General features: G+C 44.8%; 36 protein-coding genes (2 of these 36 only partly in view). 26 read left to right on the top strand and 10 right to left on the bottom strand.

What is annotated here, in order from left to right; all coding sequences use genetic code 11:
- The 4 genes from mnmE to QFZ51_RS31445 form a co-directional block, all read left to right on the top strand.
- Positions 1-808: the 3' portion of a tRNA uridine-5-carboxymethylaminomethyl(34) synthesis GTPase MnmE gene (gene mnmE / locus QFZ51_RS31460; protein ID WP_429051551.1), read on the top strand. Its footprint begins 575 nt before the window's first position; 808 of the gene's 1,383 nt are visible here — the last part of the coding sequence; its start codon lies off the left edge, out of view; the stop codon is at positions 806-808.
- A gap of 269 nt (positions 809-1,077) precedes the next feature.
- Positions 1,078-1,464, top strand: a complete 387-nt coding sequence (locus QFZ51_RS31455; protein WP_429051549.1) for a helix-turn-helix transcriptional regulator — start codon at positions 1,078-1,080, stop codon at positions 1,462-1,464.
- Positions 1,461-2,588 (top strand): tyrosine-type recombinase/integrase, encoded by a 1,128-nt coding sequence (locus QFZ51_RS31450; protein WP_429051547.1) that lies wholly within the window; start codon positions 1,461-1,463, stop codon positions 2,586-2,588. The genes QFZ51_RS31455 and QFZ51_RS31450 overlap by 4 nt, the downstream gene beginning before the upstream one ends.
- A 6-nt stretch (positions 2,589-2,594) precedes the next feature.
- Complete coding sequence (locus QFZ51_RS31445) at positions 2,595-3,506, top strand: nucleotidyl transferase AbiEii/AbiGii toxin family protein (RefSeq protein WP_429051545.1); 912 nt, start codon at positions 2,595-2,597, stop codon at positions 3,504-3,506.
- Here QFZ51_RS31445 and QFZ51_RS31440 read toward each other — a convergent pair.
- Complete coding sequence (locus QFZ51_RS31440; RefSeq protein WP_429051543.1) at positions 3,493-4,374, bottom strand: type IV toxin-antitoxin system AbiEi family antitoxin domain-containing protein; 882 nt, start codon at positions 4,372-4,374, stop codon at positions 3,493-3,495. The genes QFZ51_RS31445 and QFZ51_RS31440 overlap by 14 nt on opposite strands.
- A 645-nt stretch (positions 4,375-5,019) precedes the next feature.
- Between QFZ51_RS31440 and QFZ51_RS31435 the strand changes: the two genes are divergently transcribed.
- Positions 5,020-6,119, top strand: a protein-coding gene (locus QFZ51_RS31435) for an IS3 family transposase (protein WP_394349268.1) whose coding sequence is annotated in 2 segments (ribosomal slippage) — positions 5,020-5,275 and positions 5,275-6,119 — 1,101 coding nt in all. Because the reading frame shifts where the segments join, the coding sequence is not laid out codon by codon here.
- Between the two features lie 181 nt (positions 6,120-6,300).
- Here QFZ51_RS31435 and QFZ51_RS31430 read toward each other — a convergent pair.
- Positions 6,301-7,170: a competence protein CoiA gene (locus tag QFZ51_RS31430; protein ID WP_429051541.1), complete on the bottom strand. Its 870-nt coding sequence runs from the start codon at positions 7,168-7,170 to the stop codon at positions 6,301-6,303.
- A gap of 14 nt (positions 7,171-7,184) precedes the next feature.
- Positions 7,185-11,003, bottom strand: coding sequence for a hypothetical protein (locus tag QFZ51_RS31425; protein WP_429051540.1), 3,819 nt, complete (start codon positions 11,001-11,003; stop codon positions 7,185-7,187).
- A 300-nt stretch (positions 11,004-11,303) separates the two neighbouring features.
- Here QFZ51_RS31425 and QFZ51_RS31420 point away from each other — a divergent pair, with 300 nt between their 5' ends.
- The 11 genes from QFZ51_RS31420 (at position 11,304) to QFZ51_RS31370 (ending at position 30,700) form a co-directional block, all read left to right on the top strand.
- Positions 11,304-12,062: a helix-turn-helix domain-containing protein gene (locus QFZ51_RS31420; protein ID WP_429051538.1), complete on the top strand. Its 759-nt coding sequence runs from the start codon at positions 11,304-11,306 to the stop codon at positions 12,060-12,062.
- 61 nt (positions 12,063-12,123) lie between these two features.
- Complete coding sequence (locus tag QFZ51_RS31415) at positions 12,124-12,975, top strand: VOC family protein (protein ID WP_429051536.1); 852 nt, start codon at positions 12,124-12,126, stop codon at positions 12,973-12,975.
- Between the two features lie 386 nt (positions 12,976-13,361).
- Positions 13,362-15,032, top strand: coding sequence for a tetratricopeptide repeat protein (locus QFZ51_RS31410; protein ID WP_429051534.1), 1,671 nt, complete (start codon positions 13,362-13,364; stop codon positions 15,030-15,032).
- Between the two features lie 223 nt (positions 15,033-15,255).
- On the top strand, positions 15,256-18,339 hold the full coding sequence (locus QFZ51_RS31405) for a SusC/RagA family TonB-linked outer membrane protein (RefSeq protein WP_429051533.1): 3,084 nt from the start codon (positions 15,256-15,258) through the stop codon (positions 18,337-18,339).
- A 23-nt stretch (positions 18,340-18,362) separates the two neighbouring features.
- Positions 18,363-19,889 carry a RagB/SusD family nutrient uptake outer membrane protein gene (locus QFZ51_RS31400; protein WP_429051531.1) on the top strand — a complete coding sequence of 509 codons (1,527 nt, stop codon included), beginning with the start codon at positions 18,363-18,365 and terminating at the stop codon, positions 19,887-19,889.
- A 66-nt stretch (positions 19,890-19,955) separates the two neighbouring features.
- Positions 19,956-23,048, top strand: a complete 3,093-nt coding sequence (locus tag QFZ51_RS31395) for a glycoside hydrolase family 2 TIM barrel-domain containing protein (RefSeq protein ID WP_429051529.1) — start codon at positions 19,956-19,958, stop codon at positions 23,046-23,048.
- 5 nt (positions 23,049-23,053) lie between these two features.
- Positions 23,054-24,943 carry an MGH1-like glycoside hydrolase domain-containing protein gene (locus tag QFZ51_RS31390; RefSeq protein ID WP_429051528.1) on the top strand — a complete coding sequence of 630 codons (1,890 nt, stop codon included), beginning with the start codon at positions 23,054-23,056 and terminating at the stop codon, positions 24,941-24,943.
- A gap of 4 nt (positions 24,944-24,947) precedes the next feature.
- Complete coding sequence (locus QFZ51_RS31385; protein WP_429051526.1) at positions 24,948-27,239, top strand: aminotransferase class III-fold pyridoxal phosphate-dependent enzyme; 2,292 nt, start codon at positions 24,948-24,950, stop codon at positions 27,237-27,239.
- A 17-nt stretch (positions 27,240-27,256) separates the two neighbouring features.
- Positions 27,257-28,150, top strand: a complete 894-nt coding sequence (locus QFZ51_RS31380) for a DUF1338 domain-containing protein (RefSeq protein ID WP_429051525.1) — start codon at positions 27,257-27,259, stop codon at positions 28,148-28,150.
- Complete coding sequence (gene amaB, locus QFZ51_RS31375; protein WP_429051524.1) at positions 28,150-29,673, top strand: L-piperidine-6-carboxylate dehydrogenase; 1,524 nt, start codon at positions 28,150-28,152, stop codon at positions 29,671-29,673. Before QFZ51_RS31380 ends, amaB begins: the two co-directional genes overlap by 1 nt.
- Positions 29,674-29,791: 118 nt before the next feature.
- The gene (locus tag QFZ51_RS31370; RefSeq protein WP_429051522.1) at positions 29,792-30,700 is read left to right on the top strand and encodes a DKNYY domain-containing protein; all 909 of its coding nucleotides are present in this window, start codon (positions 29,792-29,794) and stop codon (positions 30,698-30,700) included.
- Between the two features lie 71 nt (positions 30,701-30,771).
- On the opposite strand, the gene QFZ51_RS31365 is transcribed toward QFZ51_RS31370, so the two are convergent.
- A complete protein-coding gene (locus QFZ51_RS31365; protein ID WP_429051521.1) occupies positions 30,772-32,298 on the bottom strand; it encodes a RagB/SusD family nutrient uptake outer membrane protein in 1,527 nt (508 codons plus the stop codon).
- A gap of 15 nt (positions 32,299-32,313) precedes the next feature.
- Positions 32,314-35,547, bottom strand: coding sequence for a SusC/RagA family TonB-linked outer membrane protein (locus QFZ51_RS31360; RefSeq protein WP_429051520.1), 3,234 nt, complete (start codon positions 35,545-35,547; stop codon positions 32,314-32,316).
- A gap of 693 nt (positions 35,548-36,240) precedes the next feature.
- On the opposite strand from QFZ51_RS31360, the gene QFZ51_RS31355 reads away from it, so the two are divergent.
- Together QFZ51_RS31355 and QFZ51_RS31350 are read left to right on the top strand one after the other, a co-directional pair.
- Positions 36,241-37,368 carry a tetratricopeptide repeat protein gene (locus tag QFZ51_RS31355; RefSeq protein WP_429051518.1) on the top strand — a complete coding sequence of 376 codons (1,128 nt, stop codon included), beginning with the start codon at positions 36,241-36,243 and terminating at the stop codon, positions 37,366-37,368.
- Between the two features lie 20 nt (positions 37,369-37,388).
- A complete protein-coding gene (locus tag QFZ51_RS31350; RefSeq protein WP_429051516.1) occupies positions 37,389-38,030 on the top strand; it encodes a hypothetical protein in 642 nt (213 codons plus the stop codon).
- A 46-nt stretch (positions 38,031-38,076) separates the two neighbouring features.
- On the opposite strand, the gene QFZ51_RS31345 is transcribed toward QFZ51_RS31350, so the two are convergent.
- Positions 38,077-39,105 carry an aldo/keto reductase gene (locus QFZ51_RS31345; protein WP_429051514.1) on the bottom strand — a complete coding sequence of 343 codons (1,029 nt, stop codon included), beginning with the start codon at positions 39,103-39,105 and terminating at the stop codon, positions 38,077-38,079.
- A 457-nt stretch (positions 39,106-39,562) separates the two neighbouring features.
- Between QFZ51_RS31345 and QFZ51_RS31340 the strand changes: the two genes are divergently transcribed.
- The 6 genes from QFZ51_RS31340 to QFZ51_RS31315 all read left to right on the top strand — a co-directional run bounded on the left by QFZ51_RS31340 (position 39,563) and on the right by QFZ51_RS31315 (position 51,539).
- Positions 39,563-42,745, top strand: a complete 3,183-nt coding sequence (locus QFZ51_RS31340) for a SusC/RagA family TonB-linked outer membrane protein (protein ID WP_429051512.1) — start codon at positions 39,563-39,565, stop codon at positions 42,743-42,745.
- Positions 42,746-42,756: 11 nt separating this feature from the next.
- Positions 42,757-44,439 (top strand): RagB/SusD family nutrient uptake outer membrane protein, encoded by a 1,683-nt coding sequence (locus QFZ51_RS31335; protein WP_429051510.1) that lies wholly within the window; start codon positions 42,757-42,759, stop codon positions 44,437-44,439.
- A gap of 33 nt (positions 44,440-44,472) precedes the next feature.
- Entirely contained in the window at positions 44,473-45,606 is a 1,134-nt protein-coding gene (locus QFZ51_RS31330; RefSeq protein WP_429051508.1) for a glycan-binding surface protein, read from the top strand.
- A 27-nt stretch (positions 45,607-45,633) separates the two neighbouring features.
- Positions 45,634-46,236: a hypothetical protein gene (locus QFZ51_RS31325; RefSeq protein WP_429051506.1), complete on the top strand. Its 603-nt coding sequence runs from the start codon at positions 45,634-45,636 to the stop codon at positions 46,234-46,236.
- A gap of 107 nt (positions 46,237-46,343) precedes the next feature.
- Positions 46,344-50,501 carry a hybrid sensor histidine kinase/response regulator transcription factor gene (locus QFZ51_RS31320; protein WP_429051504.1) on the top strand — a complete coding sequence of 1,386 codons (4,158 nt, stop codon included), beginning with the start codon at positions 46,344-46,346 and terminating at the stop codon, positions 50,499-50,501.
- A 12-nt stretch (positions 50,502-50,513) separates the two neighbouring features.
- Positions 50,514-51,539, top strand: coding sequence for a glycoside hydrolase family 5 protein (locus QFZ51_RS31315; RefSeq protein WP_429051503.1), 1,026 nt, complete (start codon positions 50,514-50,516; stop codon positions 51,537-51,539).
- 6 nt (positions 51,540-51,545) lie between these two features.
- On the opposite strand, the gene QFZ51_RS31310 is transcribed toward QFZ51_RS31315, so the two are convergent.
- Complete coding sequence (locus QFZ51_RS31310; RefSeq protein ID WP_429051501.1) at positions 51,546-52,184, bottom strand: Pr6Pr family membrane protein; 639 nt, start codon at positions 52,182-52,184, stop codon at positions 51,546-51,548.
- A gap of 154 nt (positions 52,185-52,338) precedes the next feature.
- On the opposite strand from QFZ51_RS31310, the gene yhdJ reads away from it, so the two are divergent.
- Positions 52,339-53,166 carry an adenine-specific DNA-methyltransferase gene (gene yhdJ / locus QFZ51_RS31305; protein WP_429051499.1) on the top strand — a complete coding sequence of 276 codons (828 nt, stop codon included), beginning with the start codon at positions 52,339-52,341 and terminating at the stop codon, positions 53,164-53,166.
- Between the two features lie 50 nt (positions 53,167-53,216).
- Complete coding sequence (locus QFZ51_RS31300; protein WP_429051497.1) at positions 53,217-54,071, top strand: tetratricopeptide repeat protein; 855 nt, start codon at positions 53,217-53,219, stop codon at positions 54,069-54,071.
- Here the strand turns inward: QFZ51_RS31300 and QFZ51_RS31295 are convergent.
- The 3 genes from QFZ51_RS31295 to QFZ51_RS31285 all read right to left on the bottom strand — a co-directional run.
- Entirely contained in the window at positions 54,066-54,701 is a 636-nt protein-coding gene (locus QFZ51_RS31295) for a DUF5710 domain-containing protein (protein WP_370912614.1), read from the bottom strand. The two genes, QFZ51_RS31300 and QFZ51_RS31295, sit on opposite strands and share 6 nt — an antisense overlap.
- Positions 54,702-54,780: 79 nt before the next feature.
- Positions 54,781-57,438 carry a CHAT domain-containing protein gene (locus QFZ51_RS31290; protein ID WP_429051495.1) on the bottom strand — a complete coding sequence of 886 codons (2,658 nt, stop codon included), beginning with the start codon at positions 57,436-57,438 and terminating at the stop codon, positions 54,781-54,783.
- Positions 57,439-57,464: 26 nt separating this feature from the next.
- Positions 57,465-57,671 carry the end of a DUF7619 domain-containing protein gene (locus QFZ51_RS31285; protein ID WP_429051494.1) on the bottom strand. The gene runs 1,779 nt beyond the window's last position, so 207 of the gene's 1,986 nt are visible here — the last part of the coding sequence; its start codon lies off the right edge, out of view — the gene reads right to left on this strand; the stop codon is at positions 57,465-57,467.

The raw sequence follows: 57,671 nt of genomic DNA, 5'->3' as shown, positions 1-57,671 counted from the left end.
TCGTAGCGGCTTATATACCCTTGTTACTAATGCCACCGGAGTAGTGAAGCACCTCATCGATTCCTTCCGGATGGGAAATGTTATCAAAAATGGTGTGAATACCGCCATAGTAGGTAAACCCAATGCCGGCAAATCAACATTACTGAATACGCTTCTCAATGAGAACCGCGCCATCGTCAGCGATATTGCCGGCACTACCCGCGATACCATCGAGGAAATACTCAACATTGATGGCATCCTCTTCCGCCTTATAGATACTGCCGGTATCCGCGAAAGCCTGGATACCATTGAAAGCATTGGTGTGCGGAAAACAATGGAGAAAATACGCGAGGCCGGTGTAGTCGTTTATCTCTTTGATGTGAATGAACTCTCTGAAACGGATATACGTAATCAGATTACTGCTTTTGAATCACAAAACGTTAACTATCTCCTGGTAGGAAACAAAACAGATATCACCGGTGAAGCAGCCATCCGCGCCAAATTCACCGGTATACCTGAAATACTTTTTATCTCAGCAAAGAATCATGCACACATCCAGGAGCTGAAAGATGCACTGGTACATAAGGTACTGGCAGGCGATGTCAACACAGAAGATACCATCATCACCAATGCCCGCCATCACGCCGCGCTGCAGGAAGTGCTGAAATCATTACAAGATGTAAAACAGGGAATGGACGACGGTCTGCCGGGAGACTTGCTGGCACTGGATATCCGGCTCTGTTTGCATTATCTGGGAGAGATAACGGGTGAGGTGACAAATGAGGATAGGCTGGATTATATTTTTAGTAAGTTTTGTATCGGGAAGTAAGCCCTTTCTTTTATTTACATCTACTTTTCTTTATTTACCTAACGTAATGCTTATCAGTGTTGCATATTGACAGGATGCCTGATTTTTCCTTTGTTTTATTTTGTTGTTGAACATTAAACCTCTAAATTAGTAATAAGATACGGAGGTACAAATGTACATGGGGAAATAGGGAAATAATGGCAGTAATTGACAGTATAAGGCAGTAATAGACAGTTTAGTTCATCCCCAGACAGTAGCCTCCCAATAGTTCCAATTTCAACTTCTAAAAAATGAGTAGTCATTTAAGGATAAAGAAGATTTGTGAGCATTGCGGAGAAGTGTTCATCGCCCAAAAGACAGTAACCAAATTCTGTTCGCTTACCTGCGCCCGCCGCAATTATAAACTACGTGAGAAGAAAGAACGTGTACAGAAAGTAGAGTCGGAAACAAACACTCAACTTCTTTCTAAATCCAGGTTGGTTGGTCCCCCAACCTCAAAGCCATTGGGCGACCTGATAGATATTAAGGCGCTATCTTCTCTTACCAGCATCAGCGAACGTACTTTATTCCGGTTGATAAAAGATGATGATTTTCCCAAGCTGAAAGTAGGGCGTAGTCTTCTTTTTCACCGGCAAACCGTGATAGATTATTTAACCACCAAATACGGGAATATATGAGAGGAGCGCTGAGAAATAAGAAGCTGAAGAGTGGGAAGCTCAGTCTTTATATAGATTATTACCCGCCTGTATGGAATCCGCAAGCGAAACAATACACCCGGCGGGAGTTCCTGAATCTACATCTACATGCTAATCCTGTTACTCCCTTAGAGAAACAGGAAAACAAATTGTATAACGAGATTGCCGAAAAGATTTATCTCAAACGGATGAAAGCCCTGATGCTGGACGCTAACGGCTTGTATAATAAAGACGCCCTGGATGCCGATTTCTATGTGTATGCGTTGAACTTTATTCGTGGGAAACAGCGAGAAGGAGTTGATACCACCCATCATGAAACGGCAATTAAATACCTGAAACGCTGGATGGGAGAGCATTTTAAGTTCAGGAACATTGATGAAATATTCTTGAAAAAGTTCAAAGAGTACCTGTTAACTACCAATTCTCTAAAGTCCTCAAAAGCGAAGCTGGCCCAGAATTCGGCTGCTTCTTATTATGATAAATTTATTCTCATTATTCAGAGTGCTTTCCTGGATAAGTATCTACCCGAAGACTATACTTTGCGTGTGCCACGTATCAGTAATGTAGATACCTTCCGGCAGATCATTGATGATGAAGGGTTACGGTTGTTACTGGAGAATCCTATTGATGATGATACTGTTTTCCGGTCTTCCATTTTTGCTTTGCTGAGTGGCTTTCGGTTTAGTGCTATCAAGATTCTGAAATGGAGTGATCTGCACTTCTCCGAAGCATTGAACACCTGGTACGTGTATATCATAGACCCCAAGCCGGAACGGTCTTTCAAGCATTATATCAGTCAGCAAGCGATTGATATATTAGGAGAGAAGCAGGAAGGGGATAAGCTAATATTTCCGGATCTGAACTATTCCCGTACCCGGACAAGGTTGCAGGAATGGTTTGCCAGCGTTGGCTTAAAGGACAAAGCTAAGTTCCACAACTGGCGGCATAAATACGCCACTGACCTGATTGAGAAAGGAGAAGATATTTATGTTGTCAGCAAAATGCTGAATCATAAACATGTGAAGACTACACAGATTTATGCAAAGGTGCCGGATACAAATAGGGCCAAAGCAGCCAGCAAGGCTATTAATAAACATTTAAATTAACCCCTTATGAGTTTATCGCCTATTGAGCAGAGATTGAATCGGATGGAGAGCGATATCCAACAGATCAAAGGTATGTTGTCTGAATTGCTGGACTTATCTAAAGGAGCTTTTCAGTCGCATGCTCACGAGAATATTATGTCGGCTAAGGAGGTGGCGGATCTGCTCCGGCTGGATGTGAATGTTATTTATGACCTGGACTTTTCAATTGATGGGGATTTCGACAGTGAATTAGAAGATTGTAAGAATAGAATAGAAAACGTCCTTAAGCAGACTTTCTTAGAGCACGGATATATTCTTTTCGATTATAATTTTATGAATAAGCCTAAAAAAGCGAGACAAGAAGTATCTGACTTTTGGGGTGGATATAAAATCGAGTTTAAGCTTATTCCTCAAAATTTATATGATAAGTTTAACGGAGATATAGAGCAGTTCCGAAAATTAGCACTCCCATTACAAACCAATAATTCACCAAAGTTTGAAATTGAAATTAGTAAATACGAATACGTAGAGCATAAAATGCAAATAGAATTAGATGGTTATGTGGTTTATGTATACACCCCAGAAATGATTGTTTTCGAGAAGGTTAGAGCAATTTGCCAACAATTGCCCGAGTATGCAGAAATAATACCATCACATTCGCCAAGACCGAGAGCGCGAGACTTTTATGATATACATCTTATTATGAGTGACCACAAAATAGATCCTCATAGTAATGAAAACAAGGAATTAATTAAAAACATATTCGAAGCCAAAAGAGTTCCTCTTAATTTTATTAAATTGATTAGAAATTATAAAGTAATTCATAATGATGATTGGAAAAGCGTGGAGGCTACAGTCTCTGCAAAGGTGACACTTGAACCCTTTGACTATTATTTTGATTTTGTATTACAAAGCTTTGAAACTATTACATTCCCTTAGGATAAAAGATTCTCCATTCTTTTGAATATTGCTTTTCTTCAATTTGATAGGTCAAGTAAAAATCAATCTCCATGTTTTTTTTTCTTAATAGATCAAGTTGTTTACCGGAATAACCAGCTCTTTCAAGAAGAAAACCTATAGATTGGTGATATGGGTAAATGAAATTTATTTGACTTAACGTCGCAGCTAGTTTATTAATTGAGACTTTGTCTAAAGCGTTGCGATAAGTATCTAAAACAGAAAAAATTCCTCCAGCATAATTAGGACGTACAGTTATATCAATCAAGGTTCTTTCTAAATTTGTCACAGCTATACCATAATCATCAATTATTAGATTTTGTACACCTGCTCTATTTGAATACATCCCATTTAATAGGATTAAAGAATAATCACCAATTTTTGTAGTATGATTAGATATCCGTTGGGGCTGGGAGAAAGCATGATCTATCGCATTTTGTAGTAACTGAGTTTTGCCTATTGGCTGCTTCTTACTCTGCTCATGCGTGACATAGATAGTTTTGGGGACTTGAGTAGTAAGATTATTTAAGAATACGGCAGAATAATGAGATATGTACGATTTGCTTCTTAATGACAAAGCGATCTCATATGGAGAGGCGTCTTTGAATAGGTACCTTTCAGTTTTCACCAAAGTATCAGGAAAGATTAATTCTATTTTCTTTAATATTTCTCTTTCAATAAGTTGATCGGCAAATTTTTCGACATTTGTATTAATGCTTAGTTTCCAAATACCTCTCTGCTCCTCCAATATTTTGGATAATTCTAGAATTGAATAAACCCTTTGCCGTTGAGTAGAAAAATATGTGAGAATTTGTTTCTGTGCAGATACGAATTTAGGATATCTGGGCATAGTTTATAGTTTAATGCGCCCTATACTGAAAGTATATATACTTTCAGTATCGAAGATACTTGATTTTTTCCAAAAAAACAAACCGTTGATAATCTAGGACATTTTAAGCATTATTAATGCTGATTCGAGCGAATCTTCGTTTATGTACAACGATAAAGAGTATATATACTCTTTATCAAAGTTAAATATATTATTTTACATTTCCAAATTCATTAGGATATCTAAGAGAATTAGCGGATCAAGCGGAAGTTAAAATATGGGAGAATTAGCAAAAGAAGGCTAGAGTACGAAGTATATATACTTCGTACTCATCGAAGGTACAGCTTTTTGGTGACATATAAATGCGACTTTTTCAGTATCTTCTATCTTTTGTTATAGAGAAATAGTATATGCTTTAATTATAATATTTAAAAATGGTAAACTTAGAAGATGTTAAAGATGTGCCTTTTAAAATAAGAGTAGCAGAAACTACTGTTTTCATACGAGAACTACCATATAACGACCAAGCTAAAAAATCTCCCCGTTGGGCAATTGATTTTGACAAGTTAGCAAATCATGCGCTATTGACCTCCCCCCAATAAATCGGGCCATTGAAAAGTAGAGAAATCGGGCAATAATTCATAATTTAAACATGAAAAATTGCTCATGAAAAAAACAAAATTTACCGAAAGCCAGATTGTGTTTGCGCTTAAGCAGGCGGACAGTGGTGTAAAGGTCCAAGAAGTATGCCGGCAAATGGGTGTCAGCGAAGCTACTTTTTACAACTGGAAGAAAAAGTATGGAGGACTTGGAATGAGTGAGCTAAGGCAACTGAAGCAACTTCAGGACGAAAATGCGAAGCTGAAGCAGATTGTCGCAGATTTAAGCCTGGACAAACAGATGTTGCAGGATGTGCTAAAAAAAAATCTTTGAAAACCCGTCAACTACGGCAGTTGGTAACCCATTTAACTGCCGACTACCAGGTATCCCTTCGAAGAGCCTGCCGCGTAGTTTGCATGCCCTGGTCCAATTGGCATTACCGTTCGCGCCGCCGAGAAGATCGGCACCTTCGCCAACGAATGCGCGAGATTTCAGAGGCGAGGGTCAGATATGGGATGTGGCGGATTTACATACTGTTACGCAGAGAGGGGTTTAAGGACAATCATAAAAGGATTCATAGGATCTACAAAGAAGAAGGGCTTAACCTACGCAGCAAAAGACCACGAAGGAATAAATCAGCGGCACACCGTCTGGAAAGACCCAATATCACTAATTTACACCAATGTTGGAGCATGGATTTCGTAGCCGATGCTCTCTTCGACGGACGTAAATTCAGGTCGTTAACTATAGTCGATAATTTTAGTCGCTACTGCCATGCGATCCGGGTCGGGAAATCCATCAAGGGGATAGATGTAGTGGAGGCTCTGGAAACTCTTAAGCGGGAGAATGGCACCGTCCCAAAACGGATACAAGTCGATAATGGAAGTGAATTTATCTCGAAGGATTTTGATCGATGGGCATATGAAAACAAGGTTGTGCTGGACTATTCTAGACCAGGTAAACCTACAGACAACCCATTCATAGAATCCTTCAACGGTTCATTCAGGGATGAGTGCTTAAACGTAAACTGGTTCTTATCCTTGGATGATGCCTATGAGAAAATTAGCAACTGGGTACAAGAGTATAATACCTTTAGACCACATAGCTCATTAAACGAGCTAACACCTGCTCAGTTTGTAGCCAATTGCAAACAGAACGAATATTGAGATGGTAGAAATAAAAATAAATCCTGATGATAAAAAGACGTCTTTTGCGGCAGTAGAATATAAACCAACGGCATCAGAAAAGACATCTTTTTCCCATCAGTTTTGTATCTTTAGATAGCCCGGCTTTCTCTATCTCACACTGACCCGACAAATGGGGGGACCTCAGAGGTGTTAAGAGTGGTTATTTATTTGAGCTATATTTCTTGAGAAAGTTGCGCTTTGAGATAATCTTTGCATATCCATTCCCATTTTCATATAATGTTTTTATATAGAGTAAAAAGCCATTGTTTAAATCAATAAATATAGGGTTAGTCGCTACTGTCCAGCATTTGCGTAAGTGGAGCCATCTGAAGTTAGTGCTATAAGTTTTGTTTTCATAAAGATTAAATAGAAACTTTTCATCTAAAGATAAATTTTTGAAGATATTAAGAATGTCGGACGGGATTTCAGTTCTACCTCCATAGAATGACTTTTTCCAAATTTCGTTATCTCGATCAATCTTGTATAAGCTAAATTTGTGTTTTAGCAGAGCCTTTTTTACATCATCTCCTAATGAAATTGGAACAAGTGCTTTGATGGTATTGTCAGAATGATCCATGATCACTTTTTTGAACCATACGTCCGTCGAAGCATTAAAAGGATATTCTTTTAAGTTTAAATTGTGTTTAAACTCTTTGGAATTAATGACCCAAAGCATCTTTTTGCCATAAAAATATTCTCGCTCGTGAATTTCATTTGCTTGGATAGGAGAATTTTGAATCTCAATGACTATATTTTCTTTATTGAGTATATCGGCTCGATGAGATTCGTTATTTTGTTTTATGAAAACTTCAGTTTCGGCAGATGAAAAATGCCCCTGCCATTCTAAGTGCCAATCTGTTATTGGTTCATAATTCCAATCATCGCATTCTTTCAAATCCATATGTGCCCAGTGCCAAATATTTAATTGACCGCATTTTGCAATTAACGGTAATCGGCAATTAGGGCAAATAGCACGTCCATTTGGACGTACTTTTATTTTTTCATTCTTATCATTTATGGCGTATTGCATACCGTTAGTTTAGTCTACCATTCTTCTCTTTCTTCCTGTAATTGTGAATTGATATCACGTATAGCAGTTTTGAGCACTCCTTGTAGGATTGATATTGTAAGAGGCCTATCCTGATATATATTTATGGCGCTTTGACATAGGTCCCTTAAATGTAAGTCAAAGGGAAAAGGCTCTCCCCTCGTTCCTGATTTTCCACCGGAACTTGCGATAGCATCATAGGCAAGTGACTTAACCTGGGAGGATAATGATTGATCAGGAGAAAAAAGGACGTTTATATGTTCAATGATTACTGAAACAATTTTGATAAGTTCTAAATCCTTAGAGTGAAATATTGCAATTGATTTTAATAACTGTACTAGTTTTTCTTTTTCTTGATTAGTCGTTGAGAATAACTCATCATATATCTCTATTAACTTACTGCTTATATTGCTAGATGGAATAAGATATTCAAGCACTTTAATATTGTCATCAAAATAAGATATTGGTTTTTCTGATTCTATATACCAGGTAAGTGCAGCTAAAAAGTATTTATTCTTTTCTTCTTCGCAACAATCTTTGGTAATTCTTCGATTAGCGCCATGCGGAACAATCTGATAATAGACGTATTCACTGCCATCTGTTCTGATAGCTTGTTTGTAACTAATTCTAGAAGCCAGATAATCCAGAATCTCTTTTACGCCTTCCTTTTTTAAAATGTTGGAAAGTATAATTTCCATATGAGAGCTAATCTCAAAACGTTGACTCTGGTTTAGTACCAGATTCCTAATTAGTTCATAATTGATATTTGAATCTGAAAGTAACCTGAAAACATTCTCTGCTTCCTTTTGAGTACAATATGTTAGGAAATTATTTAATAATTTAGAGCCTTCGGCTTGGTTTACCTCCAACAATGTTATTAGCGAATTGGGGAAGTTGCTATGAGTCTCTTTAATATTTTGTCCGAGGATTAGTTTAATTAAATCGGTATCCCTATCTGATAATAATGATTTTTTTATCCAATAGGAACTATATATATGAAGGATTACATTATATGCTTTGGATGTTTTTTCTATTAATAAGTCGTTTGCCTCCGACCAGAATGCATCAATAAATTTGATGTCGTGTCGCAACGGTCGAAGAAAACTTGAACCAAATAGATAGATGAACTCCTTATTTATTGTTTTAATATATGAGTAAACTTCAAGTGATTTCTGTAAGTAATTATTATTCAAAATACTTAGGAACTCTCCGAAAGAATGAGGTAGTTCTGAATCTGGCTGATAAATCTCCATTATTGCCTCGCCAATTTGAATAGCATTGTGTTGCTCAATTAAATTGGCACTTTTGGATTTGATTTGAATTTCATAATCATGAAATTCAGTTTCGAGGTCACAAAATAGCAATATTAATTTTTGCGCTAAATTCTGGGGCGCAAGTAATGCTTCAATGTCGTCTAAGAGGTGGAAAAATTTTTTGGGAATCCGCTGCTTGCGATACCAGTAGAGTTCTGCACCAAGGTTCGATCTATATTGAATCTCAATATTCGAAGCAATAGTCTTTAGAAATTCTAAAATACATTTGATCTCTTCATCACTTGAATATTTGTAGGTTTGGGTTTTGCTGGAGGCAATCTCCCTTGGAATATCTATTAGTAATTTAAAAGAGTCAAGCTTTAATTTTTCGTTTTTTGAAGAAGTATAAATACCTATTAATAGCTGAATTACGTTTATCCTGTGCTTTCTTATTATTGTATTGTTGGGTAAGTAATGCCTAACTAATCTTAAGCTAGTTCGTCCTGTATCTGCCCATTGCGTAAGTTGGAATTGAAGTTTTAGAAGTTCTGTTAATCCCAAAATTGCAAATTCAATGACTTTATCACTGGCATTTGGTAAAAGTATTTCAACCTTTTTAACAAAAAAAGAGGGAAGATCGATTGAGTTATAATGAATATATAAAGGATGTGAATAATCGAAATTTCCTGTAAAAAGTGAAACGCCAATAATTCCGTATATATCTAATGTTCTAAAAAAGACAAATTCACGAAATTGTTTATGAAATAGAAGGTCATTGAAAATTTCTCTTATGCTGATGATTGTCCTGTCAGATTGATAACTACTATAATTGTGATTATTAAATTGATTATATAAAGGATGAGAATTTGTTTGTACAGAGTTCACGAATATTTCAACCGCTTCAACTGCAATCTCCGGTTTTTGATATGCAATTGAGACAATATTTTGAAGGAAGGTATTAAACTCTTCAAAGGACACAGTACTCCGCAATCCATCTATGTAATCCTTCAATAATTCATCAAAGAAAGAATATGCTGTTGGATTATCCTGCTCAATTTCGTCAATGGATGCTAGATTGGAAATAATGTTATGTCTGAAGTTATTGTATTTGTCAAGTTTATTTTTAATCCAAATTTTATTTTTGTTATTTGTCAGTATAATATCGCTATAGTAATCGGGCTTTAGAGATTGCTTATAGTTTCCGGTACTAAATTCCTCTTTTTTTAGCTTATCTAAGAAGAACATTATAAAATCTTCAGTCAGATTTTCCAGCTGAGCGATTTGCTCTATTATCGCTATGGCATCATATTCGAATGGCTCTATTAAGCAAATTAAGCGAAGCAAGTTTTTCGCTTTCAGTTTTTCTACCCCAGTGTTATTGACAACATCATCGAGGAAAGAGTCAAAATAACTGCTTACATAATCGTTAAAAGAAGTTTGCGTTTTTATCAGAGAGATATTCTTATTTGCACTTATAGCATTTAATAGACCTATAATCAAAATTGGTCTTCCCCTGCTGATGCTCGCTAATTGGCTTATATATTCCCTAGGATATCCATCAGGAAGTTCTTTGTGTAATATTTCTATTGTTTCTTCCCTAGATAACTTTTTAAGGGTAATTGTTATTCGATTTTGTTCATTGAAATCCTTAATCAATCTTAGTGACTCATAAGACTGAATACTTCTTAGGGTAAATATAATTTTTACTTTATTGATTTTATTGTGATTGGCTAACCGACTTATATCTGCTAGAGTTGTTGGTGGGTAATTTTGAGCATCATCAACAAGAATAATATAGTTTTGAGACCCCTGTATACTAAATTTTATTTTTTCTAAATCAAGATTATATGCGCTAATAGCTAGTGCGGTCCAATCCTTATTGATATCTACATGTTTTTTGAAGAATTCAATGCATAGTCTTGTTTTTCCAATGCCTGCTTCTCCAATAATAAGTGTTAGTTTATTTTTGTCATTTGAAAGAAATGAGTCGAGTTGTTTCATCTCATTCTGTCTTGAAGAGAAATAGCTTGTCAGATTGTTTAAATCCGATGATAAGCATGCCATTCTGCTACCAAAGACAGTTTTATATGGAAGCAAACTGGCATTTGTAAATCCCTCTTCTAACCATAATTGAAGGATTGGATATTTGAGATAAGTTCGGGTTATCTCTGTAGCGTCCCAGATCTCAAATGTAACTCTCTGATTTATTTTGTTTAGATAACCTTGAATAAGCTTAAGGAGCTCTTTGCGTTCCTGCGGCAACAAGTCAACATTGGTAAGCAGAATGAGTATTTGTTCATCTGTTATTTTATTAACTTCTGTTTTTAATTCGGTTTTAAGAGATTGATAAGCGGTTTTCCTATCTGTAGTATGAAACTTATATTGGAATCTAATATTGGTAATTGAATCATTATATGGTCCCGCGTATAGTCCATCTATTCCACCGTCCTTTCCTGGAGCGCCAAACCCTGTGAAGTTGCGCCCGAACTCAAATTGTAAAAGCGCGTTGCAGAAATGCTGAAATTGTGTTGATGTATAGCTATTCCAGTTTATCTTTGTCATGCTAATAAAGTTAGCATTTTGATTTCATTTTTTGCAATTCATTGGCATAGGTAAAAAAGTAGTGATCTTCGCTAAAAAGTATAGTAAATCCTCTCTTTTGAAAAATAAATTATTAATTTTCAATTAGTTATACTTTTTGTATCGGGAAATAGGCGCTTTCTTATACTATTTTCATATCCCGAAAAAATATCAAATTGGCCGTCTATTGACCCTTTATTAGTTGTAACGTATTGAAACCAGTGTGAATAAAACGGACGACATCCCATCCGGATTATCAAAAAAGCTACTATTGATTTCTATATGCAACAATGGTATAATAAAATAGACCCGGTATTAAAAGACATTGTCCAAACCGTCTTAATTCTGGACAGGGCCGATCCCCCTGAGCCGGATGACTTGCCCATATTTACCAACGGCATGCCGGCTTTATTGTGTACAACACAGCATAAGGAAAGTCGCCTGTCGCTGTTCGGAAAGACCGTTCCTTCAGAAAGATGGGCCGAATGGGGGAATGCTACCCTGATCGCATTTTTCTTCAAACCATTTGCCATAGGGCCTGTTTTTAAGCTATCTGCACAGCAGTTAAAAAATGAAGCCATCGGGCTGAATCGTTGGAATCCACAAAAGGCAATGGCATTGACCATTCAACTAGCCTATGCTCCATCAACAGCCGAGAAAGTGGAGGTGCTACACCAGTTTATTCTTTCCCAGGTTACAGCCAACCAGCGGGAATGCAGGATCATCCGGTATGCGACCGATAAAATATTGGAAAACCCGGAAGCCGATGTGTTGGCACAAATGCTGCAGGAGCTTAGTCTCACCGAAAGAACATTTCAACGGATCTTTAAAAAATATGTAGGTATAACGGCCAGCGAATACAGGCGGATCTGCCAGTTCCAGATGGCTTTTTACCAGTTAAAGTCCGGCCAGTTTCATAAATTGACCGACGTGGCATATGCCAATGGTTATTTTGATCAGAGCCATTATATCCGTTCTTTTAAGGAATTTACAGCAACCACTCCCAATGAGTACCTGCAGTTTGGGCTAAAGAAAAAATAATGTCGGTTTTGTACAAGGCCATGTTTGGTAGCTGGTTCATCTTTACACAAAATTTAAATGTATGAAAGAACTAATCACGCCTTGCTTATGGTTCGATAACCAGGCAAAAGAAGCCGCCGCTTTGTATTGCAAATTAATTCCCGGCGCAAAAATAGTAATGCAGTCGCCTGTTGTCACCGAAATAGAGATAGCCGGCCAGCATATTACGCTATTAGATGGGGGGCCTATGTACAGACCCAATCCATCCATTTCAATGTATTACGTCTGTGAAACAGAAGAGGAGCTAAATAATATCTGGGAAGGATTATCCAGCGACGGTTTTATAATGATGCCATTGGATAAGTATCCCTGGAGTGAAAAATACGGCTGGGTGAGCGACCGGTTTGGCATTTCATGGCAGGTTACCCTGGGAACAGTAGCCGCGGTGGGTCAAAAGATTACGCCCTTTTTGATGTTCGTCGGGGATCAGTATGGCCGTGTGGAAGAGGCCATACAGCATTATAGTTCCATATTTCAGGATTCAGCAACAGATGGGATACTCCGTTACTCTCAACAGGAACAGCCCGATATAGAGGGAAAAGTAAAGCATGCCGTGATAACCTTAGCCGGGCAGAAGTTTATGCTAATGGAAAGTGCACATGCTCACAAATTTGCCTTTAACGAGGGCGTTTCCTTAACGATCCATTGCAACACACAGGAAGAAATAGATCACTATTGGGGAAAATTAACCGAAAGCGGCGAAGAAAGCAGGTGTGGATGGTTAAAAGATAAATTTGGTGTTTCCTGGCAGGTAATACCTACTATTCTCGGGAAATTGATGACCGATCCCAATAAGGCCGGTAAAGCAGCCCAGGCGTTTATGCAAATGCGAAAATTTGATATTGAAAAGATCGTGCAGGCAACGCTTGAGTAAATTTTGAAAGGCCATACCGGCTATTCTGTTAGATTATTTTACCCGAAAAGTGGAACTATAATATTTTCCACGTCCAATTTTTACTAAGTACAGGCGGCTTTGCTTTATTGCATTGCCGCCTGGCAAATAGCACAGTAATTTAATTATGATGATTGTGTTGTGTCTGCTGCCTTTTCTGTCCGGGCTGAACATGATTCCAATGATACTTATTCCGCAATGTAATTTCCACATGCCCTGCATTCTCCCCGGATATTACTGTTTCCTGTTTTAGACGGATGGTTAATTATAAATTGTATTGCCCTCCCGTTTTTCGCATACCTATAATCCGTATTTTACAATCCACAAATCCACGGATCGGCGCCCGAACACGCCAAAATGATGACTGAATGATGAAATTGCTACTCCTTCTTGCAGCCTGCTACTGTACGTGCATTACTGCCAATGCCCAGCTCAATGCGGATAGCCTGAATCAGCTGCTGGCAAATAAAAACATGACCACGCCGGAAAGGATTACGGCGCTCAATATGCTGGCGGCCCATTACAACCAGGATTCCACCAATGTGGCACTGGTACTGGCCAATGAGGCTTACCTGCTTTCCCTGAAAGAAAAGAACAAGCCGCTCCAGGCGGCTTCTCTCCTCAACCTTTCCGAGGGATATCTCTATAACGATCAATACGACCAGGCGCTCAATTACGCCTATAATGCACTGGATCTCTGCCTGGAGTGGGGAAATGATAGCGCTATTGCCCGGTGCTTTACAAACCTGGGCTGGGTTTTCTACGATACGGAGAACGCCCACTTCTCTCTTCAGTACCACCAGCAGGCGCACAAATTATATAAAAAAAGCGGCGATCCCCACCGGCTGGCGGTGTCTATGAATGCACTGGGGCTGGTTTACCTGATGAAAGATGATTTTGAAACGGCCCGCCTGTATTTTGATAGCACGCTCGCCATCGCAAAGCAAAATCATCTGGAAGGGATGATTGCCACAGCGTTGAGTAACCGCGGTATTTGCTGGAATGAACAAGGGAAGTACCAGGTGGCCATCGCTGATTTTAACCAGGCAATGGCAATCATTAACCCTGCAGAAGTATTGTCGCATGCGGAGGTGCTGAACCAGATGGCTTACTCCCGCATTATGCTGAAGGAATATCCGCAGGCGGAAACGCTCCTCCGGGATGCAAGGGTACTGATCAACCAATCGAACTCCAATACAAAGAAGGAGAAGCTGCTGGATAACCTTACCAATTCAGTATTGCTATACCAGGAGTTGGGAGAATACCAAAAGGCTTTCACCGAACTGCAGGAATATACCAGGGTCCGTAACCAGATCCTTTCCAAAAACAAGAGTGAAGCTATTTCAGCGCTTAAGCTGCAACGGGAGGCAAAAGAGAACGAAACCCGCATCATCACGCTGGTGGCACAGAAGGAGCTTCGGGCGTTTCAACGGAATGCGCTGGCAGCAGGGGTGGTACTCCTTATTATTATCTGGTTGCTGTTTTACAGCAAGATGAAACAAAAGCAGAAAAAGGAGAAAGAACTGGAAGAGGTTAAACGTGCCCTGATCAAACAGGAGCTTGATGGCGCCCTGATGGAAAAGGAAGCCCTGAATGGTAAACTGGAATTCCGCGACAACGACCTCAAAAACTATGCGCTATACATTTCCCAGCGTAATGAAATGATCCGGAATTTTATTGATGAACTGACCAGCCTTGATATCCATAACGACGTCAGAAATGAGAATATCACCCGTTTCAACCGCCTGGTCCATAAATTCCAGCATGACCTCGATCATAATAAAGATGCCCAGGATTTTAATCTCTCGGTAAATGAAATCCATAAAGACTTCTTCTTTAATCTCCTTCAAAAATATCCGGGCCTTACAGAAAATGAACGCCGCCTTTGTGCACAAATCCGGTTAAATCTCTCTATCAAAGACATCGCTTCATTGAATAATATCTCTGTAAAATCAGTTGAAATGGCTCGCTACCGCCTCCGTAAAGCATTCAACCTGGAACACAAAGACAACCTGTCTGATTTTCTGAAAAATTTCTAACCAATTAATTATCAACTACCTGTCTCTCTTGTAGAGGTCATGTAGAGGTGCCTGTAAGGCTCATATAGAGGCTTACAACTCTCCTGTGCCCATCTTTCCTGCCTACATTACTTCCCTGATCCGTTGCTGCCGATTTCACGTTTGAAAGCAGATACCTATGCTGCAGCATCCGGACGATCCATGTTATACTTTTTAAAAAAAAGATCTAAAAACCAAAATGCGTATGTGGAAACTATTACGGAGGAACGGAATATTATTATTCCTTTTATTTACCGGGTTAACGGCAATCGCTCAAACAGCATCCGTTAACTGGACCCTGAAGGGGAGAATTAAAGACGCCGCAGGCAACCCTATTCCGGGCGCCAGCGTCGTGGTAAAAAACACGGCTAACGGAACGGCCACCTCAGACAAGGGCGTCTTTACACTAACCGTACCTGAAAATGCTACCCTGGTTATTTCGGCGATGGGATTTACCGCCAAAGAAATTAAACTGACCAGCGCCAAAGAACTGGTAGTAGCCCTGGAAGAAAGTGTGAAAGGACTGGATGAAGTACTGGTGATCGGCTATGGTACCCAGAAAAAAGGAGATGTGACAGCGGCCATATCTTCCGTAAATACAAAAAATCTCGCCAAACAACCCTCCGGTAACATCGGTACCATGCTGCAGGGACAAGCGGCCGGCGTGATCGTAAGTGCCGGTACAGGCAATCCTGCGGCCAATCCCGTAGTGCTGGTGCGGGGCCTCAACAGTATTAACAACGACAACCCCCTTTATGTAGTGGATGGTATTCCCCTGGGATATGCATATGATATCAACCCCAATGATATCGAATCTGTAAGCATCCTTAAAGATGCTTCTGCCGCTACCATTTATGGCGCCCGGGCGGCCGGGGGTGTTATCATCATCACCACCAAAAAAGGGAAAACGGGTGAACCGCGTATCACCTTCAACTCCTACGCATCCCTGCACAAGCTGAATAATAATATTGACCTGCTGGAGAAAGTTCCCATGAATAAGGTGGTGAGAGAAGCCTATGCCAATGACGGCGAAACACCTCCCATTTATGTGCAGGATGATAATAAATACGCTAACTCCGACTGGCTCGGCGCTTTCACCAAACAAGGCGTGGAACAGAAATATGATGTTGATGTGGCAGGCGCTTCAGAGAAAATTGCTTACCGCCTGTCGTTAGGACACTGGGGACATTCCGGGTCCATCATTAATTCCGGCTCTAAAAGAGATAACATCCGGCTGAATACAGAGATCAAACTACTCAACAATCGCCTCAAATTAAGTCCCATTATAGCTTATACCCGTTTTGACAATAAGAATTTTGGAGATGTGAACGGTGATGGAAATGCAGGATTTTCTCCCATTATGAACGTTTATAACACCCTCCCACATAAACGCATCTACGACCCTGCCTCGGTGAACGGTTATGCCAAACCCGAAACAGAGCTGGGTTCCGGCAACCCGGTAGGTGAAAGAATGCTGAGCAACGGCAACACAATAGATGATCACCTGCAGTTCAATATGGCTGCCGACCTGCAACTCTGGAAAGGGTTCTCTTACAACTTTACCCTCGGCCGTAACATTGTAAATACCTACGAGTACACGCAAACAGACCCTTACGACTTTGGCGCACAGGCGCTGGTGGAAAATCCGAGCCGCTCCGAAAGCCGTGGCCGGAATGAGTTCACCGTGTTTACCCATCTCCTGAATTACGAAAAACAACTGGGTAAGCACAATATTAAAGGCATGTACGGCTTCTCCCGTGAAAAGTCTGTGAGCCAGGGTACCACCGGCGCAGGCAATCATTTGAGCAGTCCGCTGATCGAATCACTGTCGGGCCTGATCATCGACGGTAAAGGAGATTTTATCCGCGCCGGCGGCTGGAATTTTTCCAGCACGCTGCAATCCTACTTTGGCCGCGCAAGCTATAATTACGACGATAAATATTTTCTCCAGGGAAGCCTCCGCCGTGACGGCTCTTCTAAATTCGGCCCTCTGAACCGTTACGGTACTTTCTACTCTTTCTCTGCAGGCTGGAACATGCATAAGGAATCCTTTTTCAATATCCCGTGGATATCAGAACTAAAGCCGCGTATCAGCTATGGTACCGTGGGGAATCAGAACGTGAGCAACTTTCAGTACCTCGCCAAGATATTCCTTACAGGCTCCAGTCCTTACCTGAACTATCCTTTGGGTTCCGCGCTCAGTCAGCAGGTATATGTCGGCGCCATTGCAGCTACATTGGCTAATAACAACATCAAATGGGAACAAACGGCTACCCTCAATGCAGGGTTGAATTTTAGTTTCTTAAAAGGTGCTGTGAGCGGCAGTTTCGATTACTTTAGTTCCAGAACATCTGATATGCTGGCCGAAACGCCTATCCCTGCATCATCCGGTATCACAGCATTGCCGCTCACCAATATCGCGGATATGGAAAATAAAGGATGGGAAGTAACGGCTACCTACCGCCGCCCTGCGTCCAATGCATTTTACTGGGATATAACTGCAAATATTTCACACAGCCGGAATAAGATCATCCGGTTGGGATATGACGAAGGGGTGATTGCCGACGGATATGTTGATTTTAACAACCGCGGTACCACGCTCACCAAGAAAGGAGAGGCGCTGGCATCATTTTATCTTTATAAAACAGACGGCATCTTCAGATCGCAGGCGGATGTGGATGCACACGTCAATAAATCCGGCGATCCGCTGCAACCCAATGCCAAACCCGGCGACCTTCGTTTCGTGGATACAAATGGCGACGGTGCATTGGACGATAATGATAAACAGCTGATGGGTAACGGTCTTCCTAACCTCGACTTCGGTATTACTTTCAACGCCAGTTACAAAAACTTCGACCTGATGGTGTTCTTCAACGGCAAACAGGGCCAGAAGATGTACAACGGCGCAAAGATGTTCCTGTACCGCTTCTACTGCTCTGCAGACCTGCTGAACGCCTGGAGCCCCTCCAATCCGGATGCTTCGGTATATCGTCTTTCCAATACAGATGAAAACGAAAACCTCCGCGTGTCCGACTACTTCCTGGAAGACGCTTCTTTTGTACGCCTGCGAAACCTCCAGCTGGGTTACACACTTCCGCAGCAACTCACGGCAAAAGTACACATCGACCGCTTACGGGTTTATGCCGGCGCCTACAACCTGCTCACCTTTACAAAGTATACAGGCTTTGATCCGGACCTCTCTAACACCGGCATCTTTGGCCGTGGGGTAGACCGTGGCTACTACCCGCTGAGCCGCTCTTTTGTATTCGGCCTTAACGTTGGATTCTAATCTGAAATTTTAAACTGACAATCATGAAACTACCAATAGCCGTTCTCTTCTTCTTTTCCGTTGCGCTCTTCACTGCGTGCTCCGATAAATACCTGGAGCTGGACGATAAACAAAACCTCACAGAAAATACTTTCTGGACCACCCGGCAGCATGCTTTGCAGGGAATTACCGCCAGCTATGCGGCTTTACAGGCACACGACGGCTCCATGTGGACTTTCTTTGAGGAAGTATATATCACGCTCTCCTATAAGGCTGATGATATAGATAATAATAAAAATGAGCCTTATGGAAAAAATCTGGCTGCATTTGTAAACAGTGCAGATGAAGGCGGTCCCTGGAATCTCTGGGCTACCTGTTATGCAGGAATTGGCCGTGCTAACCAGGTGATCGAAAAAGTACCAGGCATTACTGCCATGACGGAAAAAGAAAGAAATGAAATTGTTGCAGAAGCTAAATTTCTCCGCGCCTATAATTATTTCATACTGGTAAATGGTTTTGAAAATGTACCGCTGGTATTGAAATTTGAAAAAGATCTTACCAAACTTCAAACGCCGCAGTCCCCCGCTGCAGACGTTTGGGCACAAATTGAAAAAGATCTGACAGAAGCAGAAGCCGTGCTGCCAACCGCTTATCCGGATGCATATAAAGGTCGTGCAACAAAAGGCGCCGCTAAAGCGCTGTTGGCAAAAACATATCTCTTCCAGGAAAAATGGACAGCGGCAGAAGCAAAATTCAGAGAGATTTACGGGCAGTACACCCTCAATACAAATTATATCGACAACTTCAACGGCACAAAGGAAAATGGCCCTGAATCCATCTTTGAAGTGCAATTCAGTGGCGATCGTTCCGTGTCTGATGAAAGACATCCTTTCAATTTTGAAGTGAGGCCTTATGCGCTTGATGGCTGGGAACTCTTTTATCCTTCTGACTGGCTGGTGACTACACTGATGAAAGATAAAACCGCAACAGGTGGTTATAGCGACAGGGTATATGGCACTATCTTTTTCAACGATCCGGCGTCAAAAATGTGGGATCTCAACATTCCCGCCAACCTTGTGCCCTACGCAGATGTGGCAGGCAATCTTTCCCACCCCGCCTTCTTCAATAAATATGCATACCCTAACGACAGGGGCGGTTCTTATGTAGGAACGAACATCTCCCTGATCCGTTATGCAGATGTGCTGCTTATGCTGGCAGAGGCAACGAATGAAAATGGAAAAACGGCTGCAGCTATTGACCTCGTGAATGAAGTGCGTAACCGCAGTCACGCGAAACCAATTGCAGCAGGCAGTCTGAATAAAGAACAGCTGCGGGAGCAGATCCGAAATCACGAAAGACCGGTAGAACTGGCAATGGAATTTGGTATCCGCTGGTTCGACCTGGTACGCTGGGGCCGTGGCGCTACCGCCAAACAACCGGTAAAAGCCCTGCTGACAAACCATGGTAAAGCTGCTGCAGCCAACTATGTAGAAGATAAACACATCCGCTACCCTATACCGCTGAAAGAGATCAACGTAAACCCGCTCCTGAAGCAAAACAATTTGTACTAAACAACCGGGCCGGTGTGCCATTGTATGCCGGCCGGTAATTTTTTTTCAAGATAAGCAAGGAACTTAATGAAATACAGCACCGGATTGATGATTGTTTGGTTGTTATGGCTCAATATTTTTACTGCCAGTTCCCAACAGCATCCACAGCCCTGGCAGCACCCGGAGATACAAACAGAAAACGCCCTGGCGCCGCGGGCATGGTTTATACCCGCCATCTCGGAGGCCGCTGCCATGTCGGGTTCCCCGTCCCCATTCCTGCTTTCGCTGGATGGCAACTGGAAGTTCAGGCTAGATGCATCACCTGCAGCAAGGCCCGATAGTTTTTATGCGGACCATTATGACGTGAGCAACTGGAAGAATATTAAAGTGCCCGCGCACTGGCAAACGGAAGGTTTCGATAAATTTATTTTCACGGATGTGGAATATCCTGTTCCCGTAAATCCGCCGTATCCACCGGAGAACGACAATCCCACCGGCTCCTACCGGAGGAGCTTTACCATTCCCGCGGAATGGGCCGGCAGGAATGTAATCCTCCGCTTCGGCGCCGTAAATTCCTTTTTTTATTGCTGGATCAATGGCCGGTACTTAGGCTTTAGCAAAGACAGTAAAACTGCCGCCGAATTTGATATCACCCATTATTTACGGAAAGGAGAGAACACCATTTCCGTACAGGTATTCCGTTTTAGCGACGCTACCTACCTGGAAGGGCAGGATATGTGGAAGCTAAGCGGAATAGAACGAAGCGTGCAGCTGATTGCACAACCTAAAATAGCTGTACGCGATTTCTTTGTAAAAGCAGGACTGGACAGCACTTACACCAATGGTATCTTTAGCCTGGACGTACAACTAAATTCTACAGCACGGCATGGGCGTTTGCAAATAAAACTGCTGGATGACAAGGGAAACATCGTTATACAACAACAGCAAACGTTGAACGGCACTGCAGATTATCACTTTGATGCTACGCTGCACAATGTAAAAAGCTGGAATGCAGAGTATCCCCATCTTTATAAACTACTCATTTTCCAATTCGATAAAAATGGCAAGCTGGTGGAATGTATTGCGCATGAAACAGGCTTCCGGACGATAGAGATCAGGAACGGGCTATTGCTGGTAAACGGCGTGGCGGTAAAGATCAAAGGCGTAAACCGGCACGAACATAACATGTACACCGGGAAGGTGATCACGCAGGAAAATATGATGGAAGATATACGGCTGATGAAACAGTATAACATCAATGCGGTACGTGCCAGTCACTATCCCAACAGCCCGGAATGGTATCGCCTTTGCGACGAATATGGTATTTACGTGGTGGACGAAGCCAATATTGAATGCGATGGCATGTCGTTTGATCCGATGAAAACATTATCCGATAAACCGCAATGGAAAGAAGCCTATCTGCACCGCACCCGGAGGATGTTTGAAACCAACAAGAATCATTGCTCCATTATTACATGGTCGTTGGGAAATGAAAGCGGCTTTGGTGAAAACTTTGAAGCTACCTACCGGTATCTTAAATCAAAAGACAACACCCGCCCGGTTCAATACGAAGCGGCAGGAGACAATGAATTTACAGACATCGTGTGCCCGATGTATAAGTCCACCAGTGTGTTGCTGGGGTACGTGAGAGAGTGGCGCAGCCGTCCGTTTATTCTTTGCGAATATGCGCACATGATGGGCAACGGTGGCGGTAACCTGAAAGAGTACTGGGACCTGATGTATCGTTACCCGCAATTGCAGGGCGGCTTTATCTGGGATTTTTCTGATCAGACTTTTAAAAAGAAAGATAAAGCAGGAAGGGATATCTGGGCCTATGGCCGGGATATGGGTAATGTAGGTCTTACCAGTGATACGAGTTATTGTGCTGACGGGTTGTTTGCAGCCGATCGCACGCCGCATCCACAGGCGTTTGAATTTAAAAAAGTAATACAGCCGGCAGGCTTTGAGCCCGTGCCGTTGTCGGCAAACAGTATCCGCATTATTAACCGCCTCGATTTTACAGACCTGGATCAGTTTTATTTCAACTGGGTTATCAGGTCAAACGGGGAAACGATCGCCAAAGGTGAACTGAATGCCGGTTCCGTGGCGCCCCATAAAGAAAAGATCATTACACTGCCTTTGCCGGTGCTGAAAGCGAAGCCCGGTGCGGAATATTTTGTTATGATAGAAATGAGGACGCGGCACGATGCGCCACTGGTGCCTGCACACTACCTCGCGGCATGGGAGCAGTTCCCGTTGCCTGTGGCACTGGCTGAAATGCCCGCTCCTGCAAGCACTAAAGCAATATCGGTTAAAGAAGAGCCATCGCAAATAAAAATTGCGGGGGTTGATTTTGAAGTGGCATTCAGCCGGAAAACTGGCTGGCTGAGCGCTTATAACTGGCTGCAGCAGGCGATGATGAAGTCGCCCCTCGAGCCGCACTTCTGGCGTGCTGCCACGGATAATGACATCGGTAACAGTCAGCAGATCCGCTGCGCCGTATGGAAAGATGTATTGCAAACAGCCCGGCTTGATTCCCTGAAAATAGACACCACAAATAAACGACAGGTAGTCATCCGCACCTGGCACTATCTGCCTGCGGTAAAAGCAGTGTATAAAGCAGCGTATATAGTAACGGGAGATGGAGTAATAAACATCAGCGTAGCAATGAAATCCGGGAGAGATCCCATGCCGGAGCTTCCGCGATTCGGTATGCGCATGATCCTGCGCGGAGCATTCGATCAGGTGAAGTGGCTGGGCCGCGGTCCTTTTGATAATTATGCCGACCGGCAAACTGCTGCAGCTGTTGATATATACAGCATGAACGCCGATCAGCTTTTTCATCCTTATCCGCGTGCACAGGAAAGCGGCTACAGAACGGATGTGCGCTGGATAACCCTGACCAACAAAAACGGCGTGGGATTGACCGCACAGGGTCAGCCGCATATCAGCACAGGCGTATTGCATTTCAATATGGACCATCTTGAATTTGACCGCTACGCAACGGAGAACAACCACGGTGGCTCTATGACGAACGAAGATCTGGTATGGTGGAATATCGATTATAAACAAATGGGCGTAGGCGGCGACAACAGCTGGGGCGCCACCCCACACGCAGAATATTTGCTGCCTTACCAGGATTACAGTTACTCTTTTACGCTACGTCCCGCTATAAAATGAAGCAGATGAGAATATGGATATTACTATTGCTCACCGTGCAGGCAGCTACTGCGCAGCGCTACCGTTATCCTGATGTGTTGGATTTGCGGACGGCGCCTCCTGCCGGTGAAAGTATCGAGGCCAATGTATTCAGCGATATGGGTGCATGGCATGCCTATGCACTGCCCTCGGGGAAAGAAAACAACGGCGCCTTTATCGGCCCTTTGTTGATGGATATGCAGGGAGAATGGCTTTCCGGCTCTTTCTCAAGATTAGCTGTCCGTGAAAACGGTGTACCGCTTAACCTGCCGGCAGCGAAAGCCAACATTAAGTTTTATCCCGGGCTGTTACAGCAGCAATTTGAAATCGCCGGCCTGGTGATATGCCAGCAGCTCCTCTTTGCTTCCAGCCGCGAAGCGTTGTTGTACACAAAAATTACCAACAGCTCCCGCTATCCCCGTATGCTGGATGTGGAATACTATGGGCAAACAAAAAAGAGGATGACTGCGGAGGCCTCCACCCTGCGGGTAAACGGTTTTGTAACCGTATTCCCCAAGGGCACTGCATTGCAGGCGGACAGCTTTACTTATAAAGCGCTTTGGAAGAATGTAGTGATACAACCCGGCGGAAGTTATGAACAAACACAGGTGCAGGCGTATTATCCCGGTGAAACGCGGCAACCTTTTCAATACAACTTCAAAACAGCGCTCAAAAAAAATGAAGCGAGATGGAATGGTTATCTCTCCCGGTATTTCTCCCTGGCATCTCATTTAACAGAGATAAAAAAAAGGCTGGCAGTCAAATGTATCATCACGCTTATTACCAACTGGCGAAGCAGCGCTAAGGACATCCTGCACGACGGCGTATTTCCCTCTGTAAACTACCAGGGCTTTTATGGCGTGTGGAGCTGGGACAGCTGGAAGCAGGCCGCGGGCCTCGCCACCTTTTTTCCTCAGCTGGCGAAAGACAACGTCCGTTCCATGTTCGATTACCAGGATGACCACGGCATGGTGGCAGACTGTATCTATGCAGATAAACGTGAAAACAACTGGCGGGATACCAAACCTCCTCTTGCCGCCTGGGCAGTGTGGGAAATCTATCTGCATACAAAAGACAAATCATTCGTCAAAGACATGCTGCCTAAACTTATTGCCTATCATGAATGGTGGTATGCTAACCGCGATCACGACCGGAATGGCCTCTGCGAATACGGCGCTACCGATGGTACCCGCATAGCCGCAGCATGGGAAAGCGGAATGGATAATGCCGTACGCTTCGACAGCGCGGTGATGCTGCAAAACAACAGCAGCGCATGGTCGCTGAACCAGGAAAGTGTGGATCTCAATACTTATCTCTATGCAGAGAAATTGTACCTGGCAAAGCTTTCATCTCTCCTGGATAACAAACAACATACTTACCGGCAGCAAGCGGAGAAGTTGCTCCGGCGGATACGCACACAGTTCTACGATGAGCATGCCGGTTACTTCTACGACACCAGGGCGAATGGCTGTGTGCAGGTGGATGGCCCGGAAGGATGGATCCCGTTATGGGCTGGCGTAGCCACCTCACAGCAGGCCAGAAGGGTAAAAGAAAAAATGGAAGACACGGCAAAATTCAATACGAAAATACCGCTGCCTACCCTGGCTGCCGATCATGTTGCTTTTGATCCGATGAAAGGATACTGGCGCGGGCCGGTATGGCTGGACCAGTTTGCCTTTGGTACAAGCGGTTTACGGAAATACGGCTATGATAGTCTGGCAGCAGTATTCGAAAACCAACTATTGGAAAATGCAGCGGGCATGACAGCCAACGAACCGGTATATGAAAACTATCACCCGCTTACCGGTAAAGGGCTGAATGCAAAGAATTTCAGCTGGTCGGCCGCACACTTGTTAATGATACTGAAAAATAAATAACGTCATGGAATTTACAGCAAATGAAGTAAAGCAACTGGTACAAAAGAATTACCTGCTTGCAGTAGAAGTGGAAACACTCCAGGGCTACGATGAATTTAATTATAAAATAACGGATGTCTCCGGCCGTAAATTCATCCTCAAAATAACGGGGGAAGAAAAGCGCTACTCCTTCCTGGATGCGCAACTCCGCATATTGGAACATCTTTCAGTGAGCGCCGTGGCGTGGAACTTTCAGCAGATACTCCGCAACAAAAACCGGCAGGAACTTACGCCCATCTTCAAGGATGGTAAACAATATTACCTGCGTATCCTCTCCTGGCTGGAAGGAGTATGCTGGGCGCAGGTACCGCACAAAAACAAGGAGCTCTATCTTGGTCTCGGCAGCTTCCTCGGCAAAACAGATGAAGCGATGCAGGATTTTCAACACGACGCCCTGCACCGGCATTACACCTGGGATATCAGCAGTGCCGCAAGCGCTAATCGCCTGCTGCACTGCATCCGCGATCATGAAAAAAGAAGGCTGGCCGGATATTTTTTGCTTGCCTTTGAGACAGAAGTATTGCCGGTGCTCGACTCCCTTCGTCATGCGAGCATCCACAACGATGCCAACGACTACAACGTATTGGTTCAAAACGGTGAAGTAAGCGGTTTGATAGACCTTGGCGATATGGTGTATTCTGCACTGGTGAATAATGTGGCTATTGCATGTACCTATGCGATGCTGAACACGGAAGATCCTTTACAGGCAGCTTCCTGGGTGATACAGGGATATCACGGCGCCTTTCCGTTAACAGAACAGGAAACAGATCTTATTTATTACCTGGTGGCTGCGAGGCTTTGTATCAGTGTAACACAGTCGGCCTGGCAGGCGTCACTCGGCTCTGTCAATGGCCATCACTTTGTAACAGAACGGGATGCCTGGTCGCTGCTGAATCAACTGATCCGGATAAACCCGCTGAAAGCCGCCGATACTTTCCGGAAAGCGTGTGGCATGTCCTTGCTTATCAATGCCGGCGAGGATTACAGTCCGTTGCTGCAGGAAAGGAAAACATTCATCGGCGCCAACCTGAGTATCAGCTACCGCAAGCCATTAAAAATTGTAAAAGGTGCATTGCAATACCTCTACGACGACAAAGGAAATACGTTTATTGATTGCGTAAATAATGTAAGCCATGTTGGGCATTGCCACCCGGTAGTAGTGAAAGCGATGCAGAAACAGATTGCCACGCTAAATACGAATACCCGTTACCTGAACAACCACCTGGTGGAGTTTGCCAAAGCGATCCATCGCACATTGCCTTCAAAGCTCTCCGTATGTTACTTCACCAATTCAGGAAGTGAAGCAAACGATCTGGCTATTCGCATGAGCCGTCATTTTACCCGCCGGAACGATGTGGTGGTGCTGGATCATGCTTATCATGGCACGTCTACTGTTGCAATGGAAATGAGCCCTTACAAGTTTGATGGCAAAGGCGGCTCCGGGCAAATGCCTTATATCCACAAAGCCATCTCTCCCGATTTATACCGTGGAGCATACCGGTACAACGATCCGGAAGCAGGCGTTAAATATGCGCAGGATGTACAAACTATTCTTACGGAGAACCCGGGCAAGGTAGCGGCCTTTATCTGTGAAACATTGTTGGGTGTAGGTGGGCAAATCCCTTTACCGGATCATTACCTGGAAGCAGTATACCGGCATGTGCGTGAAGCAGGTGGCGTATGCATTGCAGATGAAGTGCAGGTAGGCTTCGGACGGGTAGGAGAGAAGTTCTGGGGATTTGAGCTGCAGCAGGTGGAACCTGATATTGTAGTGTTGGGAAAACCTATCGGCAACGGTCATCCACTGGCTGCCGTGGTGGTTACCAAAGAAATAGCCGCCGCATTTAACAACGGTATGGAGTATTTTAATACGTTTGGCGGGAACCCCGTTTCAATGGTTACCGGCAGGGCAGTACTGGACGTAATACAATCTGAAGATTTGCAGCAGCACGCGCTGGAAACAGGCAATTACCTCATGGAAGGCTTGCGTGGTTTAATGAATAAACACACCATTATCAGCGATGTAAGAGGACACGGTTTATTTGTGGGGGCAGAGATGGTGAAAAACAGGAATTCTATGGAACCCGCTGTGGATGAGATCAACAAGGTAGTGGAAGAAATGAAGGAAAGAGGGTTTCTGCTCAGCACCGACGGACCGTTATACAATGTGTTGAAAATAAAACCGCCATTGGTGTTCAGTAAGGAAAACGCCGCCGATATGGTGCATCATCTTGATGAAGTATTATCCAATCTTTAACTTAAAATATAACAGGTATGAGTAACCTGCAATTGATACTGGACGGCCTGATGCGCCGTTATAAAGAACGGATGCCGGATGTGGAAAAAGTAATATCAGCCATGATGGAAGAAGGACTGATACAACATGCAAATGAAATTGAAAATGATCACATCGCATTCCGGACAATTGGCGTGCCCCACCTGGGCATCCAATCACTGGAGAAAATATTCCTGCACCATGGATATGTCAAAAGGGATTATTACTATTTCGCTGAAAAGAAACTCGACGCTTACTGGTATGCCCCGCCAGCGCCTTCTTTGCCCCGCATCTTTATCAGTGAGCTCCGGGTAAAAGACCTTTCTCCCGAAGCTCAACATATTATACACCATTATACAGATGAAGTTACGGCGGATCCTGTACTGCAACTGGATCTGAACGATGCCGCTGCAGTAGATGATTTTCTCCACAGCGGTCTTTGGCGACTACCTGCTTACAGCGATTTTTCAACATTAGCGAAAGAAAGTGAATATGCTTCATGGACTATTTACAACCGTTATTATCTCAATCATTTTACCATTAGTGTACACAACCTGAAGCCTGGCTATAATGACATTACAGCGTTCAACCGGTTTCTTGAAAAACATGGCTTCGTGCTTAATGATGCTGGCGGCAAGTTCAAGAAAAGTCCGGATGGCCTTTTGCTGCAAAGCTCCACTGTAGCGGGTATGATAACAGCGGCATTTGCAGATGGCGGGAAGCACGCGATCTCCGGTTCGTATGTGGAATTCGCGGAGCGCCGCGTGTTGCCTGCTTTCCGGCATCTGGATGTTACAGCCATAAAAAGGGAACATCGCCGGGAGGGCTTTGAAGCAGCCAATGCCAACAAAATATTCGAAAGCACGTATTCATCTCAAACCAATAAAAAATAATGGAATTTCTAAAGGAGTTAGGTATAATGCCGCACAATTCCGGCGTTAGCACCGGTATGAACTGGCTGAACGGCAGCGGCGGAGATCTCGCGTCGTATTCTCCTGTAAACGGGCAACTGATTGCTACTGTTACGACGGCTGATGAAACTGATTACGACTCGGTGATCAATACTGCGGTAAAAGCCTTTGCGTATTGGCGTACCGTACCTGCGCCGCAACGCGGCGAAATAGTACGGCAGATAGGGGAGGCGCTTCGCCAAAAGAAACAGGCACTGGGCAGCCTGGTAAGTTTTGAAATGGGGAAAAGTTTGCAGGAAGGTTTGGGAGAAGTACAGGAGATGATTGACATATGCGATTTTGCGACAGGACTGAGCCGCCAGTTATATGGCCTTACCATGCATAGCGAACGTCCGATGCACCGGATGTATGAGCAATGGCATCCGCTTGGGGTTACGGGTATTATATCTGCTTTTAATTTTCCGGTGGCCGTTTGGAGTTGGAATGCAATGCTGGCAATGGTATGCGGGAATGTATGTGTGTGGAAGCCCAGCGAGAAAACACCGGTATCTGCCATTGCCTGTCAGAAAATTATTGCAGCAATACTAAAGCGTAATAATGTGCCGGAAGGAGTAAGTTGTTTAATCAATGGTGGAAAAGAAACCGGCAGGCTGCTGTCCACGGATGTAAGAATACCGCTTGTATCAGCCACGGGGTCAACGCTCATGGGAAGAAATGTAGGTGTTGCCGTAGCGGCCAGGTTTGGACGTTGCCTGCTGGAGCTTGGCGGGAATAATGCCATCATAATTTCTAAAGATGCTGACCTGGATATGGCACTTACCGGCAGCGTATTTGGCGCCGTGGGTACTGCCGGGCAGCGCTGCACCACCACCCGGCGGCTGATCATCCATGAAGAGATATACACCCGTTTCACGGAACTATTGGTACGTGCCTACGGCCAGCTCAGGATTGGCAATCCCCTGGATGAGTTAAATCATGTGGGACCTTTAATCGATAAGGATGCTGCAAATACTTACCTGGAGGCTATTGCAGCCTGTAAAGAGCAGGGAGGCCGTTTTGTTGTGGAAGGCGGCGTAATGGAGGGACCGGGTTATGAAAGCGGTTGTTACGTGAAACCCTGTATTGCCGAAGTACTGCCTGGTTACCCCATCGTACAAACCGAAACTTTTGCTCCTATTCTATATCTCATGAAATACAAAACCACAGAAGAGGCAGTAGCTATACAGAATGAGGTGCCCCAGGGGTTATCTTCCGCTATTATGACCATGAACCTCCGGGAGGCGGAATACTTCCTGTCTGCCTCCGGCAGCGATTGCGGGATTGCAAATGTGAACATCGGTACTTCCGGCGCAGAAATAGGAGGCGCCTTCGGCGGAGAAAAAGAAACCGGCGGTGGCAGGGAAAGCGGCAGCGACGCATGGAAAGTTTATATGAGAAGACAAACCAACACCATTAATTACGGCACCCATCTGCCGCTGGCACAAGGGATCCGGTTTGATCTCTGATAGAGGGTATACCACGGGAAGGGGCTATGCTGTAAAGCATGCCCCCTTTCTTGTCTATGGAAAACGGAAGAAACCACTATATTTACTGCATAAAATTAACCCCCGTAAACATCAATCTATGTTCCGTTACCTTACTTTTCTGCTTTGTTGTATACCCGCCTGCCTCTTTGCACAATCCAATCTTACAGTAGATGTGGGAGATACAGAAGTGACCTTTCACAGCACAAGCGCCTTCGGTCTCCGGGGTAACCGCAGTCAAACGCTGAAACCCAGGGATATTGCTTCCTTTAAGTACCTGGGCGGGGCTTTTTCAAAAGATAAGTTCCAGGTTTATTTCTATACAAGCATCGTAAAGGAAGCTGATGCCGCATCTTTTTTCTGCCTGGGCCGCAATAGCCTATATCCCGAATTTAATCTTTTCCCTAAACTCAAATCAGTGATAGGCGCCGATGAAAAGAACATTTACTTTATGCCCAACTTCGGACCCGTTGGCGACTATGTGGATGATGTGACCGTAATGGACCGGAAAACATTTGGCGTAATAACTGTATTGGATTCCATCAGCGGGAGTTACCTGTTGAGAGACGGGAAGAAAATATACGTGATGATGAGGGATATGTACGACAGAACGAATGTTATTCCTACTGATCTGGTGGAAAAAAATATTACGTTAATCGGCGGCGGATATCTCCTGAATGGCGATACACTCTATTATCAGATCTTCCCGATCCATAAAGTGAAGCCCGGAAGTATGAAAGTGTACGCAGGATCTAAGTATATAACTGATGGGAAAAAGGTTTACCACTATACATACAGCCTCGACCCAATAGTAGCAGACTATGCCTCTTTTAAAGTACACTCGGTATATAAAGCCTTTGCCAGGGATAAGAAGGATTATTATTTTAAGGGAGAAAAAATGTCATCTTCCCTGACTGCATTTGAAGTGGCAAAGGAAATATTCAGCAAGGTTGATATTGAACCGGCCAATCACCGGCGTTACCTGAAGATGTGTGAGGAAACCGACTAATTTCTCCATTATAAAATTAAAAATGGGCTGCGGGTAAATTACCTGCAGCCCATTTTTTGATTGATTGAATACTATTCTAAAGCACCATTATAATCTGATTCTTTCAACGGAACTTTCCAGGTCCATTTGTTATTACTTTCAGGAGTGATGGTAATAGCCAAAGAAGTTATAAAGTTACCACCGTTGGCGTAATCGCGTCTTACAATAGGATCTCCCCAACGTTTCATATCAAACCAATCGAAACCTTCTCCCCACAGCTCAATAGCGCGGTATGTTTTGATTTCATTTAGCAGATCTGTACCTGTTTTGGTGCAGGTGTAGCTTGCGTCACGTCCCGAGTTTTTGGTTAAGTCAACAAGTACCTGCTGAACTTCGGCTGCCGGCTTATTCTGGTAATATTTAGCTTCTGCTTCAATCAGATACATTTCGGAAGAGCGGAAGTGATTCACATTGCCAACGCCGGGCTGGTCATTCGCTTTCACTTTAAACTGCATATAGGCGTATACGTTTGACGTGCTGTAGATATCCGGGAACAGCTGGAAAGCACGGGCTTTCAATGCTGCGCTGGCGGCGCCTGTGGCAGTGGTATAAGGATCTGTTTTGGGATCAAGGAACAGGTTTTTGCGGATATCCGTAGCGGGGATTTTATTATACAATTCTTTGCTGATACACTTAGGATAAGTTCTGACTGCAGAAGCGCTGGAATTGTATGCGATGTATGACTGGTAAGAGTAATAGTATAAAGTTTCATCTGACGCGCCATAGCTGCTCCATAACCATTCGCTGTTTGGAGTAGAGAAGCCTGCTTTGTAGTCAGCTACAGACATCAAAGGATATCCGGTGCGGGCTTTAACAGCAAAAGCCTCTGCTTTCGGATAGTCCTGGCGTGTGAGTGCTGCACGGGCATAAACTGCATACGCCACATTGATATCCATTTCAAAATTCTTCGACCTGGATTTACCAGCGGCCGTGAACAATTCGATCGCTTTATCCAGGTCACTGTAGATAAGGCTATAGGTAGCTCCCAGCGAAGACCTTTCGAGGTCGCCATTGGAGAGGTCCGTTCTCAGCACAAGGCCCGGAGTTGCGCCGTTATTGGAATCGCTCCATCTGTTACCATATAACTGTGCCAGCATAGTATAGCAGTAGGCCCTGTAGGTTAACGCCTGTGCTTTGATGAAATTTTTATCAGCTTCTGATCCCTTTGCGGCATCAATGTAAAAAATGATGGCGTTGGCATTGCCAATTACTTTGTAATAGTAGTACCACGGATAGTAGTCATAAATGCTACTTACATTTTCGTTGATAGTACCATTGATAAGCGTGGCCCAGCCCGGCAGGTTTACATAAAAATTGTTGCCAGGATAGTTGCCATAGTACATTTTAATCGTTCCTTCCCCGTTGAATCCCTGGGAAGACAGGTACTGCACCGTCATCATTTTGGCCAGGCCGTTAACGGCTAATTTTGCATTTTCCGTTGATTCAAATGCAGTAGAAGTACCGGTTGAGCTGGTAGGTTCGGTATCCAGGTAATCCTTTTTACAAGAGCCTGCAAGCAGTACAATAAACAACAAACCTATATTATATATCTTATTCATCTTTCTTCTTTTTAATTATAAACCAATATTAACACCAAGAGATATTACACGTGGCGTTACAAAAGCGTTTAGGCTTCTTCCGTTAAACGACTGCTGCGGATTCATGCCTTGCAGTTTTGTAAGCGTCACCAGGTTTTCAACACTCAAAGTAAATCTGGCAGATCTGATGTCTATTTTCTGTAGTAAAGAAGAAGGTACCTGGTAAGCCAAAGCAATATTCTTCACTACGAAGTAAGAGCCATTCTGGAGAAACCGGGTTGACATAGCGTTGCTATAATTACTTTTGGAGAAATCCATTACAGGAACGCCTTTAGGGTCAATACGGTTGGAAGAAGTTTCTGTGATGCCGGAAGGAACTCCATCCCATGATTTTAGTACATCTTTATGCATCTGGCCTACAGTACCCGACATAGTCATCAGATCCAGGTAGGAATCATCATAAACTTTACCTCCCAGGGAATAAGTGAAGATGCCCGACAAGGTGAGATCTTTGTAGGTAAGGCCGGTGGAGAAGCTACCAAAAACATCCGGGATGGCACTGCCTGACCAATCACGTTTTGCGTAAGTGGTGTAGGTGGTATAGTCAACGCCGTTGATATTCACAAGATATTTGTAGTGTGCGCCATTTACATCTTTCGGATCGAAGTTTTCATTATCCGCCAGGTACAAAGCGCTGCCGGTCATTTGATCCACGCCGGCGTACTGGTATGTCCAGAAGTCATAAATGCCATGTCCTTCCATGTATTTATAATTTCCGTTGATAATCCCATTGGCCCGGTTTTGCTCCGGTAAGGAAACAATTTTATTTTTCAGGAAAGTGGCATTTACGCCAACATTCCATTTAAAATCTCTCTTCCTGATTACATCAACATCTAACGACAGCTCAAACCCTTTATTGGAAACCGTACCCAGGTTTTTTGTAATAACAGACTCGGCTACCGTATTAGAAGTACCACCGGCAGATAATGGTAAGCTTACATCAAATAACAAGTTTTGTGAACGTTTATCAAAATACTCAACAGTGAAGTTGGCCCTGTTGAACAAACGTGTTTCCAAAGCAGCAGAAATGGAAGAAGAGGTTTCCCATTGCAGATCAAGTGCTTCGTTTTGCGTTTTATATAACGCAGCAAGATTGTTATTCTGATCAATGGTATACAATGCCATGTATGCGTAGGTGGCGGCGCTTACGTCGTTACCTACCTGACCGTAAGAAGCACGGAGCTTTGCATAATCCGCATATCGGGAAAGGCCGGTAAAGAACTTTTCTTTAGACAAGAGCCAGCTACCACCTAATGACCAGAAATTACCCCAGCGGTTATCTTTATAGAACTTGGAAGAACCATCTCTTCTGAATGAACCATCCAGGAAATACTTTTCATCGTAGTTATAGCGTGCGCGTGCGAAGTATCCTTCGGATCTGTAGTTTACCTGGTAGTCGGTGAGATCAGTGATGTTGGTAAAGTTTACTAATTCGGTTGCATTCGCAAACGTTTCAGTCGTTTTATATCCATACAGATAGTTATAGTTGTCGTAATAGTTTTCATGACCTACCAACGCATCTACTGTATGAAAGCCATAAGATTTACCCCAGTTCAGCATTTGCTGGGCAGTGTAATTTTTATAGCGGTAGTTGGTTCGGGAGGCGCGACCCTGGTTACCTGCGCCATCACCAATGATGGCGTTATCGTAAGTCTGGGTATCACTGTTGCGGACGTTGAGGTCGCCCTTCACGGTGAACGTAAAGTCTTTAGGTAATTTAAAGTCCAGGAACACCTGGCCATTTACTGTATTTCTATATACCAGGTCTTTATTCAGTTCATTTTCCCAGGTAGTATGACGGCCAATAAATTGATTACGGCTGGTAGAACCATCATCATATTGTTCCTTACCGGCATCATCCAGCACTAGTTCACCGGTAGCTTTGTCGTGTAGGTGCACAGGATAGATAGGTGCTATGCCCCTGGCATACATGAAAGGGTTGGCATAGGAAGACGCACTTGTTGAAGTAGCGGAAATATTACTGGTATTCTGATGAGAACCAGCGAGATTAAATCCGTATTTAAACCAGTCTTTCGCCTGTATATCAGCGTTAATCCTGCCGGTGAATCTTTTATAACCGGTATTTATCACATATCCGTCTTCATCAAGATATCCGGCGGAATAGTAGAGATTACTTTTTTTATTGCTTGCACTACCATTGAGTGAGTATTCCTGGCGGAAGCCGGTTCTTTCCACACCATCGAACCAGTTCAGGTCATTGGCGTAGCCGGATTTTATCCTGGCATCACCAACCAGTTTGCCGTTGGCATCAAATAGCTGGTCGTCTGGTTTGTTGTAGATGTTCAGGTATAAATAGTCAGAAATCAAGCTGCTGGTGGCCTTTGCACCGGCCGCTTCTTTCGTCGGATAGCCGGTAGGGTTGGTAGACATCAGGTTGTTTCTGTAACCCTTCCACATGGTTTCCATAAACTCGTTAGCGCTCAGTACCTTATATTCTTTGATACCACGGGTGTATACGCCTTGGTTCATAACCAGGTTTACATTGCCATCGCTGGCTTTGGAAGCCCTTTTTGTGGTCATAATAATAACACCGTTAGATGCCTTGTTGCCATATAAGGCGCCGGCTGCAGCGTCTTTCAATACAGAAACAGATTCTATGTCTGCCGGATTGATATCCGTTACATTGCCGGAAAAAGGCACGCCATCGATAACATACAACGGAGTGTTATCACCGTTTACGGAACTAAACCCGCGGATGCGGATACTGGGCAGTGCACCCGGTGTTCCTGTAGTGTTATTAACCTGAATACCTGCACTACCTTCCAACACACTCAGCGCATTGGAAACCGGGCGTTTTTCGATGTCTTTCGCCTTAATTGCAGCTACAGAACCTGTCAGCGATTCTTTCTTTGCATTACCATAAGCGACTACAATCACCTCGTTCAGATCATCACGTTGCACGGCGAGTGTCACGTTGATAATATCTGAGGCGCCTACCGTAACATTTTTTATCGCAAAGCCTATGGAGCGGAACGATAACACTTTGCCGGCAGGTACATTAATACTGTAATTACCATTTGCATCGGTTTGGGTTCCCACGGGTGTACCCTGGATTACTACCGAAGTGCCGGGAATACCGCTTCCATCGGCGGTGTTGGTAACTTTACCGGTAATTCTTTTTTCCTGTGCAAATACTGCAACAGTTTGCAGCATGCTCAACAGGAAAAAAACAAGTAAACTTTTTCTCATGAAAATTTAGATTTAGATATAGAAAGAAAACTCAGACATAGAAAGGATTACAGCTGTAGTATACCCATAGCCCTGCCAGCCGCACATATCAGGAGATATGCAGGTTTGTTTCAAACTGGATTTACTGCGCGCAAGAATAACGCTAAAGGCGCCGGCCTTTAAAACATCTCTTAAAAAATTCAGCTTGAATTTTATCTCGTAAGCGAATATGTACTACTAAAGCGCCGCCTCAGTAGCCCTTATTCAGATTTTGGATTTTAGTTCTCATATAAGCAAATAGGCCGCCCCTAAAGGCGTTGTTTAGATTTAGACTTGTACAATAAGTTATCATTTCTAAGACATCCGTCTTAGCATTTAGCTGTTTAGATAAAATATTTTGACTTTTAACTCAGGATAAAATCGCCATAGTACTGCTGTAATTTAGGTTAGACTTTGGTTTTACTACCGAAACGGGTTACTATAACTTCAGTGCTCACGCAATAAATTCTAAAGGTATAGAAGGGCCGGCATGGCCACCTTCCATCGGGCATAGTTTTGTTGTAATTGATGTGCTCCTGCCGTAAAAATAAATAAAACTTTTTCTTTTTATAATTTTTTTTTGAGAGTGCACTTTATTGACGCAAAGAATTCCGCAGGAAGTATTGTTTTAACCCTTTTGCCTATATTAGTATCCGCTCAAATTTAGCGCTATCTATGAACAAGATACTCTTAACAATAATGTTTAGTCTCCTGGTAGTATCTTCCTTCGCCCAGGATACTACTCTTCCCTCATTACAAAAATTAACCACCGACAAGCAATTTGATGCAATTGTCGCGCAGTATGCCCCGGCACAGGAGCACCTGTCAGCAGCAGCATTATACTACGTAGGATATGCGTATTTTATGAAGCAGCAAGATGACAGCTGCCTGAAATTTATGGATCTTTCTATTGATAGAAATGCGAATGATCACCGGGCATATTTTATAAAAGGATCTACACTGAATTACATGCAGCAGTTTGATCAGTCGATTAAATGCTTCAAGGCGGCTATTGCATTGAAACCAGATACTGCAGAGTATTACAGCGGATTGGGAGATGCATACTACAACCTCCACCTGTATGAATCGGCCCTTGAAAATTATAAAATGGCAACGGAAAAGAAAGCTCCCGGCGAACGTCCGTTTTTAATGGTTCCCCAGGTATACTTTAATCTGCACCAGGAGTCGAAAGCGCTGGAAGCACTTTATAATAATACATCGAAGCTTCCCCATGGAAGCGAGGGATATACGAAGTCGTGGTTTAACATCGGCCAGATCGAATCTTTAAGCGGCAACTATGATAAAGCGGAAACGGCTTTTCTTGCAGTGATAAAATCCGATTCATCCGACTTTCATGCTTATGCAAAACTGATCCAGGTGTATTATCATAATAAAACCTATGAAAAGGCAAAGTTTTATAGGGCCAGTTTATATGATGCCCACAAACAAGGACTGCTGAAAGAAAATATGGAAGATATGTTCTGCTTTGATCAGTTTAAGTGGAAAGGCAAATCCATCCAGGCTTTTGAGCGATATGAAGAAGGGCCTAAACAAGGGATTTTCAATAAGCAGATTTTTTATGTGCTGGATTCCATTGGAAATGTAGACTTCACTATACAAACGGAGTATTCACCTATTTCTGTAGAGATGGGAGGACCGAAGTATATCCTTTGTGGTTCTCAGGGAGGAACGCATTTAAACTATGGCATCGGGTTTAATGATAACTTTAAGTATGATGATTTGAAAAATGCGGTAGTTAATATTTTGGAGAAGAAATACAAAACGGTGGCTGAAAGTAAATAAGAACTCATATCTATTGGACTATGACATCCCAGGACACTATCCTCAAGAGATATAACAGTATCCGCAAGCGCGCTTTTAATAATTATATAGAAATCCGGTTGTTCTATTTTTTCCAACATGCAATAGCGAATCCGGAAGTAAACGATATTAAGCAACTTATAATAGAACCTGGATTATATGATCTATATGCTTCCTGTTACCAGCTAACATCTGTTGAGAAAGTACCGGAAGGCCAATCTCTTACCATCGGGGAACTGGACAAACTATACATAAACTGGTATAACAATCACCCGCCGGAACTTCAATCCCTGCGACAACATTTTGAAAATAACTGTTTTCTCTCCATAGAAAAGTTCAGTGAGATTTATAATAATATACAGAGGAAATGCCACTACTGTAACATTACGGAAGCTGAAATTGATCTACTGAGAAGCCACAAGAAAATAAAGACCAAACGTTTCATCACAAGAGGAAAAACACTGGAGGTGGACAGGATCAATCCATTCCAACCTTATGAAGAAGGGAACCTGGTGCTTTGCTGTTACTGGTGCAATAATGCCAAAACAGATGAATTCTCAGAAGAAGAGTTTAAGAAAATAGGAAAAGTAATGGAAGAGATATGGAACGAACGGTTAAGAAATGAAGAGGCTGACCAAAAGTAATGGCCAGCCTCAGCGCCTTAAACGAGTCTCAAAGTCTTCGTCTTAATCATTTAATCAACCCCGCTGCCACATGCTGAGGATCTGCCAGGTTATGGTTAAACCAGTGCGGATATAACGGCCCAGGAGCCGTGAGACTGTCCAGTAATTCCACTTCCGCAACAGAGAGCTCAATGGACGCTGCTTTCAGGTTGTCTTCCAGCTGCTGCACTTTGGATGCGCCAATCAGTACGCTGGACACTACCGGTTTGGTGAGCAGCCAGGCCAATGATATTTGTGCCACCGTGGCGTTATGTGCCGCCGCAATTTCTTTCATCCGGTCTACCAGGACAAACCCTTTTTCTTTGTCGAACGGAATGATATCAAAGCCGGAAAGGCGGTTCCCTTCTTCTTTCAGATTTTCCCGGGTGTATTTGCCACTCAGGAATCCGCCAGCCAGTGGTCCCCAAACCGTCATGCCTATTCCTGCCTGTTGCATAAACGGTACCACATCGTATTCCACATCACGGCCAACAAGGGTGTAGTTCATCTGGCCATTGCAAAAGGTAGCCCAATTATTGTCGCGCTGCATCTGCCAGGCAAGCGCCGATTTCCATACCGACCAGTTGGAGAACCCGATGTACCGCACCTTCCCGCTTTTTACCAACCCATCCAGCGTAGCCAGGGTTTCTTCCAGTGGCGTTACCGGGTCTTCCCGGTGAACAATGTACAAGTCAATATAGTCGGTACCCAGTCGCTTCAGGCTCTGATCGCAGGAGTACAGGATATGCCTGCGGGAAAGCCCCGACTGCGTAATAGGCGCACCATTCCGGAATCCTACTTTGGTGGCAATCACCACTTCATGCCGGCGGCTGGCCAGCAATTTGCCAAGCATTACTTCCGACTGGCCACCGGCATACCCGTCGGCAGTATCAAAGAAGTTTATGCCGGCAGCCAGCGATGTGTCAATCATTTTACGCGCTTCCTCATCTGATACCTTATATATAGTAGGCATAGATGGATCGCTGCCAAAGGTCATGGCGCCAAAGGATAATCTGGAAACAATCAATCCGGTATTTCCCAGGGTAGTGTATTTCATAAGAAACTTAATTGTTGGTTCAAAATATGGTTAAGCCATCGAAAAGAATAACAAATATCGCCGGAAAATTTATTCCCTGATACTACTATTGTTAATACTTATTTATCAATAGTAGTATTTTTCTGACCCTGCAGACTACCATTTTTTTAAATACTTTTTACATAAATGGTTGATTTAAAGCTTGTTAGCACTGGTTAACATTTGTGTTATAATCGTTATCAAAGCTGATATGGATTCTTACGAAAGAACGATAGCTTCATCATGAATTCCAGACGTTATGATTTGTAAAATTGGCCTATACCACTTTTATGATGCACCGTATGATGCCATAAAAAGGACCTGTACAAGAACAATTTCCATCTTAAGAATTCCACTTTTTATATCAACCAGATACCGTCAGTATGTTTAAAACAAACGTTATGAAACACTTATTACCTCACCTCCAAATCATTCTTCAATGAAAAAAACTCTAACAAGGTTAAAACCCATATGCTGTTTTTTCCTCTGCTATTCATTGTTAATGATCAACTGCTCCCTGCGTGCTTACAGTCAATCCCGTACTGTAAAGGGAGTGATTACAGGTGAATCGCAGCCATTACCCGGTGCAACCGTGCTGGTAAAAGGCACCAAAACAATGGCGCTTAGTAATTTAAACGGAGAATTCACTATTGCAGCCGCCAAAGGAGATGTATTGGTCGTTACCTATCTCAGTTATCAAACCAGGGAAATCCGTGTAGGGGAGGAAGATGTTATCCGTATACCACTTACTTCCGCTACCAGTAAGCTCGACGAACTGGTGGTAGTGGCTTATGGCAAGGCCAAACGGGCCAACCTCACCAGCGCACAAACTACGATTACCTCCAAAGAAATGGACCGCACAGTAAATACCACGCTGGAACAAGCCATACAGGGACGCTCCGCAGGCGTGTATATAACTCAGAATTCCGGTCAGCCCGGTGGCGGTATCTCCGTGAACATCCGTGGCGTGAACTCTATTAATGGTACCAACGAGCCGTTGTATGTAATTGATGGTGTTCAGATGCCCGGCGCGTCCATCTCCTTTGGGTCAACCAGTTCGTCCAATCCACTGGCCGGCCTTAACCCCGCCGACATCGAAAATATTGAAGTATTGCAGGGACCTTCCGCTACCGCGCTGTATGGCTCCAGGGCCACCAACGGGGTGCTGATCGTAACCACCAAAAGAGGTAAAGCCGGCGATACTAAAATGGACTACATGTTCCAATATAATATACAAACGCCGCCACCACATGTAGAAGTGATGGACCTGCGCCAATACGCACAAATGGTAAATGAATACCACGCACTGGCAGGCGGCAACACCCAGGGGGAATTTAAAGACCCTTCCCTGCTGGGTAAAGGTACCGACTGGCAAAAGGAACTCTTCAAAAATGCTCCCATGAGTAAACACCAGCTGAGCCTGAGCGGAGGCACCGATAAAACTACCTACTACCTTTCCGGCGAATACATGAAGCAGGAAGGTATTGCACTGGGTTCGGGCTTTAACAGGTATGGGTTCCGGTTAAACCTCGACAATAAACCCCGCAACTGGATCGCACTGAACGCCAATCTCAGCTTCAACCAAACAAAGGAAAATCTCACCACCAGCCAGGAAAATATTATTTCTAACGCTTTGATGCTCACTCCGCAGATCCCCGTGAAAAATATGGACGGTTCCTGGGGAGGCGGCGATCTTACCAATGGCGCCAATATCTTTACCCCGGTGAATCCTATTGCCATTGCCAATCTGAATATCAACAGGGCAGTAAGGCGGCAGTTGATCGGCGGCATCGGCGCCAGCATAAACCCTATAAAGGATCTCTATATCAGAACTACTTTCAATACCAATTTTGGCTTCGCCAACACAGAAAATTACCTGCCTACCTATTCTATTGGCTGGGCGGTAAACGACCGGGCTAGTCTTACCAACGGAAGCAATGTAAGTACCTACTGGAACTGGAATCAGCTGATTGAATACTCCAAACAACTTGGAAAACATAATATTAACCTGATGGTGAGCCATGAGGCGCAGGAATCCAACTGGAAAAATTTAACCGGTGGCAGGAAAGGGTTTCTTACCAATGACATCCTGGATCTGAACGCAGGTGAGGCGGCCGATGCCACCAACTCCGGTGGCCAGGGCGACTGGGCAATGGAATCTTATCTTGGAAGAATAAATTATAATTACGATGACCGGTATATCCTGTCAGCTTCTGCCAGGAGAGACGGATCAGCAAACTTCGGAGATGAAAATATCTGGGGCACCTTCTCCGCTGTTTCAGCAGCATGGCGCGTTTCCAGGGAACACTTCTTCCAGGTACCTTTTATCAGCGACCTTAAACTGAGATTTGAAACCGGTATCACCGGTAACTCGGGCTGGAGCGCCGGTATCTATGCGCCTATGCAGGCCGCCGCCACACCAACCGGTACAGGGTTTTTAACATCCCGGTATGCGAACCCGGGGTTGCAGTGGGAGTCTACCCAAACCAATAATATTGGTATTAATATGGGCTTCCTGAATAACAGGATCAGCATCGAGGCGGACTATTATGTGAAAAATACCGACAACCTCCTGATGGATATTCCACTGCCCTGGTATATGGGTACCAACGGGATCGGTGCAGTAGGAGCGCCGACCGTTAACATCGGCTCCCTGGAGAATAAAGGATGGGCCGTAACGATCAACACCACCAACATCCGCACAAAAGATTTTAAATGGGAATCCAGTCTCAATCTGTCGGGGTTCAAAACAACGATCAAAAAGTTCAATACAGATGCAGGTGTGCTGAACCGCACTTCCTGGTGGCTGGATAACTGGACGCAGCAATCTGTTGTGGGCCAGGCGCCCTGGTTGTTCCTGGGCTATATCCAGGAAGGTATTTTCCAGTCGGTAGACGAAATCAATAAAAGCGCCGTGCCGGTAGATAACACCGGGCAGCGTCTTCCCACCAATGTGGACAATATCTGGGTAGGAGATGTGAAGTTCAAAGATGTAAGCGGTCCGCAAGGAAAGCCCGATGGTATCATTGATGTAAATGATCAAACCTATATCGGCAACCCCTATCCGAAAGTATTTGGCGGCTTTACAAACACCTTTTCTTATAAAGGATTTGACCTGAGTATTTTAATCACCGGCACTTACGGCAATGATGTATATAATTACCTGGCAAGGGTGAACTCCAATCCCAACCAGATCAATCTTAGCCGCAACATGATGATAGAAGCAATGGACTATGCTAAACCGGTAACGGATAAAGACGGCAATGTGTCCTTATCGAATCCGGGAACAAATGTCCCGAGAATATCCAGTGGTCCGAACGGCAACTACGGCCGTATCACCGACAGGTTCGTGGAAGATGGTTCTTTCCTTCGACTGAAAAATGTTTCCCTCTCTTATAGCTTGCCCGCTTCCCTGCTGGCAAAGCAAAAAATAATCAGGGGCGCCAGGTTAACTTTTGGCGCGCAAAACCTGGCTACTCTCACCGGTTATACCGGATACGATCCTGAAGTAGGTGGTTACGTGGGAAGGGAGTCCAGCTCCGGGAATCAGGCTATAGGACTTGATTTCGGACGTTATCCGCTCACACGCATCTACACTTTTGCCCTAGGCGTTAATTTCTAAAATTGCTGGTTATGAAAAAAGGTACATTCAATATATATCACGGGGCACTGCTGTTATCTGTGTTTTTACTGGCAGCCTGTTCAAAAGAATTTTTACGCCGTCCACCCAAAGATGCTATCGTGGATGCGGGATTTTATAAAACGGATGATCAGCTGATGGCAGCTACCGCTTTGCTATACAGTAAAGTATGGTCTGATTACAATGGCCGTTCGGCTATCAGCATCGGTGATTTCAGGGCGGGTACTGCTTATTCGGCATGGAATGATAAAGACAATGTGGAGTTTAACACCACCGCCAATACTACGGCCAATGGCGCGTCCTGGCGGTCGTTCTTTATTGTGATCGGCCAGTCCAATCTCACTATTTCCAATATCAATAAATATGCGGGTCCGGAAGTTTCTGCCAACGCTAAAAAAATGGCTATTGCGGAAGCGCGGTTTATGAGGGCGCTGGCTTACCGATACCTGGTAATGAACTGGGGAGAAGTGCCCATTATCGAAGATAACCTGAAGTTGATTTCCGATACTTCTCTCCGGAAAAATACCGCAGAAAGTGTATGGAAATTTGTGATCAGCGAAATGCGTGCTGTGGCGGAAGACCTGCCGGAAGTACCAGCCCGCGAAGGCCGGATCACAAAATGGACCGCACAAGGTATGCTCGCCCGCTTTTACCTGGCCAGGTCCGGGTTAGGAGCAAACGGTTCCGGCGCCCGTAATCAATCGGACCTCGACAGCGCCAAATACTTCTCTCAACAGGTCATCACAAAAAGTAAATATTCATTGCTGAGGAGTTACTACGACCTCTTCCTCTTTCCTTATGACAACAACACAGAATCCATGTTCTCACTGCAATGGGTATACGCACCGGGCGACTGGGGCGCCTCCAATGCTTCTCCGTCCGATCTGAACTACGATAGCAAAATGTGCAACGGCGATGGCTGGGGCGGCGATAAAAGCGCCACCTGGTGGATGATCAGCAAGTATGAAGGCTTCGTGAACTCCGGCGATACGCTCATCAGCGGCAGAACGCTGGACCAAAGACTGAAAGCCACCTTTTTTATGCCGGGCGCATACTACCCGGAAATTACAGAGAAGCTCGCAGATGGTACCACACCTAAATTAATTTACCCTTATAACACCGGTGATAACAATTTCCTCTGCATCAAGAAATATGTAACCGGCAGGGCCGCCGATGTAGGTGGACAGTCGGCGCAACAAAACTATGGTAACGATACCTACATGATGCGGTTGTCTGAAATATACCTGATTTACGCGGAAGCGGTACTGGGTAACAGCGCCAGTACTACAGATGCCACTGCACTGGAGTATTTTAACGCCGTGCATACCCGCGCAGGCTTACCCCGTTTTGAAAAACCACTTACCGCAGATGTGATCTTTAACGAACGCATCGTCGAGTTTGCCATGGAAGGAATGGCCTGGTACGACCTGGTAGCTCTTCACTATTACAATAAAGCAAAAGCATACGCCATCTTAAACTCGCAGGACAGGGGCTTGTTTGCCACCGCGCCGGATAAAATGCCTGATCCTACATCATGGAAATGTGTGAAAACATCCTGGGCATCCTTCCGGAAAATTATTGCCAACGATGGCAACTTCCTGATTCCGATACCTGCAGCAGAACTAAGCCAGGCGCCCAATCTGAAGAAACCGGCAGTAGATTATTATAACAAGTAGGCCTATACGCTTTTTACAAAAAATAATATACTCATGCAAAAGATATATAGCTCCATAGTATTGCTCATTATGTGTATAGGAATCATTTCCTGTAGCAAAGATAACCTCCCCAACAACGGAGAGCCGCGGATCAGTTATGTCCGGCTCACAGATCCCGCTACCAGCGACTCCTTGCTCGTAGAAGCCGGGCAGGGTGTGCTGATCGCCATTGTAGGGGAGAACCTCGGAGACGCCAGGGAAATCTGGTTCAACGATCAGAAAGCCAGTCTTACACAACCCTACATTACGCCTACCGTTATCCTCGTAAGCATACCTTCCCAAATCCCGGTAGAAGTAGATAATAAACTGAAGATCATCTTCGGCAGCGGAAAAAAACTAGAGTACAATTTCCCGGTAAAAATCAGCAAACCACTGGTTACCCGGATGGATTGTGAATATGTGGCCGCCGGGGATGTAGCCGTGATCACAGGTGATTTTTTCTATGCGCCCGTAACGGTAACCTTTACCGGTGGCGCTGTTGGCGAAATAGTGGAAACAACAGATAAGCAGGTGAGAGTAAGGGTGCCTGCCGGCGCACAACCAGGGCAAATCACCGTTAAAACCAATTTCGGGGAAGCCATTTCCGATTTCTGGTTCCGCGATAACAGGAACATTTTTATCAGCAGCGACCCATTCACCGGTTGGTGGAATTCCTCTTTTGTAGTAACCAATCCGGGCGCCGGCGACCCTGCCGCTATCAATGGTAACTATATCCGCGTAAAACAACCCATCAGCAACTGGGGCTGGGTGGAGCTGGCCGGCGGACCTGCAGATGCCATGGGGCCCATCAGCAAAAATATCCCGGATGAAGCCATCCTGAAACCGGAAAACTATAACCTGAAATTTGAACTGAACACGAAGAAGCCCTACAACAATAATGCACTTAAATTTTGTGTAGGTGTGAAGAATGACGGCCAAGGCGACTTCTCCTGGATGCCTCCTTACGACACCAAAGGCGTGTGGCAAACCGTGACTATTCCCTACGAAGAAGTAACCGCCAGCTACGCCAAACAAACCGTGCAACCCAATGGGTACTACACCAGGATTGTGTTCAGCGGCGCCGGTGACCTCGATTGCGATATGTCGTTCGATAATTTCCGCGTAGTGCCAAAAGTGATTAAGAAATAAGTGTTCACAAGTTCTCAACTCATTTCAATGAAAACTATTTTATATAAACAACTGCTTTGGCTGCTCCTGCTCATCGCCGGACTGATGTCATGCAGTAAAGACGACGACGATGCCGTTAAAACGGATAAGGTAACACTCCTGAGCTTTGGCCCATCCGGGTCAAAGCCAGGCGACAAGATCGGCTTTATCGGTACCAATCTTAATAAGGTAACCGCCATCGTGCTGAAAGGCGCTACCGTAGAAGCCGCGGCCTTCTCAGAACAAACGGCCGATCATATCGTCATCACGGTGCCGCAGGAAACGGAGAAAGGAGTGGTTACCCTGAAAGCACCTGAAGGCGATATTGTATCCAAAACGGTATTGAACCTCAATGTGCCGGTAACCATTACCACGATTCCCGCTTCCGCCGCCAAAGGAGCTACGATCACCATTAAAGGCACTTTTGTAAACTGGGTAACGCGGGTCACTTTTGGGAACGATGATGCTGCAGTAACGGAATTTGTCAGCAAATCGGTGACAGACCTGGTGCTGAAGGTACCGGCCACGGCCACTACCGGCACACTGGTATTCAGCACGGACGGTACCACACCAATGGATATTGAGTCGGAAAATCCGCTGGTGATTGAATAACCCGAAAATAGCATACATTTTAAACAGAGGAATCGTATTTTCATATCGCCCGCTGTCACTACCGGCAGCGGGGATATACCTTTTTTCAATTGCGTCCGCGTTATAAGATGAAACTTACCAATATAAAATACCTGCTGTTGTTATGTATGTACTGCACGTCCGTTTCTGCACAGGATATACCGTATGCTTTCTCGCACCTGGATGTAAATAACGGGCTGTCCCATAATGGAATTACCAGCATCCTCAAAGATGCCAAAGGATTCCTGTGGATGGGAAGCCTGAATGGATTGAACCGGTTTGATGGTTCTAAATTTAAGGTATATAAACACCGGCTGAATGATGCCACTTCTCTCAGTGATAATTTTATTACCCAAATTTATGATGCCCCCGGGAACCGCCTGTGGATCAGAACACAGCTTGGCTTTTCTATCTATGATCCGGAAACAGACAGCTTCAATGATGATGTAGCCAAATTGCTGCACCCGCTGCAGGTATATGGCTACCAGGTAGAAAAAATACTGAAGGGCGCCAACGGCGATTTTTATTTTTTACATGCCGATCATGGCATTATCATTCTTAATGAACACACCAAACAAATAAAAGCCTACTGCGTTGCTGCAAACGATAGTACCTCCCTTCATTCCATTGCCATATCTGATATTGCGCTGGATGATCGCGGCGACCTGTGGATTGCATACCTCGACGGATGGGTGGAACAATTTGACACCCGTACCCGTAAAGTGGTATACAGGGCCATGCCTTTGTATGCAACCCTGGCTAAAAAGAAAGCTACCAGGTACCAGCTGTACATCGACCACCAGCAGGATATCTGGGTTTTTACCGGCAGCGGAGACGGCCTTTACTATTACAGCCCTTCGGGCAACCTGCTGAAACACTTCTATAAAGATGCACCGGAAAACAGGATCACCGCAAATGTTGTGAATGCGGTGATGCAGGATAAACAAGGCAAAGTGTGGATTGCCACCGATCCAGGTGGCATCAACCTGCTCGATAAATCAGGGTTTCATGTACAGAACCTGGTAATGGATGAACGTAATCCAAACAGTATTTCCCAAAATAGTATTACCACGCTGTACAGCGATGCAGCCGGTATGATCTGGTTTGGGACTTATAAAAAAGGAGTTAATTATTATTATCCGGATCTCTTCAAATTCCCTTTGTACAGCCATGATCCCATGAAACCGGAAGGACTCAACTACAGCGACATAAACGCATTTGCGGAAGACGCAAAAGGCAACCTGTGGCTGGCCAGTAACGGCGGCGGACTTACTTGTTTTAACCCGCAAACAGGTACTTATAAGGCGTACGTACACGATAAATCTAACCCGCAAAGCATAAGCACCAATGTGCTTGTAAGTATTTGTATAGATCATAAACAGCATATATGGGTAGGCACCTACCTTGGTGGACTCGAGTACTTCGATGGAAAAACGTTTACCCATTACCGTCATGATGAACAGAACCCCAATAGTTTGTCTGATAACAGGATCTATGAAATTATGGAAGACAGTGAACACCGTATCTGGGTGGGAACGCTGTCTGGTGGCGTAAATATTTTTGATCCGGAAACAAAAATATTCAGGCATTTAAGAAGGGAAGATTCCGTCAGCATCCGTTCAAACTACGTTTTTACCCTGCTGGAAGACCGGCGCAAGGATATCTGGATCGGCACGTCGAACGGTATTGACGTATTGCAGAAAAAGACCGGGAGGTTTGTGCATTACCAGCATGAAAATGATAATCCCAACAGCCTGGCAAATGATAATATCCTTTCCATGATCGAAGACAGCAGGGGATATATCTGTATCGGTACACGCGAGGGACTGAACATTTTTAATCCCAATACCAAACAGTTTTCCCTGTTCCGGGAAGAAGATGGATTGCCAGACAATAATATACTCGGCATCCGGGAGGATAAAAATCATAACCTTTGGCTAAGTACAGCCAACGGCCTTTCCAATGCCGTAGTGTCGGTGGAAAATGAGGTGTACAAGCTGAACTTTATTAACTATGATGTAAAAGATGGCCTGCAGGGAAAGCAGTTTAATGAAGATGCCTCCCTGGTAACCTCCAAAGGAGAAATGGTCTTTGGCGGAGGCAGCGGCTTTAATATTTTCAACCCGGCAAGTATTAAGATCAACAACATCTTACCGGAACTGGTATTTACAGATTTCCAATTATTTAATCATACCGTAAATACCGGTGAAAAAATAAATGGCAGGGTGATTCTTCCTGTTTCTATTACCATTGCCAAAAATATTGTACTGAATTATAACCAGAACTTTTTTTCGATAGAATTTGCCGCACTGGATTACCTGAACCCCGACAAAGTAAAGTATCAGTACAAGATGGAAGGGTTGGATGAAAACTGGGTAGCCGTTGATAACAAAATCCGCAAAGCCACTTACACCAATGTGGATCCGGGCAGCTATGTGTTTAAAGTGAGAACATCCACTGTACATGATACCTGGAACGAAAAAGTGCTCACGATCAATATCCGTATCCTTCCCCCTTTCTGGAAAACTCAGGTCGCCTACATCACTTATGTGTTGCTGGTTTTAGCGGGTTTATTTTACCTGAGATACAGGGGTATCAAAAAAATACGGACGCAGTTTTTACAGGAGCAGGAAAAACAAAAAGCGCAACGGAGCCGCGAGCAGGAGAGGGAAGAAGCCAGGCGACTGCATGAACTGGACCGGCTAAAGATTAAATTCCTCACGAATGTAAGTCACGAGTTCCGGACGCCCTTGTCGCTGATCATAGCGCCACTCGATAAAATGCTGAAAGATCCGCAGTTGGCAGAACAGAACGTCCAGGTAAATATGATCAAACGCAACGTAAGACGCTTACTGAACCTGGTAAACCAACTGCTGGATTTCAGGAAGATGGAAGTGTATGAACTGAAGCTGGATGCCCGCCCGGGTGATATTATTCGTTTCATTAAAGAAGTATCTTTTTCATTTATGGATATTGCGGAACAGAAAAATATCAAGTTTGCGTTTGATACCGATATTTCTTCCCTTGAAACCAGTTTTGACTATGATAAGATAGAAAGGATTTTATTCAACCTGCTTTCCAACGCTTTCAAGTTTACACCGGCAGGTGGGCATGTAGGCGTGTTCCTGAATTGTCTCCCGGCAGATGAAAGCGGCAACACCGTAAGCCTCCGCATCAATGTGATGGATTCCGGCATTGGTATTCCCCCGGAAAAAGTAGATAAGATCTTTGACCGTTTCTATCAGCATGATATTCCTGCCTCGCTCATCAACCAGGGCAGTGGTATTGGTTTATCTATTACGAGGGAGTTTGTAAAATTGCATCAGGGGAGCATCCGGGTAGAATCTATTACCAATGGCGGGAGTTGCTTTATAGTAGAGCTGCCGCTGAAAACAGAACCGGCGGAAAACGGGGAGGTAGTTACAGAGAACCAGCAAACCGCCGTTACACAACGGGAAAAGAATAAGAAACCTACCATTTTGCTGGTAGAAGATAATGATGATTTCAGATTCTACCTGAAAGATAATTTGCAGGAGTACTTCTGTTTACTGGAAGCTGCCAATGGCAAAGAAGGATGGCAGAAGGCGCTGGCATTGCATCCCGATCTGATTGTGAGCGATGTAAGTATGCCTGAAATGAATGGCCTGGAGCTGTGCACAAAAATCAAACAGGATAAGCGCACCTCGCATATCCCGATTATCCTGCTCACCGCATTGGTAGGCGAGGAATATCAGATAAAGGGATTGGAAACAGGCGCCAACGACTATCTCTGTAAGCCATTCAATTTTGAAATGCTGGTGTCAAAGATCCGGAACCTGCTTACATTACAAACCACTATCAAAAAAGTATATACCAAACAGGTGGAGGTGCAGGTGGCGGATATCTCCATCCAATCTGTAGATGAAAAATTTATCGCTGCCGCACTGGCTTATGTGGAAGAAAATCTGCAGAACGCCAACCTGAGTGTGGCAGAATTAAGCAGGCATCTTTGCATCAGCAGGGTATCGCTTTATAAAAAGATGTTGCTGCTCACGGGTAAAACACCGGTTGATTTCATCCGCTCTATCCGCCTGCAGAAAGCAGCACTGATGCTGGAAAAAAGCCAGCTGAGTATTGCAGAAATATCATACGAAGTGGGATTTAATACCCCGCATTATTTCACAAAATCTTTCAAAGCTGAATTCGGTGTATTGCCTTCTGCCTATATCAAGCAGTCGGGGAAAGATTCACCGAAGAAAGCAGTATAAATTATGCAGCATATGAAACGGCTCCCGTTATCTTTCTACATCATTGTGTTCTTTTTATGCGCCTTTGCCTGTGCAAAACCGGCCCGGTCGGATGCCGGCGATAAGCCTCCGAAAGACACGCTCCCGGCAGGATCACCGGTGCAGCGGTATGGCGCGTTGCATGTATCCGGCCGCTACCTGAAAGATCAGCGTAACAATACTATATCCCTGCGCGGACAAAGTTTCGGCTGGAGCACCTGGTGGCCGCAGTACTGGAACCCGGGCGTAGTGAACTGGCTGACGGATGATTTCAAAACAGATATTGTCCGCGCCGCCATGGGCGTTGATGCAACGCCTGCTTATCTGAATGATCGTGCCCGACAGCTTGCACTGCTGAAGAAAGTAATTGACGCCGCGCTGGCAAAAGGCAGCTATGTAATTATCGACTGGCATTGCGAAGCATTTCACCAGGAAGAAGCGGTCGCCTTCTTCAAATTGATGGCGCAAACGTATGGTCATCATCCGCACATACTTTATGAAATCATCAATGAACCTAATAAAACGCAAACATGGGAACAGGTGAAATCCTATGCAGCGGCGGTGATTGCCGGTATCCGTGCATATGATCCGGATAATATTATAATTGTAGGTTGCCCGCACTGGGACCAGAAGATCCGCGAAGTAGCAGATGCGCCTTTAACCGGCTACAGTAATATTATGTACACGGTACATTTTTATGCGGCGTCACATGGCCAGTGGCTGAGAGATGACTGTGCTTATGCGCTCAGCAAAAACATTCCTGTATTTGTAACAGAGTGTAACGGCTCGGAAGCTACCGGCAGCGGCCACATCGACTATCCCCAATGGGAGGCGTGGTTTACGTTCCTGGAAAGCAACCAGGTAAGCTGGATTAACTGGTCGGTGTCCGATAAGCCCAACGAGTTATGTTCTATCCTGTTGCCCGGTGCGCCCGCAAATGGGGGCTGGACAGCTGCTCAGCTCACAGCATCCGGTAAATATATCCGGGCGAAATTAAGAGGCTACAGCACCCGCCCCTGACAATAATTATTTTTTACGCGACCATAATTTCCCTACGCCAATAAAAGCCAGGGACATTAAGGTGAACAGCACGCCCATTCCAACGGCGTTTATTAATGTTTGCCGGAAACCTAAATCATTTAAGTTGATAAACGGATAAGGGTAAAAACCGGAGAAGGAGCCACGGATCAGTACAAATAAAACATAAATCAGGGGATACCAGAGCCATGGAAGGAAGTCTTTCCATTGAAGGGAACTTTTGTTCACAAACACACACCAATATAAAACAAATAGTACCGGTACGATTACATGCTGTACTTCATTTAATATTTTTTGTAATCCTTCAAATTGGTAGAGGGGGCGAAGGATCACGTTATATATCAGTGCCACAATAGTAATATACACCGTTATAGCGGTAGCGGTGGTAGTCCGTGCAAAAAATCGTCCCCAGCTGCTATTGGGCGCTACTAACAACACCGTGCTGGAAATGGCTACCATAGCATTGGTAAGCAGGGTGAAATAACTGAAATACCGGATGAAATTCTCAAACCAGGGCGCCTGGTTACTGCCGATGGTGATGAAAAACTGTGGGATCAGGGCAAACCAGGCAAAGCAGGATAAGATCGCCAGGAAAATTTTTATTGAAATGGGTTTTTTCAGGCTCATCTTCCATTAGTATTTATACGAATATAATAATATAATCCCCATTTAGTGTATTCTTGGTGTGGATCACCTTCTGACGCAGGTTTCCGCTAAAAAAGGCCAGGGTATCTTTATCCTGGCCTTTTTTTAGCTAATTTTATCGGCAGAAAAGAAGGAAATGGAAGTATTCGGTAACCACAATCATACAATAATACATGGAGATGCGTTGCAGGCGCTGCAAACGCTGGTGCCGGATCATTCTGTGGATCTCATCTTCGCCGATCCTCCCTATAATATCGGCAAAAACTTTAACGGGCATATTGAAAAATGGGATACGGAAGAAGAATACCTTAACTGGTGCTATCAGTGGCTGGACCTTTGCCTAAAGAAACTCAAACCTGCCGGCAGCTTTTATGTAATGACCGCCACCCAGTTCATGCCTTATTTTGATATTTACCTGCGTCAGAAAATCAATATTCTCTCCCGCATCGTATGGAGTTACGATAGCTCCGGCGTACAGGCCAGGAAATACTTTGGGTCCATGTATGAGCCCATCCTGTTTTGCGTAAACGATAAAAACAACTACACTTTCAATGCAGCCGATATTCTCATTGAAGCCAAAACAGGGGCAAAAAGGAAACTGATCGACTACCGGAAAAGCACGCCGGCTGCCTATAACACGCAAAAAGTTCCCGGCAATGTATGGGACTTTGCACGGGTACGCTACCGCATGGATGAATATGAAAATCATCCCACCCAGAAACCTGTTGCCCTGCTGGAACGTATCATTAAAGCCAGTTCCAACCCGGGAGACGTAATCCTGGACCCGTTCTCCGGTACTTTCACTACCTGCGCGGTGGCTAAAGAGCTGGGAAGGAAGTGCATCGGTATAGAAATGCAGGAAGAATATGTAAAGATCGGGCTGCGAAGATTGCAGCTCGCAGATGAATACAAAGGCGAAAAATTACAACGTGAGATACGCTCCTTCGAAAGCGGCATCATCTGAATGGCCGCTGTACAATTCCGGTTGTACAGGGACTTTTTAAAACGGGATATATGGAATTACACGATCAGAAAATTGTGGCGGCTATTGAAGCCATCTGGGAAGAAGCAGAGGTGTTGTTTGAAAACAATGATCCTGCCAGGTATGCATTGAAGCTGGAAGAAGCCTGGGAACTGCTGCCAGCACCTAAAGAGGTGTATGACGAGAGCTATCATATTGCCCTTGCCATTGCAGAAACCTATTTCATATTAAAAGATTTTCCGGCCATGCTCCGCTGGGCAAATACCTTACAACAATGCGATCCTGCGCGTGCAGATGATGGTGAACGTGAATTTGTACTGGGTAAAGCCCGTTTTGAAAACGGAGATATGAAAGGAGCAGAAGAATATTTTACTACGGCTATGCATAAGTCGGCCGGGCGCGTATTTGAAGGAGTGGATGAAAAATACCTGCATGTATTTTCCGGCCTGGCAACTGTAGTGGAGGAAGAACTGCCGGCAGATATCCACGAAAAAGTAGAAGCTTTATCTGAGGCGGGCAACGAACTGGCGGATGCAGATGATTTTGATGGCGCCATTGCCCGGTTTACCGAAGCTTTGCAGCTCCTGCCGGAACCGGCGCGGAACTGGGAAGCCAGTACCTGGTTGTATGCCAGCATCGGGGATATGTATTACTTTAAAGGCAACTATGAGGCGGCCGCCAATAGCTTTTATGACGCCTTAAACGGCCCGGATGCACAGGCCAACGGCTTTGTGAATTTACGCCTGGGGGAAAGCCTGTATGAATTGAACCAGCATGATCAATCGCTGGAATACCTGTTAAGGGCGTATATGCTGGAAGGGAAGGAGATTTTTGCAGAAGAAGATCCCCGCTATTTTATTTTCCTGAAAACACATGTGAAATTATAGATCCGCTCTTTCTGCAAATTCATTGATGAGCCGTGCATGATCTCCGAGAGAATAAACTGCATCGATCAGGGGCGCATATTTCAGGGTATAGTTCCTGATCGTCAGCCGGGCAGCCTCTTCTCTTACAGTAGGATTAAACACGCTGCCTGCTTCATCAAACAGGAACCAGTCGCCCTGGATGCTGTCGCATGATTCGCAATGATTAGACCAGCAATGACTCCCCAGTGTATTTGACCACGCCCGTTTGTAACGCGGATAGTAATCATTCAGAAATGTTTGCAGGTTATCTGAAATGCTGGACACCTGCTGGAATACTGTAAAGAAATCCTGCGCCAGCCATACCGACTCATCCCGCTCATTCATATCTTTCTCATAAAAATAATTGCCGGCAAGCGCTATTACCCGGTTATTGTGCTGGCATTTCCAGCACGTCCTGCCAGCCTGCACAATACTTATTTCGGTGGGCAGAATAATGGCAGGATGCTTTTCCGGTATCCACCGGGCCACCTCTATGAGCCGGTCGTACCGGTCCTCCGGTAAATACCAGGCGCGCGCCACCTGATCCCATTGGGCGCCCATAGATGCAGCATGCTCTTTTTCCGCGTTGGGAACATTCAGTAGTAATGACATAAAAGCAGGATATGACTGAAGACTCTCTTCAATGAATTTAAGGAAAAAAAGGGGAATTCAGTGGACTGTTCATGATTCCTTAACGAATCCATTTGCGTACCAGCAGGAAGGCCGGTATCAGCAGCAATAAAAGCAGCCAATACCAGGAGAAACGGGAGGAAGACAGGACTGCCGCCGCCGTATTCCCCTGGAAGCTCAATGCGGCCCAGTAATAGGGAAGTTTATGCATGTCCGTTACCATGGGATCTTTAAGCCAGTTTAGCTTGGCCTGTTGCAGGGCAGTGGCGGCATTGTGTTGTATAGTGAGTTGCTCATAAAATTGTTGCATCAGCAGGGGAGCAGTGGCATCGTTTACATTCCAGTAAGCGGCTACCACTGCAGGCGTGCCACCCGCCATAAAAGCATGCGCCATACTCTGGATGCCTTCCCCGGTTACCAGGCGGCCGTCGCCGGTTTTACAGGCGCTCAGCACCACCAGGGCGGGGTGGCGGACAATACCATTCAATTCAAATAAGTAGAACGGCGCATCATACAACATGAGGTGCGGGGCAGCGGTGCTATCCTTTTGAGTGAACCCGTGCGTGCTGATATGTACAATGCCCGATTGCTCCAACGCATTCCTGAACTGTTGACTGTGTGCCTGTTCATTCACAAACCATTGCCCGTTATTTATCACCGGCGCCAGCAACTCTTTTTCTTTCATAACTCCCTGCAGGTCCGGTAATCCGGCGTGCTGCCGCGAAATAAAGAAACCGCTGAAGCCTTCGGGATTGCTATGGGCCTGCATCTGTAGGTTCCAGGTGCGCAATGAATAAGCGTAAGATACCGTTGCCTGTTTCACAAGAAAGGACCATTGCCCGATGGCGGATTTATATACAGGGTCTGTTATCAGGGCGTCCATTGGGAGTGTGTTGAGCGGACCATCCGGCATCAGCAGGTAACTGTAGCCGGCCTGTAATGGGTGCCCGGCAAATATTTTCGTATACAGGCGGTATGCTGCCTGGTGATAGGCCTTCGGATGGTTCACCATGGCCGACGGCCCTTCTTCAAAAAAATGCTGCTTAAAATAGCGGATCTCATCACGGTCCAGCGGCGTGCTATCCGCATACCGTATTCCCTGGTGATCCGATTCTATGCTGTATAAGGTATGCTCTCCCGCAAAGTAAGTCCGGATCCGCTGGCGGGGAGCCAGCCGGTGCAGCAGGCTGTCGGGCGAAAACAATTCATTGCCGTTATGTGCTGTCTGCCGTACTTTTTTCCTTAAAGTAGCCAGGTCCCAGGCCAGTCGCTGCTGGCGAAGCTGCAATAAGCTATCATTTTTACTACCGAGTAGCGCTTCTTTCCTGTAGTAGAGCTGCGCCTGCTCCAGCAGCCGGATTCGTTTTTGGATAGTATCGTTGCCGGAATGAATGGACTGCTGCTGCATTTCTTCCCACAATAACTGCGACTTGCTGTCTTCCATAAACTGCAGGATGGCCAGCTGGTAAGCTGCCTGGTGTGTGGTTTGCCAGCAGCGCCAGGCCAGTGCAATAGCGGCTTCATAACGGTAACGGCTATCTGATATAGCGGCCTCTTTGGCCGATGGGGATATATACTGGTGCCGCAACTCCCTTTCTGCGGTAAAGCTCAGGCGGTATAAGGACAGTGCTGTAGCGGGTTGCCCGAGCGACTGGTACACCGATGCTGTGGTGAAGAGGAGATCCAGCAGGGTGTATTCACCATAAACATCTTCAGTAGTAACTTTGCGTATATCCTTTCCCGGTAGTAATATTTTTGAGCAGCTATCCAGCCAGGGAAGCGCTTTTGCCGGTTGCTTACCCGAAGCTTGCAACTTCGCGATACGCAGGAACAGGCGGGCCTGTTCCCTCTTTCGCAGGGTGCGTTGGCTTTCCGGCATGGACAGCGCACGGAAGTAGTATTGTGCTGCGGTTTTGGGATCAGCGAGATAAATATCGCCTGCCTGCTGATAGGCCATAAACAGCCAGTGCGTGGCTTCCGGGTTGCCGGCGGGCTGCTGTTGCAGGATGCGGATACTTTGCGCAATACTTTGCCTGGCGGCCGGAAACTGGTGTAACTGCTGGCAGGCATCTGCCTGCTCAGACAACAGCAAACCATAGGTAGCACTGTGCTTATCCGCCAGCAGCAAGCCTTCCTGGCAGTATCGAAGCGATTGTTCCAGCTGCCCCATGTTGGCGGCAGTGTTAGCGAGATTGCTGTAAGTGGCTGCAGTAGCCTGACGATCGTTGAGCTCACGGGCAAATTCCAGCGCTATGCGGTGAATAAACAACGCCTGTTCGTAGTCGCCGAGCCGCGTATAATTGTTGCCCAGCGGCTTCAGGATATATTCCAGTACCAGGCCGGGATCAGTAACGGAGGTGTGTTGCCGGCCCCATTCAAAGGCTTGCTGGTAGGCGTCTGTAGAGGAAATGATATCGCCGCTTTGCAACAGGGAATAGCCCTGGTTAATGAGCAGGTCCATCCATGCCTGTATTTCATCGGTAGACCGGGGCGCCCGCCAGGCATTGGCAGCAGCTCTTTTCAGCTGTGCGGCCTTTTCTGCAGGCGAAGCGGCAGGGCATTGAATATAGGCGTAGATCCACTCATCCAGCCGGTTGGCGGCCTTGTGTTTTTTCAGCACTGCCGGTGCTGGGTCCTGCCAGGAAATCAACAGACCAGATACCGCCAGTAACAGCAGTACTTTTTTCAGGTAGGTGATATATGATCGGGCTCCAGCCATGGTATAATGGCTGAAGTTATGATTTATTACAGTTTGTAGATAGCGTATACAAAGAAACGATCGGGCGTGTTACCGGTTACCTGCCGCAGGTAACGCAACCCTATTGCCGGTCCGCTTTTTATTTTTCCTATCTGTATATCGGCAAAGGGCGCCGCGTTGATGCTGGCAAACCATTGCGGATCATCTTTGAGCGTTTTACTGACCGTGTTGGTGACCACGTCGGGTTGTTGCAC

It is taken from the genome of Chitinophaga sp. W3I9, assembly GCF_050434025.1.
In the GTDB taxonomy this organism is placed as follows: Bacteria; Bacteroidota; Bacteroidia; order Chitinophagales; family Chitinophagaceae; genus Chitinophaga.
Note: the sequence above shows the minus strand (reverse complement) of the source record. Positions and strands in the feature narration are given on the sequence as shown.

Excerpts from the sequence above, each read along its gene's own strand:
- QFZ51_RS31335 (WP_429051510.1), top strand. The coding sequence starts at position 42,757 with ATGAAAAAAGGTACATTCAATATATATCACGGGGCACTGCTGTTATCT.
- QFZ51_RS31315 (WP_429051503.1), top strand. The coding sequence starts at position 50,514 with ATGAAACGGCTCCCGTTATCTTTCTACATCATTGTGTTCTTTTTATGC.
- QFZ51_RS31440 (WP_429051543.1), bottom strand. The coding sequence starts at position 4,374 with ATGCCCAGATATCCTAAATTCGTATCTGCACAGAAACAAATTCTCACA.
- QFZ51_RS31395 (WP_429051529.1), top strand. The coding sequence starts at position 19,956 with ATGAAATACAGCACCGGATTGATGATTGTTTGGTTGTTATGGCTCAAT.
- QFZ51_RS31450 (WP_429051547.1), top strand. The coding sequence starts at position 1,461 with ATGAGAGGAGCGCTGAGAAATAAGAAGCTGAAGAGTGGGAAGCTCAGT.
- QFZ51_RS31400 (WP_429051531.1), top strand. The coding sequence starts at position 18,363 with ATGAAACTACCAATAGCCGTTCTCTTCTTCTTTTCCGTTGCGCTCTTC.
- QFZ51_RS31430 (WP_429051541.1), bottom strand. The coding sequence starts at position 7,170 with ATGCAATACGCCATAAATGATAAGAATGAAAAAATAAAAGTACGTCCA.
- QFZ51_RS31390 (WP_429051528.1), top strand. The coding sequence starts at position 23,054 with ATGAGAATATGGATATTACTATTGCTCACCGTGCAGGCAGCTACTGCG.
- QFZ51_RS31380 (WP_429051525.1), top strand. The coding sequence starts at position 27,257 with ATGAGTAACCTGCAATTGATACTGGACGGCCTGATGCGCCGTTATAAA.
- QFZ51_RS31295 (WP_370912614.1), bottom strand. The coding sequence starts at position 54,701 with ATGTCATTACTACTGAATGTTCCCAACGCGGAAAAAGAGCATGCTGCA.
- QFZ51_RS31345 (WP_429051514.1), bottom strand. The coding sequence starts at position 39,105 with ATGAAATACACTACCCTGGGAAATACCGGATTGATTGTTTCCAGATTA.
- QFZ51_RS31325 (WP_429051506.1), top strand. The coding sequence starts at position 45,634 with ATGAAAACTATTTTATATAAACAACTGCTTTGGCTGCTCCTGCTCATC.
- QFZ51_RS31365 (WP_429051521.1), bottom strand. The coding sequence starts at position 32,298 with ATGAATAAGATATATAATATAGGTTTGTTGTTTATTGTACTGCTTGCA.
- QFZ51_RS31420 (WP_429051538.1), top strand. The coding sequence starts at position 11,304 with ATGCAACAATGGTATAATAAAATAGACCCGGTATTAAAAGACATTGTC.
- yhdJ (WP_429051499.1), top strand. The coding sequence starts at position 52,339 with ATGGAAGTATTCGGTAACCACAATCATACAATAATACATGGAGATGCG.
- QFZ51_RS31360 (WP_429051520.1), bottom strand. The coding sequence starts at position 35,547 with ATGAGAAAAAGTTTACTTGTTTTTTTCCTGTTGAGCATGCTGCAAACT.
- amaB (WP_429051524.1), top strand. The coding sequence starts at position 28,150 with ATGGAATTTCTAAAGGAGTTAGGTATAATGCCGCACAATTCCGGCGTT.
- QFZ51_RS31405 (WP_429051533.1), top strand. The coding sequence starts at position 15,256 with ATGTGGAAACTATTACGGAGGAACGGAATATTATTATTCCTTTTATTT.
- QFZ51_RS31385 (WP_429051526.1), top strand. The coding sequence starts at position 24,948 with ATGGAATTTACAGCAAATGAAGTAAAGCAACTGGTACAAAAGAATTAC.
- QFZ51_RS31290 (WP_429051495.1), bottom strand. The coding sequence starts at position 57,438 with ATGGCTGGAGCCCGATCATATATCACCTACCTGAAAAAAGTACTGCTG.
- QFZ51_RS31355 (WP_429051518.1), top strand. The coding sequence starts at position 36,241 with ATGAACAAGATACTCTTAACAATAATGTTTAGTCTCCTGGTAGTATCT.
- QFZ51_RS31300 (WP_429051497.1), top strand. The coding sequence starts at position 53,217 with ATGGAATTACACGATCAGAAAATTGTGGCGGCTATTGAAGCCATCTGG.
- QFZ51_RS31310 (WP_429051501.1), bottom strand. The coding sequence starts at position 52,184 with ATGAGCCTGAAAAAACCCATTTCAATAAAAATTTTCCTGGCGATCTTA.
- QFZ51_RS31445 (WP_429051545.1), top strand. The coding sequence starts at position 2,595 with ATGAGTTTATCGCCTATTGAGCAGAGATTGAATCGGATGGAGAGCGAT.
- QFZ51_RS31320 (WP_429051504.1), top strand. The coding sequence starts at position 46,344 with ATGAAACTTACCAATATAAAATACCTGCTGTTGTTATGTATGTACTGC.
- QFZ51_RS31455 (WP_429051549.1), top strand. The coding sequence starts at position 1,078 with ATGAGTAGTCATTTAAGGATAAAGAAGATTTGTGAGCATTGCGGAGAA.
- QFZ51_RS31370 (WP_429051522.1), top strand. The coding sequence starts at position 29,792 with ATGTTCCGTTACCTTACTTTTCTGCTTTGTTGTATACCCGCCTGCCTC.
- QFZ51_RS31330 (WP_429051508.1), top strand. The coding sequence starts at position 44,473 with ATGCAAAAGATATATAGCTCCATAGTATTGCTCATTATGTGTATAGGA.
- QFZ51_RS31415 (WP_429051536.1), top strand. The coding sequence starts at position 12,124 with ATGAAAGAACTAATCACGCCTTGCTTATGGTTCGATAACCAGGCAAAA.
- QFZ51_RS31350 (WP_429051516.1), top strand. The coding sequence starts at position 37,389 with ATGACATCCCAGGACACTATCCTCAAGAGATATAACAGTATCCGCAAG.
- QFZ51_RS31340 (WP_429051512.1), top strand. The coding sequence starts at position 39,563 with ATGAAAAAAACTCTAACAAGGTTAAAACCCATATGCTGTTTTTTCCTC.
- QFZ51_RS31410 (WP_429051534.1), top strand. The coding sequence starts at position 13,362 with ATGATGAAATTGCTACTCCTTCTTGCAGCCTGCTACTGTACGTGCATT.
- QFZ51_RS31425 (WP_429051540.1), bottom strand. The coding sequence starts at position 11,003 with ATGACAAAGATAAACTGGAATAGCTATACATCAACACAATTTCAGCAT.